This window comes from Nostoc sp. DedQUE04, assembly GCF_034530995.1.
Classification (GTDB): Bacteria; Cyanobacteriota; Cyanobacteriia; order Cyanobacteriales; family Nostocaceae; genus Nostoc.
The window spans coordinates 1-57,671 of sequence record NZ_JAVRCA010000014.1; the positions used below are offsets into that span (position 1 = coordinate 1).

46 protein-coding genes and 1 tRNA gene are annotated in these 57,671 nt (G+C 42.5%); 33 read left to right on the top strand and 14 right to left on the bottom strand.

The features are described 5' to 3' along the window. Positions 1 to 165: 165 nt before the first annotated feature. Positions 166 to 1,464 (top strand): P-loop NTPase fold protein, encoded by a 1,299-nt coding sequence (locus tag RM049_RS12305; RefSeq protein ID WP_322704359.1) that lies wholly within the window; start codon positions 166 to 168, stop codon positions 1,462 to 1,464. A gap of 569 nt (positions 1,465 to 2,033) precedes the next feature. Then, positions 2,034 to 6,371, top strand: coding sequence for an eIF2A-related protein (locus tag RM049_RS12310; RefSeq protein WP_322704360.1), 4,338 nt, complete (start codon positions 2,034 to 2,036; stop codon positions 6,369 to 6,371). Between the two features lie 460 nt (positions 6,372 to 6,831). Here RM049_RS12310 and RM049_RS12315 read toward each other — a convergent pair whose 3' ends face one another. Continuing rightward, on the bottom strand, positions 6,832 to 7,434 hold the full coding sequence (locus RM049_RS12315; protein ID WP_322704361.1) for a hypothetical protein: 603 nt from the start codon (positions 7,432 to 7,434) through the stop codon (positions 6,832 to 6,834). A gap of 66 nt (positions 7,435 to 7,500) precedes the next feature. Beyond that, the gene (locus tag RM049_RS12320) at positions 7,501 to 8,115 is read right to left on the bottom strand and encodes a Uma2 family endonuclease (RefSeq protein WP_322704362.1); all 615 of its coding nucleotides are present in this window, start codon (positions 8,113 to 8,115) and stop codon (positions 7,501 to 7,503) included. A 228-nt stretch (positions 8,116 to 8,343) separates the two neighbouring features. On the opposite strand from RM049_RS12320, the gene RM049_RS12325 reads away from it, so the two are divergent. Further along, complete coding sequence (locus tag RM049_RS12325; protein ID WP_322704363.1) at positions 8,344 to 9,012, top strand: HAD family hydrolase; 669 nt, start codon at positions 8,344 to 8,346, stop codon at positions 9,010 to 9,012. A gap of 346 nt (positions 9,013 to 9,358) precedes the next feature. Here the strand turns inward: RM049_RS12325 and RM049_RS12330 are convergent, their stop codons facing one another. The 3 genes from RM049_RS12330 to RM049_RS12340 form a co-directional block, all read right to left on the bottom strand. Further along, positions 9,359 to 9,796 (bottom strand): DUF6918 family protein, encoded by a 438-nt coding sequence (locus tag RM049_RS12330; protein WP_322675115.1) that lies wholly within the window; start codon positions 9,794 to 9,796, stop codon positions 9,359 to 9,361. 236 nt (positions 9,797 to 10,032) lie between these two features. Then, positions 10,033 to 13,374 (bottom strand): efflux RND transporter permease subunit, encoded by a 3,342-nt coding sequence (locus RM049_RS12335; RefSeq protein ID WP_322704364.1) that lies wholly within the window; start codon positions 13,372 to 13,374, stop codon positions 10,033 to 10,035. Positions 13,375 to 13,661: 287 nt separating this feature from the next. Next, on the bottom strand, positions 13,662 to 15,275 hold the full coding sequence (locus tag RM049_RS12340) for a mechanosensitive ion channel family protein (RefSeq protein ID WP_322704444.1): 1,614 nt from the start codon (positions 15,273 to 15,275) through the stop codon (positions 13,662 to 13,664). A gap of 434 nt (positions 15,276 to 15,709) precedes the next feature. Here RM049_RS12340 and ahcY point away from each other — a divergent pair, with 434 nt between their 5' ends. Next, on the top strand, positions 15,710 to 16,987 hold the full coding sequence (gene ahcY, locus RM049_RS12345; RefSeq protein ID WP_322704365.1) for an adenosylhomocysteinase: 1,278 nt from the start codon (positions 15,710 to 15,712) through the stop codon (positions 16,985 to 16,987). 624 nt (positions 16,988 to 17,611) lie between these two features. Here ahcY and RM049_RS12350 read toward each other — a convergent pair. After that, positions 17,612 to 17,740 carry a hypothetical protein gene (locus RM049_RS12350; RefSeq protein WP_322704366.1) on the bottom strand — a complete coding sequence of 43 codons (129 nt, stop codon included), beginning with the start codon at positions 17,738 to 17,740 and terminating at the stop codon, positions 17,612 to 17,614. A gap of 373 nt (positions 17,741 to 18,113) precedes the next feature. On the opposite strand from RM049_RS12350, the gene RM049_RS12355 reads away from it, so the two are divergent. The 3 genes from RM049_RS12355 to RM049_RS12365 all read left to right on the top strand — a co-directional run bounded on the left by RM049_RS12355 (position 18,114) and on the right by RM049_RS12365 (position 20,385). Beyond that, complete coding sequence (locus tag RM049_RS12355) at positions 18,114 to 18,509, top strand: hypothetical protein (protein WP_322675109.1); 396 nt, start codon at positions 18,114 to 18,116, stop codon at positions 18,507 to 18,509. Between the two features lie 363 nt (positions 18,510 to 18,872). Next, positions 18,873 to 19,622: a hypothetical protein gene (locus tag RM049_RS12360; RefSeq protein ID WP_322704367.1), complete on the top strand. Its 750-nt coding sequence runs from the start codon at positions 18,873 to 18,875 to the stop codon at positions 19,620 to 19,622. Between the two features lie 301 nt (positions 19,623 to 19,923). Continuing rightward, the gene (locus RM049_RS12365; protein WP_322675107.1) at positions 19,924 to 20,385 is read left to right on the top strand and encodes a cupin domain-containing protein; all 462 of its coding nucleotides are present in this window, start codon (positions 19,924 to 19,926) and stop codon (positions 20,383 to 20,385) included. 201 nt (positions 20,386 to 20,586) lie between these two features. On the opposite strand, the gene RM049_RS12370 is transcribed toward RM049_RS12365, so the two are convergent. Next, positions 20,587 to 21,867: a ribulose bisphosphate carboxylase small subunit gene (locus RM049_RS12370; RefSeq protein WP_322675106.1), complete on the bottom strand. Its 1,281-nt coding sequence runs from the start codon at positions 21,865 to 21,867 to the stop codon at positions 20,587 to 20,589. Between the two features lie 459 nt (positions 21,868 to 22,326). After that, positions 22,327 to 22,584, bottom strand: a complete 258-nt coding sequence (locus tag RM049_RS12375; protein WP_322675105.1) for a hypothetical protein — start codon at positions 22,582 to 22,584, stop codon at positions 22,327 to 22,329. Between the two features lie 389 nt (positions 22,585 to 22,973). On the opposite strand from RM049_RS12375, the gene trmFO reads away from it, so the two are divergent. After that, the gene (gene trmFO, locus RM049_RS12380; protein ID WP_322704368.1) at positions 22,974 to 24,290 is read left to right on the top strand and encodes an FADH(2)-oxidizing methylenetetrahydrofolate--tRNA-(uracil(54)-C(5))-methyltransferase TrmFO; all 1,317 of its coding nucleotides are present in this window, start codon (positions 22,974 to 22,976) and stop codon (positions 24,288 to 24,290) included. Between the two features lie 91 nt (positions 24,291 to 24,381). On the opposite strand, the gene RM049_RS12385 is transcribed toward trmFO, so the two are convergent. Continuing rightward, a complete protein-coding gene (locus tag RM049_RS12385) occupies positions 24,382 to 24,672 on the bottom strand; it encodes a hypothetical protein (protein WP_322675103.1) in 291 nt (96 codons plus the stop codon). Positions 24,673 to 24,831: 159 nt separating this feature from the next. Between RM049_RS12385 and RM049_RS12390 the strand changes: the two genes are divergently transcribed. The 6 genes from RM049_RS12390 (at position 24,832) to RM049_RS12415 (ending at position 35,696) form a co-directional block, all read left to right on the top strand. Next, positions 24,832 to 26,019, top strand: coding sequence for a murein hydrolase activator EnvC family protein (locus RM049_RS12390; protein ID WP_322704369.1), 1,188 nt, complete (start codon positions 24,832 to 24,834; stop codon positions 26,017 to 26,019). 44 nt (positions 26,020 to 26,063) lie between these two features. Next, a tRNA-Arg gene (locus RM049_RS12395) sits at positions 26,064 to 26,136 on the top strand. A gap of 521 nt (positions 26,137 to 26,657) precedes the next feature. Then, entirely contained in the window at positions 26,658 to 27,236 is a 579-nt protein-coding gene (locus RM049_RS12400; RefSeq protein ID WP_322704370.1) for a Uma2 family endonuclease, read from the top strand. Positions 27,237 to 27,249: 13 nt separating this feature from the next. Further along, on the top strand, positions 27,250 to 27,633 hold the full coding sequence (locus RM049_RS12405) for a VOC family protein (RefSeq protein WP_322704371.1): 384 nt from the start codon (positions 27,250 to 27,252) through the stop codon (positions 27,631 to 27,633). A gap of 60 nt (positions 27,634 to 27,693) precedes the next feature. Next, positions 27,694 to 28,575, top strand: coding sequence for a ribosome biogenesis GTPase YlqF (ylqF, locus tag RM049_RS12410; RefSeq protein ID WP_194042602.1), 882 nt, complete (start codon positions 27,694 to 27,696; stop codon positions 28,573 to 28,575). A gap of 785 nt (positions 28,576 to 29,360) precedes the next feature. Continuing rightward, on the top strand, positions 29,361 to 35,696 hold the full coding sequence (locus tag RM049_RS12415; protein WP_322704372.1) for an AAA family ATPase: 6,336 nt from the start codon (positions 29,361 to 29,363) through the stop codon (positions 35,694 to 35,696). 77 nt (positions 35,697 to 35,773) lie between these two features. Here the strand turns inward: RM049_RS12415 and ctpA are convergent, their stop codons facing one another. Then, positions 35,774 to 37,018, bottom strand: coding sequence for a carboxyl-terminal processing protease CtpA (gene ctpA, locus RM049_RS12420; protein WP_322682827.1), 1,245 nt, complete (start codon positions 37,016 to 37,018; stop codon positions 35,774 to 35,776). A 407-nt stretch (positions 37,019 to 37,425) separates the two neighbouring features. Here ctpA and petB point away from each other — a divergent pair, with 407 nt between their 5' ends. The 6 genes from petB (at position 37,426) to RM049_RS12450 (ending at position 43,024) form a co-directional block, all read left to right on the top strand. Further along, positions 37,426 to 38,073: a cytochrome b6 gene (gene petB, locus RM049_RS12425; RefSeq protein ID WP_322675438.1), complete on the top strand. Its 648-nt coding sequence runs from the start codon at positions 37,426 to 37,428 to the stop codon at positions 38,071 to 38,073. Between the two features lie 254 nt (positions 38,074 to 38,327). Then, on the top strand, positions 38,328 to 38,810 hold the full coding sequence (gene petD, locus RM049_RS12430) for a cytochrome b6-f complex subunit IV (RefSeq protein WP_322704373.1): 483 nt from the start codon (positions 38,328 to 38,330) through the stop codon (positions 38,808 to 38,810). 628 nt (positions 38,811 to 39,438) lie between these two features. Beyond that, the gene (locus RM049_RS12435) at positions 39,439 to 39,882 is read left to right on the top strand and encodes an ATP-binding protein (RefSeq protein WP_292739730.1); all 444 of its coding nucleotides are present in this window, start codon (positions 39,439 to 39,441) and stop codon (positions 39,880 to 39,882) included. A gap of 518 nt (positions 39,883 to 40,400) precedes the next feature. After that, positions 40,401 to 41,390, top strand: a complete 990-nt coding sequence (locus tag RM049_RS12440) for a GDP-mannose 4,6-dehydratase (protein ID WP_322704374.1) — start codon at positions 40,401 to 40,403, stop codon at positions 41,388 to 41,390. A 10-nt stretch (positions 41,391 to 41,400) separates the two neighbouring features. Beyond that, positions 41,401 to 42,582 (top strand): glycosyltransferase family 4 protein, encoded by a 1,182-nt coding sequence (locus RM049_RS12445; RefSeq protein WP_322704375.1) that lies wholly within the window; start codon positions 41,401 to 41,403, stop codon positions 42,580 to 42,582. Between the two features lie 70 nt (positions 42,583 to 42,652). Then, complete coding sequence (locus RM049_RS12450) at positions 42,653 to 43,024, top strand: hypothetical protein (protein WP_322675435.1); 372 nt, start codon at positions 42,653 to 42,655, stop codon at positions 43,022 to 43,024. A 35-nt stretch (positions 43,025 to 43,059) separates the two neighbouring features. Here the strand turns inward: RM049_RS12450 and RM049_RS12455 are convergent, their stop codons facing one another. Next, the gene (locus tag RM049_RS12455; protein ID WP_322704376.1) at positions 43,060 to 43,491 is read right to left on the bottom strand and encodes a hypothetical protein; all 432 of its coding nucleotides are present in this window, start codon (positions 43,489 to 43,491) and stop codon (positions 43,060 to 43,062) included. 298 nt (positions 43,492 to 43,789) lie between these two features. Between RM049_RS12455 and RM049_RS12460 the strand changes: the two genes are divergently transcribed. From RM049_RS12460 to RM049_RS12515, 12 genes are all read left to right on the top strand, one after another. Beyond that, positions 43,790 to 44,128, top strand: coding sequence for a hypothetical protein (locus RM049_RS12460; RefSeq protein WP_322675433.1), 339 nt, complete (start codon positions 43,790 to 43,792; stop codon positions 44,126 to 44,128). Positions 44,129 to 44,419: 291 nt separating this feature from the next. After that, positions 44,420 to 46,558: a pentapeptide repeat-containing protein gene (locus RM049_RS12465; protein WP_322704377.1), complete on the top strand. Its 2,139-nt coding sequence runs from the start codon at positions 44,420 to 44,422 to the stop codon at positions 46,556 to 46,558. A 161-nt stretch (positions 46,559 to 46,719) separates the two neighbouring features. Further along, complete coding sequence (locus RM049_RS12470; protein ID WP_322682820.1) at positions 46,720 to 47,211, top strand: hypothetical protein; 492 nt, start codon at positions 46,720 to 46,722, stop codon at positions 47,209 to 47,211. Positions 47,212 to 47,335: 124 nt separating this feature from the next. Beyond that, entirely contained in the window at positions 47,336 to 47,542 is a 207-nt protein-coding gene (locus RM049_RS12475; protein ID WP_322690484.1) for a hypothetical protein, read from the top strand. A gap of 208 nt (positions 47,543 to 47,750) precedes the next feature. Then, positions 47,751 to 49,007: a GNAT family N-acetyltransferase gene (locus tag RM049_RS12480; protein WP_322704378.1), complete on the top strand. Its 1,257-nt coding sequence runs from the start codon at positions 47,751 to 47,753 to the stop codon at positions 49,005 to 49,007. After that, positions 48,988 to 49,485, top strand: a complete 498-nt coding sequence (gene ruvX, locus RM049_RS12485; RefSeq protein WP_322704379.1) for a Holliday junction resolvase RuvX — start codon at positions 48,988 to 48,990, stop codon at positions 49,483 to 49,485. The genes RM049_RS12480 and ruvX overlap by 20 nt, the downstream gene beginning before the upstream one ends. Positions 49,486 to 49,628: 143 nt before the next feature. After that, positions 49,629 to 50,201, top strand: a complete 573-nt coding sequence (locus RM049_RS12490) for a DUF3727 domain-containing protein (RefSeq protein ID WP_322675428.1) — start codon at positions 49,629 to 49,631, stop codon at positions 50,199 to 50,201. Positions 50,202 to 50,433: 232 nt separating this feature from the next. Further along, on the top strand, positions 50,434 to 51,060 hold the full coding sequence (locus RM049_RS12495) for a hypothetical protein (protein WP_322675427.1): 627 nt from the start codon (positions 50,434 to 50,436) through the stop codon (positions 51,058 to 51,060). 53 nt (positions 51,061 to 51,113) lie between these two features. After that, positions 51,114 to 51,653: a YqeG family HAD IIIA-type phosphatase gene (locus RM049_RS12500; RefSeq protein ID WP_322704380.1), complete on the top strand. Its 540-nt coding sequence runs from the start codon at positions 51,114 to 51,116 to the stop codon at positions 51,651 to 51,653. A gap of 257 nt (positions 51,654 to 51,910) precedes the next feature. Then, on the top strand, positions 51,911 to 53,020 hold the full coding sequence (proB, locus tag RM049_RS12505; protein WP_322682813.1) for a glutamate 5-kinase: 1,110 nt from the start codon (positions 51,911 to 51,913) through the stop codon (positions 53,018 to 53,020). A gap of 51 nt (positions 53,021 to 53,071) precedes the next feature. Beyond that, positions 53,072 to 53,659, top strand: coding sequence for a Uma2 family endonuclease (locus RM049_RS12510; RefSeq protein WP_322704381.1), 588 nt, complete (start codon positions 53,072 to 53,074; stop codon positions 53,657 to 53,659). A 77-nt stretch (positions 53,660 to 53,736) separates the two neighbouring features. Then, the gene (locus tag RM049_RS12515) at positions 53,737 to 53,955 is read left to right on the top strand and encodes a hypothetical protein (RefSeq protein WP_322704382.1); all 219 of its coding nucleotides are present in this window, start codon (positions 53,737 to 53,739) and stop codon (positions 53,953 to 53,955) included. 24 nt (positions 53,956 to 53,979) lie between these two features. Here the strand turns inward: RM049_RS12515 and RM049_RS12520 are convergent, their stop codons facing one another. Together RM049_RS12520 and RM049_RS12525 are read right to left on the bottom strand one after the other, a co-directional pair. Beyond that, positions 53,980 to 54,651, bottom strand: a complete 672-nt coding sequence (locus RM049_RS12520) for an HAD family hydrolase (protein WP_322704383.1) — start codon at positions 54,649 to 54,651, stop codon at positions 53,980 to 53,982. A gap of 21 nt (positions 54,652 to 54,672) precedes the next feature. Beyond that, positions 54,673 to 55,647 carry an ROK family protein gene (locus RM049_RS12525; protein ID WP_322704384.1) on the bottom strand — a complete coding sequence of 325 codons (975 nt, stop codon included), beginning with the start codon at positions 55,645 to 55,647 and terminating at the stop codon, positions 54,673 to 54,675. A 110-nt stretch (positions 55,648 to 55,757) separates the two neighbouring features. On the opposite strand from RM049_RS12525, the gene RM049_RS12530 reads away from it, so the two are divergent. Beyond that, positions 55,758 to 55,979, top strand: coding sequence for a hypothetical protein (locus RM049_RS12530; RefSeq protein WP_322674029.1), 222 nt, complete (start codon positions 55,758 to 55,760; stop codon positions 55,977 to 55,979). 4 nt (positions 55,980 to 55,983) lie between these two features. Here the strand turns inward: RM049_RS12530 and RM049_RS12535 are convergent, their stop codons facing one another. Next, positions 55,984 to 56,736: a Mut7-C RNAse domain-containing protein gene (locus RM049_RS12535; RefSeq protein ID WP_322704385.1), complete on the bottom strand. Its 753-nt coding sequence runs from the start codon at positions 56,734 to 56,736 to the stop codon at positions 55,984 to 55,986. Positions 56,737 to 57,671 lie beyond the last annotated feature (935 nt).

Here is a 57,671-nt window from a genome sequence, read left to right on the forward strand (position 1 = left end):
TTTTACTCCAGCTTTTTATTATCCCATGTTATTTATATTAAGGATAAGTCTATTGGAAGTCCCTTAATCAGCCAGCTTAAAGACTTTTTTCCGAAATAGCCGCTTTATCGTCTGTATAATCACTGAAATGGGCTAGAGCGTCAAGCTGATTTCGGGTAATTTGTGATGAAACTAGATTTAGTCAGGTTTTTTCAAGCTTGCAACCCCAGTAAAACTCTGATTGTGAGCAAACCGGAGGATAGACAATATTATATTGATTTCTCTAAAGTGCGTGGTGCCAAGATTATTGAAGAACTTGGGCGAACTATCACCCGCCTTTCACCTGAAGAACCCACTTGTCAATTGTTTACCGGACATATCGGCTGTGGCAAATCCACTGAATTACTGCGGCTAAAGGCAGAGTTAGAACAGCAGGGATTTCACGTGGTTTATTTCGAGTCTAGCCAAAGCTTGGATATGGCTGATATTGATGTTACAGATATTTTATTAGCAGTAGCTCGTGAGGTTAGTCAAAGTCTAGAAGCAATCAAAATTAACCTCAAGCCTGGATACTTTCAAACTCTGTTTACTGAACTTGGTGAATTTTTGCAAACGCCGATAGAGCTTGGGGGAGAGTTATCTGTAGGTATTGCCAAAATTACTGCCAAAACTAAAGATAGTCCCAAACTTCGCGCTCAGTTACGGCAATATTTAGAACCGCGCACCAACGGCATTTTAGAATCAATCAACAAAGAATTGCTCAAGCCTGCGAGAGAGAAACTTAAGCAGCAAGGTAAAAAAGGACTGGTGGTAATTATAGATAATCTCGACAGAGTAGATAATTCTTTAAAGCCTTCGGGTTATTATCAGCCAGAATATCTCTTTGTGGAACGGGGCGAACAGTTAAACCAGCTAAATTGTCATGTTGTTTATACCATTCCCTTAGTGTTGATTTTTTCCAACGCTTTAGGAAGATTAACAAATCGCTTTGGCGTAGACCCCAAGGTTTTGCCGATGGTTCCTGTGCAATTACAAGATGGTTTGCGATTCTCACAAGGAATCACGCTGCTGCAACAGATGGTGATGGCGAGGGCTTTTCCTGGTGTTAGTTGGGAACAAAGCCAGCATTTAATTACCGAGGTTTTTGATAATTCTGATACTTTAGAGCGACTTTGCCGAGTTAGCGGCGGTCATTTGCGTAACTTGTTGATGTTATTGTTTCGCTGTCTTCAGCAAGAAGACCCGCCTTTGTCGCGGGAGTGCGTAGACAGGGTGATTAAACAACGCCGTAATGAGCTAACTTTGGCAATTACGCCTGATGAATGGGCAGTACTGCGTGAGGTGGCGCAAAAGAAAAGCTTGAGAGGTCATGAAAGATACGAACTTTTGCTTCGCAGTATGTTTGTATTTGAATACCGAAATGAAGATGGTTCTTGGTTTGATGTCAATCCGATTTTGGCTGAAGCCAAGGAATTTAGGTTATAAATCGGCGTATATGAACAATTACCCCCCTTACTCCCCCCTTATAAAGGGCTACGGTGTACACACAAGTCGAATTACCCCCCTCAATCCCCCCGATGCATTGGGGGGAAGCCGGAAATCTAATTCCCTCCCCTTTGCAAGGGGAGGGTTAGGGTGGGGTAAAACCCTGGTTAATCAGCTATTTCAGACTTGTGTGTACACCGTAGCCTTAAAGGAAGAGAGAAATAGAAGTGAGGTTTTCCAGATACCGCGATAAGTCAGGTGCGGGAGCTAGATCAGTAAGTGCGGGAGCTAGATCAACAAGTGCGGGAGCTAGATCAACAAGTGCGGGAGCTAGATCAGTAAGTGCGGAAGCTAGATCAACAAGTGCAGGAGCTAGATCAATAAGTGCGGGAGCTAGATCAATAAGTGCGGGAGCTAGATCGACAAGTGCGGGAGCCGTGTCAGTTGTCATTTTCACAACTACAGCTTTTTACAACTAGCAAAAATCGCCCTTTCTGCCCCCTGCCCCCTGCCCCCTGCTTCCAAACCCATAATTTTATACTTTATGCAAAAGAAAACTGCTGTATGTTATGAGTAATCAGCAAAAACCGGAAAATTTAGCTTTTGATAATCAGAGTTCATTACAAACTTTAGTCAGAGCAATTACCTTTTCTCAGGGGCAGTTTTCGCTGATTATATTGCGCTGTAACTATGCTGCTTTACGTCAGCGAATGGTAGAACGGCTGCACCAATTATCTCCTGTACAGATTCACGAAATTACTTTACCTGCATCAGTCAAAACGCTTTACACAAATATACGCGAACAATTGGGAGATGAACAGCCACCTGCATTGATGGTTTTTGGTTTGGAGTTAGTTAAAAATATTGATACAGTTCTGACTTCAGCGAACCAAGTACGGGAGGAGTTTAGAAAAAACTTCCCGTTTCCGATATTGTTGTGGGTTAATGATTCAGTTCTGCAAAAATTTATTCGATTAGCAACTGATTTAGAGAATTGGGCAACTATCATTGAGTTTAAAAACTCTACGGATGAATTAGTCAACTTCCTTCAGCAAAAAACTGATGAAATCTTTGCTGGTAATGTAACGCCCAATGCCCAAATGTGCCGGGAATTAGAAACCGCTCGTGAAGATTTGCTAAATCGAGGAGAAGTATTAGAAGCAGCACTTCAAGCAAGTTTAGAGTTTTTGTTGGGCTTGAATGATTATCTACATGACCAGATAGATTCTGCTTTAGCATATTATCAACAAAGCTGGGAGTTCTGGCGACGAAGTAATTATTTAGAGCGACAAGGTATATTACTTGTTAATATTGCTTCAGCTTATAACCGCCAAGCCGAAAAAAATCAGACAGAAAATCAACGCTATTGGCAAGAGTCGAGAAATTACCTTGAGCAAGCCATTGAAATTTTTGAACAAGCACAACGTTCAGATTTAGTCGCAAAACATATTACTAAACTGGGTGGAGTGCTACGACGTTTACAAACATGGTCAGAGTTGCAAAGCCTTGTGGAAAAGTCTCTGCCGCTACATCAAAATTATGGCACGCCGTTGCAGTTGGCTAAAGATTATGGCTTTTTGGCAGAAATAGCTTTAGAGCAGTTACGCTGGGATGAAGCTCATCAACTCGCAGGGCAAGCATTGCAAATATTAGCTGAGATACCTAACTTACAATCAAATGAATTTGGATTGTATCGGTTTATTTTAGCCAAATCTCAACAGGGTTTAGGTCAATATCAAGTAGCAATTAATAGTTTAAAAACTGCAAAAGCTGAAAGTAATCATCAGTATAACCCACAATTATATATATCTATATTAGAAAGGTTGCGCTTACTCTATTTTGAACAAGGTGAATATCTCAAAGCGTTTTATATTAAGCAAGAGCAGTTACAAATTGAACAACAGTATGGTTTCCGTGCTTTTGTTGGTGCATCTTATCTCAATCCGCAGCGACAGGCAATTAGTTCTGCATTGCAAGTAGAAAATTCTGAAACAATAGCTGAAGAAATTGCTGCTTCTGGTCGGGGACAAGATGTGAAGCGGTTGCGAGAAAGAATTGGCGGGACTGAGCATAAATTGACTGTAATTCATGGTCAGTCAGGAGTGGGTAAAAGTTCAATTTTGCAGGGTGGATTAATTCCGGCGTTGCAACAGCAAGCAATTGGTGAGCGAGATGCTTTACCTGTTTTGTTGCGAGTGTATACAGATTGGGTGGGGATGTTGGGGCAGAGTTTGGCTAAGGCTTTTGAGGAAGTCAGAGGTAATCAATTATCTGTTAATCTTGATTCTTCAGCAGCTATTTTAGAACAATTACGGAGAAATGCTGACCGAAATGTGTTGACGGTTTTAATGTTTGACCAGTTTGAGGAGTTCTTCTTTGTTTATCCAGACCAAGGTCAACGACGAGCATTTTATGAGTTTTTACGAGTTTGTCTAGATATTCCTTTTGTCAAGGTAATTCTGTCTTTGCGAGAAGATTATTTACATTATTTATTAGAGTTAGACCGTCTGTTTAATTTGACTGCAATTAATAATAATATTCTCGATAAAAATATTCGCTATTATTTAGGTAACTTTTCGCCAGCCGATGCGATGGCTGTGGTGCAGAGTTTAACAGAACGCTCTCAATTTTATCTTGAGCCTGCGCTCATCGATCAATTAGTGCGGGATTTAGCAGGTGAATTGGGGGAGGTACGCCCAATTGAGTTGCAAATTGTGGGGACGCAATTGCAAACTGAGAAAATTACAACTTTAGAAAAGTATCGTCAGTTTGGCACTAAAGAAAAACTGGTTGAGCGATTTTTAGAAGAAGTTATTCAAGATTGTGGCGCGGAGAATGAACAGGTTGCTCGACTGGTTTTATATTTACTCACAGATGAAAATGGTACTCGTCCCCTGAAGACTCGTGCTGAGTTAGCAGCAGATTTGCCAGCAGAAGCCGATAAATTAGATTTGGTGTTAGAGATTTTTGTGGACTCAAGGTTAGTATTGCAGTTACCAGAATCGCCTGCTGACCGTTATCAATTGGTGCATGATTACCTCGTGTCGTTCATTCGCCAGCAACAGGGCAATGAAATATTAGCAGAACTTGCAAGAGAACGAGAACAACGCTTTCAAGCAGAAGAAAAGCTGAAGCGGGAACAAGATGCAAGGCAGATATTAGTTGATGCTCAACAAGAAGCCAAGCGACAAATTCGCCAAGGGCAGATGCAGCTGAAGGTGAGTTCTGGTTTAGCGGTGTGTCTATTATTATTTGCAGGTATATCATTTTTATATACATTGAATCAAATTCAAGTGGCTAACAATGCTGGTAATAAAAGGCAACTGGCAGAAAATACACTTAAAACGGCTGAAGCAAACTACAATCAAGTAACTCAAAGCCTAAAAGCTACACGAAAAGAACAGGTAGAGATACGGAAGAAAGCGCGAGAATTAGAAGTTAAAAAGAAAGATGCAGAGCAAAAGTCTAAACTAGCAAAAGCAGAAACTACAAAGGCAAACGCAAGCTTGCGTCTTGCCAAAGCAGATTTAGAGAACGTAAATCAGCAAGCAACAAAACTACAAGAGAAAAACGCCCAAGCAGAGAAAAAAATTCAAACAGCTAACGAACAAGTCAAAACTGCTCAAGAGAAAGCACAACAGGCAAATAGACAACAACAGGAAGCAGAATCTAAAACTAAACAGGCTCAAACTATTTTGAGTCAAGCAGAAGTAGCCCTGACAAAAGCAGAGACAGCACAAAAAGAAGCACAGCAAGGAACAAACTTAGAACGGGCGGGAGTTAATGCCTTAAGACAGTTTGAGTATACCGAGTTAGAATCGCTGGTGTCAGCAGTGCAGAGTGGTAAAGAGTTAAAAAGTCTGGTAAAAGATGGTCGCCCTTTAGAAAAATATCCAGCTATCAGCCCTATTTTTGCTTTGGATAGTATTCTCAATAAAATTAAAGAACGTAACCAGTTTCAAGGGCATCAAAGCATTGTCAATAGTGTGAGTTTCAGCCCGGACGGCAAAACCATCGCCACGGCATCATCTGACAAGACAGCGCGGTTGTGGAAGCTGCAAGGGCAACTGCTGCAAGAATTCAAAGGGCATCAAGGCGAAGTCTTAAGTGTAAGTTTCAGCCCGGACGGCAAAACCATCGCCACGGCATCAGCTGACAAAACAGCGCGGTTGTGGAACCTGCAAGGGCAACAACTCCAAGAATTCAAAGGGCATCAAGGCTATGTCTATAGTGTGAGTTTCAGCCCAGACGGCAAAACCATCGCCACAGCATCATCTGACAAGACAGCGCGGTTGTGGAATTTGCAAGGGCAACAACTCCAAGAATTCAAAGGGCATCAAAGCTATGTCTGGGGTGTGAGTTTCAGCCCAGACGGTAAAACCATCGCCACGGCATCAGCTGACAACACAGCGCGGTTGTGGAATTTGCAAGGGCAACTGCTGCAAGAATTCAAAGGGCATCAAAGCGATGTCTATAGTGTGAGTTTCAGCCCGGACGGCAAAACCATCGCCACGGCATCTTATGACAAGACAGCGCGTTTGTGGAACCTGCAAGGGCAACTGCTGCAAGAATTCAAAGGGCATCAAGGCGATGTCTTAGGTGTGAGTTTCAGCCCAGACGGCAAAACCATCGCCACGGCATCAGATGACGGAACAGCGCGGTTGTGGAACCTGCAAGGGCAACTGCTACAAGAATTCAAAGGGCATCAAAGCTATCTTAAAAGTGTGAGTTTCAGCCCGGACGGCAAAACCATCGCCACGGCATCTTATGACAACACAGCGCGGTTGTGGCCTGTGGAGAATTTAGACCACTTGCTAGTGCGGGGTTGCAATTGGCTGCATGATTATTTGCAGAATAACCCGAATTTGGGTGAGAGGGACAAGCATCTGTGCGACGATATCAAGTAAAAGCCAAGTGAAAAATTATGCATCGCCGGATTAATATCAGCTAGCCAGATAAAACGTGATTGCGGGTGCAACGATCGCAAAGCGTCTCGTAGAAAAGAGAAGCAATCACAAGCTCGATCCGGTAGCAATGCGATCGCCTGAAAACAGATTTTCATTATAGGATAGGCGATCGCCTCTATCTATTCGATGTAGCTCAAGCAATATTTTGCGATCGCCCTCTCATAGTGAATCAAAGCGATTTTAACCAAAGCGCGATGGCACTACTTGTACTTGTCCATTAGGCGATCGCTTCTTTAATTCTTCTGCTTTTATAGCCCAATACGGTTGGGTTAAGGGTTATTGGTACAAAATATTGGGTTTTGAGACGCGATAAATCGCCGTCTCTACAAGTGTTTTGGTCTGCGATCGGGGTTTACTTGCAGTCTCATCTACTCCTTAAGCCTAGATGCGATCGCCTGCATCAGCCATTTTGCACCATCCAAACCAGTTTGCCCAAAATTTGCTCAACAGGTGGCAGTGGATAATCGGTCAGATCAATCGTAAGAGTTTGCTTTTCTAGTTTCAGAAACCGCCAAACTGTACCACTCGTTACCGTTCCGTAGATGGTTGAAATCGGTTGCTGCTTCTGTTGATTAAAGCGTTGAGCTGCCACCATCTCGGCTAAACATTGTCCCAGTGCTGGTTTAAGGTCTTCTTTCTTCGCTGACACCAAAACTACCGCCGGAGCCTTAATAAACAACTGCTCTGGAGAGCGACTAATGAGAAAATCGACATAACCCGTCAAATCAATTTCTGGCTGCACACTGAACTCTTCACCCGAAAAGACACTAATTTGTCCTTTGAACTGACGTTTGACTTCTAACAAAACTGGATTGATAATACCTTCAGAACGCGCTTTTTCAGTACTGACTGCGATCGCCCAAGGCAGCGTTTCTTTCAGTGTATCTTTGAGTAAAGAACTTGGATTGACTGGGGAAATTTCAGGCAGAAAGCGATCGCCTTCAATGATAGTGAGTTGAAAATCCTCTACAGCTTTACTGAGGGTAAATTTACTATAAGGCATCAGGATTTTCCCTATTATTTTTTTATATAAAAACTATTTAATTAACGCGTAGCGAGCAAGATACTTTCAATCCCAAACCCGTCGCAAATTCAAGACAAAACCTGGTAACACCGCTTCACCCGACAACTCAGCAGGATTCTCTAACACTTCCACATCTTTAGCCAGTCGATAAATTTCCACCCGTCGCTGCTGCGGATCGATTAACCAACCAAGTTTCGCGCCATTGTCGATATACTCCCTCAATTTATCTTGCAGGGACTTGAGGGTATCTGAACTAGAGCGTAACTCAACTACAAAATCGGGGCAGATATTAGCAAACGTTCCTTTTTGTGCCGAAGTAAGCGCCTGCCATCGTTCTCCACTCACCCAAGAGGCATCGGGGGAGCGGGTCGCACCATTGGGTAAAATGAAGCCTGTAGAAGAGTCAAAGACTTTACCAGGTTCGCCCGCATTACGCCACCACAAATACAATTCGCCAGAAATACTGCAATTTCGCTCTCCAGTTTCCCAGCCTGTTGGTGGGTTCACTATTAACTCTCCTTGTGCGGTTCTTTCCAGCCTCAACTCTCGGTTGGCTGCGGCTAAAGCAGCAAACTGTTCTTGGGTAACATACAGCCCAATGGACTTAGGCAACTCAATCAATAGGGTTTCGGTTTCTGGAGTGGCGGGTGTTTGTACCATCTTGACCTCAAGGATTCGTTTAGGAGGCAGGAGGCAGGGAGCAGGAATTAGAAAGAAGCTTTTTATGTTTGATGAATCAGTGCTGCTTGTAGTTCACTTACTTGCAATCTGCTGTAATTATAAGCGATCGCCTTCTCAACTCTTACCCTGTTCTGTTCTGATGGGACGATGAACTAAAATATTTGCCATGCCATCATCAATGAAACAAAACGTCAGTCGAGGTTTTTCATGGCTTTAGAGGGAGTGATTTTAGATATTGATGGCACACTGGTATTAAGTAATGATGTTCATGCAAATTCCTGGGTAGAAGCATTTGCAGCTTATGGCTTAGAAGTGCCATTTGAAAAAGTCAGACCACTTATAGGTATGGGTGGAGATCAACTGATTCCCAAAGTAGCGCCAGAATTAAATAGCGAAGAAGGAACTGGCAAAGCGATCGCTAAACGGCGCAAAGAACTCATATTGAACAAATTTACATCGCAAATTACTCCTGCCAATGGTACCAGAGACTTAATATTAAAGATGCAAAAATCGGGATTACATCTAGTTGTTGCTAGTTCAGCAAGTTCTCAAGAACTTGACATATTACTCAAAATTGCTCAAGTAGATGATTTAATATCGGAAGTAACTACATCCGATGATGCCGAAGCGTCTAAACCTGCCCCTGACATTGTACAAGCCGCCTTGAAAAAAGGGCAAATGACCCCCGATAAAGTAGTGATGCTAGGTGATTCTCCTTATGATATTGAGTCTGCCGGCAAAGCAGGAGTAGGTGTAATTGCTTTGCGTTGCGGTGGTTTTAGCGATGAACAACTATCGCTTGCGATCGCAATTTACAACGATCCAGAAGATTTACTACAGCACTATGACTCTTCTATTCTGGGTGCAAATGCTTAAATATTAAAAGAAGGAAGAAGGGTAGGCGATCGCAGTCAATTCATTAACGAAGCTGTGCAATATTATACTACTCAAAAAGCCTTAGTCAATCTTGGAGAACAGTTATAGCAAGGGACTGGGGACTAGGGACTGGGGACTGGGTGAAAAGCCTTTTTGTGTCTAAATTTTATCATCTGTTAATGTCCTAACCATTTTGGCTGTTGCTATAAAAGAAAGAGCCATCCAACGGGCGGGACTTGATTTGAAGTTGGTAAAATTTTGAGGCGATATCTGGTGAAAAGCTACTTTGCATCTGCGCTTCCCACTTTTTTAGAAGACGCGATTAATCGCGTCTCTAACCTTTGGCTCAGACCTTAGTGTAATTATTGATTACCTTAGCTAAATCTGGCACTGCTTCTTCTACGTGCTTTTTGGCGGAACCGCGAAGTTTTTCATAGGTTCCTCGCACAATTTGGCGGGTTGAGTTCTTGACTCTCGCATCGGTAACACTCAGTAGCGCGTCTGCTGTATCAGAGCGATTTGCACTCAGATATTCAACTGGATCGCCTTTCTCTACGCCTCTACTCCAGATGGGATCGAGAGCTGTAAAGCATTGCGGTAATATCTGCTCAACGACATAAGGAATATACCCTGGCTTAATCCCTTTCAAAGCAGCAAAGGCAGTTTTCAAAGCGATGCCGCTCATGCCTGACTTGGATGCAAGCTGTCCTTCAATCATGTTGCAACAATCATCTACGACCATAGCCTTTTTGGTCGGATTCAAAAGTCCCTCACTAAGTCCCATTTCACTCTTCCTTATCTAAGTATTAATTCTATTCGGCTAATTTTTTTAGCAAGCAGGAAATTACAGAAAATGGTATCAGAGTTAGAGATGTTGTGGATAAGCTGATACGCTTTTAAGCTGCATAGTTGAGAAGAGGCAAGGGGGCAGGGGAGAAATCAATTCAAAATTCAAAATTCAAAATTCAAAATTCAAAATTAAAGAACTTCTGCCCCCTGTGCCCCTGCCTCTTATGAGACTTAAGAGCTTATCCCATCCTCCTGAGACCTAAGTTGCGTCTCTGGATGACTTGAGCCAGCAGGTAGAACTTCATGTCTAGTTCTCGAAGCTCCATTTGGTGAATCTGGAGGATTTGAACCTCCTCGCTTCCCAGGTAATATAGCCTGAGCCAAGCTCTTAACCAAAATATAGAGAATTGGCACTAAAAACAAACTCAAGAATGTGGAAAGCATCAGCCCCCCAAACAGCGCTGTTCCTAAAGACCAACGGCTGCTGGCTCCAGCCCCTTGAGAAATCACCAGGGGCAAAAATCCTAACAGTGCAGCAAAGGAAGTCATTAAGATTGGTCGCAAACGTTCTTGTCCCGCTTTCACCGCCGCCCTTGTGTAGCTCATGCCCTGCTCGTGCAGTTGATTGGCAAATTCCACGACTAAAATCGCGTTTTTTGCAGCTAGACCAATCAAAGTTACCAAACCTACCTGGCAATAGATATCATCGACCACTTTTGGAAAGAGGCTACCTACCATGAAAATATTGGAACGCAGCCAAATCGCTGTCATTGCTCCCAAAACTGCCAAAGGAACTGTCAGCAAAATAATAATCGGGTCAACGTAGCTTTCATACTGAGCTGCCAGCACCAGAAAGACAATAACGATCGCTAAGGCAAAAATCAAGCCCGTAGCTCCCCCTGATGTCTTCTCTTGGAGATAAGTCCCTGTCCACTCATAACCAAACCCTTGAGGTAAGTTCTCTGCTGCTAGTTGCTCCATCGCTTTAATCGCCTGTCCAGAACTAGCACCGGGAGCCGGAGCGCCCTGTACTTTGATTGACCTGTACAAGTTGTAATGGGCGATGGTTTTCGGCCCCACAAAGGGAGTAATTTTCACCAAACTGCTCAACGGAATCATCGCCCCATTGGCAGAGCGAACATACAGCTTGCCAATATCCTCTGGATTAGAACGGAACACTCCATCTGCTTGGACATATACCCGATACTGTCGCTGTCCCTGCACAAAGTTATTTACATATTGCGACCCCAGATAAGTTTGCAATGCCCCAAAGATGTCGTTAATTTCAACATTGAGAGCTTTGGCTTGGTTGCGGTTTACCTGAATGTCAAATTGGGGAGTATCTGCGGTGAACTGAGTGAAGACTCCTTGGAGAACAGGGCTTTTACGTGCTGCCCCAATCAATTTTTGAGCAGCATCAATTAGGCTTTCAATCGGCGCACTGCCGGTTTTGTCTTGAACGATAAACTCAAAACCACCCGTAGTACTTAATCCTCTCACTGGAGGAGCATTGACTGCGATCGCTCTAGCTTCTGTAATTGTAGATAGCTTTGCGTTCAGTCTTTGAAGTATGCCATAAACAGATTGAGATTGTTCAGTTCTTTCTTTCCAGGGTTTCAGGTTAGCAAAGGCAATACCTAAATTAGAAGCATTACCGTCGAAACCAAAGCCACTGATCATAAAACTAGCTCTAACTTCGGGAGCCGATGTGACTTCTTTGACTACCTTATTCATCACAGATTCGGTATATTTCAAAGAAACCCCGTCAGGCCCCTGGACAATGACAAAGAAGTAACCTTGATCTTCCTCTGGAATAAATCCGGTAGGTACTGCTCTGTACATCAAAACTGTTGCTAATAAACCAGTGAGAAAAACGCCAATTACAATCGGCTTGATATGGGTAAGGTAGCTAATAAACCCGACATATCGCCGCGTGAACCAGCTAAATCCTCGATTAAATTGGGTAAAAAACCACCCCAAAGGGCCGCGTGGAGTCTGAGCAGGGCGCATGAGGATGGCTGCCATACTCGGAGAGAAGGTTAAGGCGTTGAAGGTGGAAATGCCAATGGAGCAAGCAACGGTTAAGGCAAATTGTTTGTAAACAATCCCAGTAGTGCCTGGAATAAAGGCAACTGGAATAAATACCGCCATGAGTACAAGTGAAGTGGCAATGATTGCCCCAGTTAACTCCTTCATGGCTTCCACAGCCGCTTCAAAGGGTCTCATACCCTGCTCTAGTTTGACTGCAACTGCCTCGACCACAATAATGGCATCATCCACGACGATCCCGATCGCGAGAACAAAACCAAATAAGGTGAGTGTATTAATTTGAAATCCTAAAACCAACAGAGCCGCACACGTCCCAATCAAGGAAACGGGAATCGCCACAGTCGGAATGATCGTGGTACGCCAGTCTTGTAAAAAGACAAAAATTACCAAGACCACTAGGACAATTGCCTCAACCAGAGTGTGCAGAACTTCTTCTAAAGAAATTTCTACAAACGGAGTGGTATCAAATGCCAACTCGGCTTTGAGTCCAGGTGGAAAACTTTTCTCTAATATTTTGATCTGTTCTTCAACAGCATGAGCAACGTTCAGGGCATTACTACCGGGAAGTTGATATATCCCCAAACCCACGGCTGCCTTGGGAGCATTTCCTGGAATAGTGAATTTGGCATCAGCCAGATAGTTCTCTGCTCCTAGTTCAACTCGACCGACATCTTTGACTTTAACTAAAATGCTATTGGTGCTATTACTAGTGCTATTAGTAGTGTTATTACTGGTGCTACTAGTAGTACTGCCTGGAGTAACTTTCAGCACCATATCCTCAAATTCAGCCGCATCTTTAAATCGACTGGTTGCCCGTAAAGCAAATTCAAAGCTTTGATTATCTGGTGCTGGTTCCTTACCAATCGACCCTGCACCCACTTGAATATTTTGTTGTTGCAGGGCAGCTGTTACATCTTGAGGAGTTAGTTGATGTTGGGCAAGCTTGTTGGGATCGAGCCAGAGACGCATCGCATATTTGCGTTCTCCAAAAACCCTGGCACTTCCTACACCAGGAAGCCGTTTGATCTGATCGAAAATATACAAATCGACATAGTTACTGATAAAAATGTTGTCATACTCATTATTTTCTGAGTAAAACCCATAGACCAGCAGCAAACTGCTCGATGCCGTTTCAACAGTTACACCTGTTCGTTGAACGGTATCAGGCAATTGAGGTGAAGCCAGTGCTTCTTTATTTTGAACGTTTACTTGAGCAATATCGCTATTGACATTAGTGGGAAACGAGACAGTTATATTGCTGGAACCATCATTACCCGTATTAGAAGATATATAAGATACATCTTTAACACCATTAATTTGTCGCTCAATAATGTTGGTGACAGTATTTTCTGTTGTTTGAGCATCTGCACCAATATTGTTAGAGCTAACTGTAATTTGTACTGGGGCAAGGTCTGGTAGCTGAGAAATGGGAAGAATCGGTATACAGATGCTTCCCAGCAGCAAGATAATGAACGTGCAGACCGTCGTCAGCACTGGCCGCCTGATGAAGGTATTGACAAACATAAATCAAGCAATAATGGAATTGTTTCAGACTGGTTAGGAACGTAGTAGCTTTTTATTAATATAAGGATTTATTAAGGCTTAATGTCGGCGATCGCACAAGATTGGGGATTGGGTACAAGAGGCAGAGGAGCAAAGGCGGACAGAGGCAGAGGAGCAGAGGGGAAAGACTTACTGCAACTTCTCCCCTGCTCCCCCGGTTACTGAGCGTAGTCGAAGTATGCTCCCCTGCTAGGAAAAGTCACCGTTTAGTCGCATCAACTGAAAAATGCGGTAATGAATCTAAATTTCTAATTAGCTTTGCCATTACTCGAAAAATTTAACGATTGCTCGTCATTGACCCAAATTGCTTGTTGAGGTACAGAGATGGATATTCCAGCTTCGTCTAAGGCAACTTTTAGGCGGCGGCGAAACTCGCGTGCTACATCCCATTGCTTGAGGGGCAGTGTTTTAATCCAGACACGAATAATCAAACCGCGATCGCCAAATTGATCTATTCCCAAAACTTGCGGTGGTTCCAAAATTTGACTCTGCCATTGCATTTCTTGATTCATCTTATCGGCGATAGTTGCAATCAAGTTCAAAGCCTTTTCTGTATCGGCTTGGTAGGCGATGGGAATTGTTAAATCGGCTCGCGACCAACGACTAGAAAGATTGGCAACAACTTTAATTTCACCATTGGGGATCGTGATTAAACGCCCTTCAGAATCCCGCACTTGGGTCATCCGCAGATTCAGAGTTTCTACTAAGCCTCCCACGTTCCCCACATTAATCACATCGCCTAAAGCATACTGGTCTTCTAAAATGATCAAAAAACCGTTAATCGCATCTTTAATTAAGTTTTGCGATGCCAAAGACAATGCAACACCAACTAAACTCGCACCCGCTAGTAAGGGAACGATATCTATCCCCAAGGATACCAGCGCGATCAAGAAACCTACTCCTACCCAGATCACAGTAGTGATACTTTTAGTTACACCAGAAAAAGTGGAAACACGCAGTTGCAACCGTGCAGAACTTTCTGGAGTGAGGAAAGCACCACTGCTAATCAGTGTGGAGGCGAAGCGGTCAATCAGGGCGTAGGTCAAACGAATTGCTACATAGGTTGCCAAGGATACAACACCTAATCGCACAGGAAACTGGGCGGCTGTGAGAATTGCTACCTGCAAACCTCGTGTATAGGGAAATAAACCCAAAATAAAGAAGCTTCCACCTCCCCAAATTCCGGCTTGACTGAGCTGAAACAATCGTCTCTTGGCTTCTTGGAGATGTTGCTGTTGCCGTTGATTTAGTTGTGTTGTAATTGCTTGATCTGTTGGTTTTGAGTAGTTGAAGAGTTCTCTTTGGGGTTGAGAGGCAATGGAGTTTTCTAAATTCTTTTGGGAACGCCGCTGCCAGCTATATACCCCCCAACTCATAACAATCATTGCTAGTCCGATACCGCCAGCAATTTTACCTTGGTCGATTAAAGATTGAATTTGCCTTTCTTGCTTGGCTTGTTGCAAGTCTTCTTGTAATGATTCGGCGACTTGATTTGCCGATGTCGATATATCTACCTGTCGCAGTTCCGCATCTTCCGAAGTAACGGTCATCAGATATTGACCGTTGACATAAATTACTGGTAATTCGTTTACTTTGCGAACTTCTACCTTGACTGGTGTTTTTGCTGGTGATTGAAAGTAATTTTGACCAATTTTCTGCAACTTCTTTTGAATATCTTCTGAACGCTCAGGAAAGTTGGTTCTTGTTGCCGCTATTTGAAATAACCGACGACCATCTAAATAAATCCAGCCCGAAACAACTCTGTTATCTGAATCATTACTAATACTGCTGGGAGCTTGCAGTTGCGGTAACAAAGGTATCTGGGCCGTGGCTTTTGGCACAGATACAATGCCTATAGCCATTGAACTAGCGATGCCTACGGCGGGCAAAGCCAACGCCAAAAATTTAAAGCGCACTCAAACACCTCCTTAAGTAAAATCTATCAATTACTACTTTAACTATCCTGCTTAATTCCTTTGGGTAGATGTACCTATCTAAAGTTGAAGTTTTCCCTTGAGTTGATGAAAGTTTGATGTTTTTTCGTTGTCTTCTATCTTGAGACAGATGACGAAAATCAGGATTTCAGCCTGAAAAGAGTCTTATGCTTACCAAAGATAAAACAAAAAGGAAGAAGCTGAAGAGGAAGTTGACATTCCGGCGATCAAACGTCAAGCTAGTTTTGAGGATTCTTGACTAGTGATTTGCTTTCATCCAAGCAAAAATCGCCAATAGTAGAATAACCTAGTAGAGTGCGTAAAACTTACGTAGCTTTTTTAATTTTTTGAGGTAACTTTTGATGACCGCAACTTCTCCCCGATTAAAGCACGAGGTTAAAGACCTCGGCCTAGCTGCCTTGGGAAGACAGCGCATTGAATGGGCTGGACGCGAAATGCCAGTTTTGAAGCAAATCCGCGATCGCTTTGCAACCGAAAAGCCCTTCGCTGGTTTACGCCTTGTAGCTTGTGCCCACATTACAACCGAAACAGCACATTTGGCGATCGCTCTGAAAGCCGGTGGTGCAGATGCGCTATTAATTGCTAGCAATCCTTTATCAACCCAAGATGACGTAGCCGCTAGCCTCGTCGTCGATCATGAAATTCCCGTCTTTGCTCAAAAAGGCGAAGATAACGAAACTTATAACCGCCACGTCCAAATAGCTTTAGATCATCGCCCCAACATTATTGTTGATGACGGTAGCGATGTGGTTGCAACTTTGGTACAACAACGCCAACACCAAATTGCTGATTTGATTGGTAGCACCGAAGAAACCACCACTGGGATCGTGCGGTTACGCGCCATGTTTAGAGAAGGCGTTCTCACCTTCCCCGCAGTCAACGTCAACGACGCTGACACCAAGCACTTCTTTGATAATCGCTATGGTACTGGGCAATCAACCCTAGATGGCATTATCCGCGCCACCAATATTTTGTTGGCTGGTAAAAACATTGTTGTCGTCGGTTATGGCTGGTGTGGTAAAGGTACAGCCCTCCGCGCCCGTGGGATGGGTGCTAACGTCATCGTCACCGAAATCGACCCCATCAAGGCAATTGAAGCCGTAATGGATGGCTTCCGCGTCCTGCCAATGGCTGAAGCTGCACCCCAAGGTGATATATTTATCACTGTGACTGGTAACAAGCACGTCGTTCGCGGCGAACACTTCGATGTCATGAAAGATGGTGCGATCGTTTGTAACTCCGGTCACTTTGACTTGGAACTTGATTTGAAATACTTGGCTGCACAAGCTAAAGAAATCAAAGAAGTTCGTCCTTTCACCGAAGAGTATAAATTGAAAAATGGTAAATCAGTTGTCGTTCTCGGACAAGGACGCTTGATTAACCTAGCTGCGGCTGAAGGACACCCCAGCGCGGTAATGGATATGAGTTTTGCCAACCAAGCTTTGGCTTGCGAATACCTGGTGAAGAATAAAGGTAAGTTGGAACCTGGTTTGCACTCAATTCCGGTTGAAGTCGATCAAGAAATTGCTCGGTTGAAGTTGCAGGCTATTGGTATCACGATTGATAGCCTAACACCCGATCAAATTGAGTACATCAATTCTTGGACAAGTGGAACTTGATACATTGATTAGTTGATTTTTTAAGGGATAAGCCCAAAAGCTTATCCCTTTTTTTTGTGTTTTGCGCATACTGCAAGCGTAATCCGCAAAGTGCAAAAGCTTACTTAACGTGAGTTCGATGAACCTCTCCCTCACAACCTCCCTCTCCCACGGAGAAAGGGAGGAGCAACGATAAATTAGGGTTTTGGCTCCCCTCTCCGACACGGAGCTACGGTGTACACACAAGTCCTTCTCACCCCCTCTAACTCCCCCGATGCATTGGGGGAGAACCGGATATTTATTTCCGCCCTTGACAAGCTATGGTGTATACACAAATTATCGAATCGCTACTAGTCCTCGAATTACCCCACCCTAACCTCCCCGTATGTATTGGGGAGGGAACTAGATTTTCCGGATTCCCCCCTTCACAAGGAGGGATTAAGGGGGGTGATTCGACTTGTGTATACACGGTAGCTTTGACAAGGGGGGACTAAGGGGGTAAATCCAGGGTTTGGGCTTGATTATCAAGATGTGTGTACACGGTAGCCGACACAGAGGGAGGTTGTCCGGGAGAGGTTCATCGAACTCACGTTAAATCTTGTGTTTCCTCTAATCTATCTAACCATCGTTGACTTTCTTTTTCTTCTATTTGTCGTTGAGGCGTTTTTTTGCTATTCCTAAATCTTCTATATCTTTAGCCCAAACTTGTTGATTAAATATTCCTAGCGGCACTTTGCTTGTATTGGCTGCAAACGTTGTATCTGAGTTTTGCACTTTGTACTTCTAGATTCTGTCGGTTGTATTCGCATCAATATTGCAATATTCTTCATCAAGATTGCCATATTAATCATCAATATTGCAATGTTCCTCATCAATATTGCAACGTTCTTCATAAATATTGCAATGTTCCTCATCAATATTGCAATGTTCCTCATCAACATTGCAATATTCCTCATCAACATTGCAATATTCCTCATCAATATTAAAGCAATTGCCAAGAAAAACAGGTAAAAACTGGAAATATAGAGAAATTACCCAAATTGATTGGAATTTTTTTAACAAATATAATGATCGCTAATTTTACTGAACCAAAAAACAGCTTGAGTAAGCCAAAGTAGCTTTAGAAACCTCTCTAAGGAATATATTGATGTCCCGTAAAAAACGTACATCCCGTGTTCTCGAAAAAGCTGAGTTGAGATCCGCTGGACTAAAAGCAATTGATTCAAATATGAGTTTTGGTGATGATTGCGATTTGCAAAATCTGAGTCAAGCAATTGAACAGCTAAGAACCATGCTTGATGCTTATAACACTGCGTTAACTGTAATTGATTCTTCTAAAACGAAAATTGATGCGATGGAGAAAACCCTAAGTAATCTTACAGATAAGATGGTCAGAGGGGTTGCTTTTAAATATGGCAAAGATAGTAGCGAATATGAAATGGCGGGTGGGGTTCGCGAGAGTGAACGGATTCGCAAAAGCAGATTGAGCCGCTTGAAAGCTGCTGGTGGAGAAGCATCAGATAAAAATCCTAAAACTACCTAATACAGCCCGGATAAAAGCATAAAACAGCAGGGAAAGCAATGTTCTTACAAGGGATGTAGAGAACGAACAAAGGTACTTGGCTGATTAAAATTATTTTCTCAATTATTGCAATTGTTTATGGTAAAGCATAATCTATTGCAATTTTTTATATTTACTAACGGTCTTTGATAAACAATAATTATATACAGCTACTATCATGCATCATCATGCATATTAGATCGGGTATTTTATAGTTATATTTAATATTTTAGAATACTGAGACTCTTGCTGCATAGTGTTTTCAACCATTTTACTTGTCTAAATACTGATTAGAGTTTATAGTGATACGGTGTTTTCCGTTCCTTGTCTCGGCAGATTCATAACATGATTTATTCTGGCAAATTACACAAGTATTTTGCGGGCATTTCTTTGTCTGTAATTTTAGTAGGTGACTTAGTTTTCACACAAAATACTGCTCCAGTTTTAGCTGAAACTATAAATACATCGGTCGGCGAACCTGTGACATTCAGTTGCAATGATAGTGAAGCGACAATCGCAGCTAAAAATGGCCCCAAAGTAGCTAATGGATCGGCAAGAATTTACATTGGTTATCAGCAATTCTCAAATAACAAAAACCCTATAACTATCCGCTTTAATAATGGGATAAAAGCATGGTGTCGTGATGATTACGAGACAACAGGCGATGATGGTACAGGTTACGGATTGTATTGGAATGGAAGTGATGTTTTATATGGCATTTACTCTTCTACAGGCAGTCAGACAGGTAACAATTTTAGCCGTTTTGCCAGTGGTCGGTGGTTGTCTAGCTATGGTAATGGAGGCGGGCCAAAAGTCGCAGTGATAGCCCGGATTAATCCAGCTAATGGTCAGGTTGATTATGCCACATTTTTATCTTCTAAAAAGCCAGATAATGGACAAACGAACTCTTTACTCGTTCAGTCTCTATCATGGAATGGCGCAAATTTGACTGTGAAAGCAATGTCATGGTGGAATCCCCGTAACACCTATACAAATTCCATGTATTGCACTGGTTCATCACCTTATCAATACACAGCCGCGTTTACAAGCGATTTAAGAACGATGACCTCAGCTTCAGCCAGTACTTGTTGGTAAAAGGAAAAATTTAGCTTTCAAATTAAGGAAACATATTGTTTCCAGTTGTTTAAGAATTAACAACAACCCTGGCGAATCGAATTTACAACCTTAAATCCCCAACTTCTTATGGATTTAAGGTTTTCTTGTTCTTCGCAAATGATTTAAAATTGACTTTGTAAAAACAGCGATTCATCGCGTCTCTTGCCTTAACCGAATTGAAAGTAACGCTTCATTTAGGCACACGAACGAAGTTTTGCGTCAATTCGTGCCCTAGACACAATGGAATAGCTATTGCTCCAGAATTCCCAGAGGTACCAACATGACTGTTATCACTCCTGATAGTCTCATCGTGGAAGAAAGCCCCTCTCACGCCGCGCATAAACCAAATCGTATGCTCTGGATCAGCGAAGCAGGAGGACTTACCCAGTTCGGCGCGTTCATCGAAGTCTTGCAGCCTGGCTCTCGTTCGTCAATCAAACATTGGCATAGTGCTGAGGATGAAATGGTCTATGTCCTCGAAGGCGAGATCGTGCTCATCGAAGGAGACGCAAAGACTGTACTACGTCCTGGCGACGCCGCAACTTTTCAAGCAGGAGTGCCGATAGGCCACTTTCTCGAGAATCGTAGCTCCAAGGCAACGCAATGCCTGATAGTCGGCACTCGAGCGGAAGTAGACACAATCACGTATCCTGACCACGATCGGGTTTGTCACCGTAACCGATCGCTGCCAGACGACATTTGGACTAACGGCGCGGGAGAACCTGCCTCGAGTCCCTACTAGAAATGATTGCTGGATGCTTTTTGTACGCTGCGCGTACGGCTGTGTAGAAATGCCCAACAATGTTCTCGCTAGGTGCACTATCAAAGCGTCGCCTAACAAGTTGCTGCACCGGAACGCCACAAGTTGGTCGGTTGAGTTGCCAAGGTTGTCTGCGTCCGGTGAGTTTGGTCGTTAAACACCCAGATTTTGCTGCATCTGTTCCTAATTGTTCCCATTTGGACGCTGAATAATTGTCTCCACCACACGCCGCTTGGCTTTGGGATCGATACCTACTAAGCGCACATACTCACCGCTATATTCTGCCAGAGTTGCCTCCAAATTTGAGATGGCATCAGTCTCAGCATCAATGTGGCTATGAACACAAGTTTGCCAAGAACCTGTGCGGAAGCGGCGCTCATCTACGTGTTCAATACTAATTTTGTAACCTTGAGCCAATAATTCCCTAATTTGAGCTTGTGTATCTAGAGTCAAATGTGGACTGGATGCTTCCTGTTTCTGAAATCCATTTGTTTTTACTTCTTGGGTTGGGCTATTTAACGGCTGACTAATTGGTTTAATTGGTGTTACAACAGCAGGTGGTGTGGATTGAGAATTTCTACCTCGATTGAGACGATTGTAATCATCAACCAAATGGGAATTTTCTACCCGTTTTTGTTCGCCAACCAGGAAGTTTCCAGACTCGATTAAGTGAGACAGCCTGAAATCTGGCTTTTGAAATTCTGGCGGGCCTTTAGCGCTGTTAACCACACTCAAGGATATCTGCTCAAAACCTACTTTATGAATGTAGTTGCGGATTTGTTCGTCATAAATGCGCGATCGCAAAGCGCTAAAAAAGTCAATGGACTGATTGACAAAAGTATCAACTAGCTGTTCAACTTCCTTCTGTGACAGTCCATCCGCTTCAAAAATCCCCTTGACAATTCCCACCTTATCGTCTCTATCTGGTTCCCAGTAGAATTTCTCCATCCGTCCATCCCGAATTAACGGTGCATAGAGAGTAGAAAAATCATTACCTGTGACAATAATCGGCACGCGATGTAAAGGTGTGGAATCATAGCTTCCCGGCAACTGCACATCTGTGGGATTATCAGCAATATTCATCAGTGTGGCATTCACCAACTGCGTGTTTACAGTATATTGAGTCCCTTCATCAAAACGTCCAGCACCGGCATCTAAATCGTTAATCATCAGTACACACATTTTGCCGCGTACTTTGATCAGTTCTGCTGTTTCCCGATAGCGCAACCGAATCAACCGCGCTGGATCTCCCGCATCTGGACTTTCTAATTCGCCACCAGATATGTTAGTGACTTCGATACCCATTTTCTCGAAGACTAATTGACATTGAAATGTTTTACCTTCTCCTTTGCGTCCATGAATACCCAGTATCACGGGAACTCGCACGCCAGGAAGCTTCAGGAAATTTTTGGTAATGTGGACAGCAAGTTTGTCCAAAAAGCGGGGAGCGATGTAGTAACCCATGAGTTTATGTGATGAAAAATTAACACTTCTAAGGTTAATGTTAATTTTTTTTGGGGATAGCGATCGCTTTTCTTTCAGACAAGCTTGTGTTTGTTCATCGTGTTGGGTTGATTAGACATCTTGCAAAAATAACAAATGCCAGGATATTGGGGTGCATGTTAAAGGTTAAAGGGTAAAGGAAAATTCCATACCTTTACCCTATTACCCCTTCCCCTTTTCCCTACAATGCCAAGAAGTCTATTGTCTGTTACCATTGAACACGCGCCCAAGCATGGAAGGAGTGAAAACTGCTGTTATTTGGTAGTGCCAAAGATTTGATTACAATATCAAATGACTTTGATAAGCCATTTGTATAATTTCAGGATTATTTAGATTAACCTATTTTTGAGAATAGAGCGTGTTTTCAAACACGCCCTAGTATTGCATATCGCTACAGTTAATAGAAATCGTTTGTATTTACTACGTCTCATTAGCCAAAATTTCTTTTAAAGCAGACAACGCCTCTACTGTTAATGTATTTGGGTTGTTAGGATCGTCAGGCAATATAATACCGCGCTTTGCAAGAGCAGCAATAATCTTAGGGTTTAGTAATACTGAATCAGCAGGCGTTGCGCCACCGTATACACTTTTCAATTCCCGATCATCTGTTATTTCTTCAATAAACATAACTGGAGCTTGATTTAAATCGACGTTATCTTTGATTTGGTTTTTAGTCATAAATCACATCCCAATTACGCATTGTTAGCTAATTATTGAATGCATACTTAATGTATCATTTGGAAAAAGCAAAAATCAAGGGTTGATATCGAAAAAGCCTACTTTTATAACTAATTTTGCTAATTTTTGGATTAATGTAATAAGGCAAGGGCTGAGGACGCGATCGCACTTCTTGGCAGTGTACCAGTTAACAAATGTTTAGCCCAACGCTGTCGGTGGCTTTTCATATTATGGCAAAAACGATTGTAAAAAACCTTGAGAGTGTAGTCTCAACGTTACAATTGGCCCAATACTTTATTTGCACTTGTTGTGGTTTAACATCACTTTTGATTTAATTTTACTTCTGTAATGCTGATGGATACTTATAATATAGGAATTAAAATTTAACTATGGAAACACAACCGATAGAAGTAATTGGAGGTGGACTAGCTGGGACAGAAGCAGCTTGGCAAATAGCGCAAGCTGGAGTGCCAGTAATTCTGCATGAAATGCGTCCAAAGCGATTTAGTCCGGCTCATCATACAGAACATTTAGCAGAATTAGTGTGTAGTAATTCCTTTGGGGCAATGGCAAGCGATCGCGCGGCGGGATTATTGCATGAAGAGTTACGCCAACTCGGTTCGATTATCATCTCAAAAGCTGATGAACACGCCGTGCCGGCTGGTGGGGCGCTAGCCGTAGACAGGGGAGAATTTGGCCAAGATTTAACTAAAACTTTAGCGAGTCATCCTTTAGTTGAATTCCGTCGGGGTGAAGTGTCTGCAATTCCTGAAGGGATTGTGGTTTTAGCAACCGGGCCTTTAACTAGTCCCGATTTAGCAGAAGATTTGCAACGCTTTACGGGGATGGAATACCTCAGCTTTTTTGATGCAGCCAGTCCGATTATCGTCGGAGATTCGATTAATCGTGACATTGCTTTTATGGCATCGCGTTATGACAAAGGTGAAGCTGCTTATCTCAACTGCCCAATGAATAAAGAGCAGTACTTGCACTTTCGGGAAGAACTCTGTAAAGCCGAACAAACAGAACTCAAGGGCTTTGAACGAGAAACGGCGAAATTTTTTGAAGCTTGTTTGCCCATAGAAGAACTAGCCCAGCGCGGGGAAGATACCATGCGTTACGGCCCCCTAAAGCCAGTGGGATTGTCAGATACTCGCACAGGGGAACGTCCTTATGCTGTAGTGCAGTTACGACAAGAAGATAAAGCCGGTCAACTGTGGAATATGGTAGGATTTCAAACTAATCTGCGTTGGGGCGAGCAAAAGCGAATCTTTCAATTAATTCCCAGTTTAGAAAAAGCAGAGTTTGTCAGGCTGGGAGTGATGCACCGCAACACTTTTATTAATGCTCCCCAATTAATGCATCCTACCTTGCAATTTAAAGAGCGTCCGACATTGTTAGCGGCTGGACAATTGATTGGTACTGAAGGTTATACTGCTGCGGCTGCGGGTGGTTGCTTGGCGGGAATTAATGCCGCGCGATTAGCCTTGGGTAAAGAAGCTTTGGTTTTACCACCAACAACAATGATCGGTGCATTATTAGAATTTATTAGTTCCGCTTCGCCGAAGCATTTCCAACCAATGCCGCCAAACTTTGGAATTTTCCCCGATTTAGGAATGAAAATCAAAAGTAAACCAGAGCGTTATGGACGTTACCGCGATCGCTCTTTAACTGATTTGGCAAACTGGAAAGCTAATCTTAATTAATGGGCATTGGGCATCCCTTCGGCTTCGCTCAGGGCAAGTGGGCATTGATTATCCCCCTTGTCCCACCATTTCCCCATCTCCCCACCTCTATCTATTTTTTAATAGTGACTAATCCATGTATGCCAAGCGCTGTAATTACACCTCCTAGCAATCCCCAGGTACCATCGGCAAATACGTTAATGCGATGAATGTAGGTGCGATGATAGGCATACTCTAACTGTCTATCATTTACTATTCCTCCGACCTCTACCACGTTTTCCACATAGTTTTCAGCTTTGATCAGTGCTGCATAATCGAGATTAAACCAATACAACGATACTCCCACCACCGCCAAACCTGGAAAAACTAAGGTAATTAAAAGAATTGCTATGCGTGCGTTCATACATCTCAGCCGCTAATAAACCTGCTCAATGCTGACATACTTAGAATCCTTGTGTTACAACTTGGCAGGCCAATTTAATAATGCGTTGGAGTGAGTGAATCAGATTTTGGGAATAATCCTCATAGTGTTTGAAAGCATCGTTTTAGTTAGGTTCGCACTATGAGAGGGCGATTTCTAGAAAAAAAGCAGATTTATTGCTGTTTATCTATTGCATTTTGCTGTATTTTGTGGATATGTTTAGCATTAATTCCAGCCGACGCAACATCTACAGAGTCTATTGATACTCTGCGACAACAGCAGCAACAAATGAACCAGCAGCGTCAGGGTGTAGTTGGAGAGCGCGATCGCTTAATAAATCTCCAACAAGAGGCCCAAAAACACCTGACTGGTTTAAAGCAAAATCTGCAAACGACAGATAGCTATCTTCTAGAGAGCGAATCACGATTACAACTTGCTAGCCAACGCCTCCAGCAGTTAGAAGCTGATTTAGATGTGGCAGAACGTTCATATCAGGAGCGGCAAATTGCAACAGTAGCACGATTGCGTTATCTCCAGCGATCGCCTGCTTTTGCGGGATGGGCAGTTTTGCTCGAAAGTGAAAATATCAGCGACTTTTTCAGCCGTCGTCATCAGTTGAAGTTAGTGTTTCAAGCAGATCAGAAAATTTTGGTAAAACTCAACACCCAAGCAAACTCGATCGATAAACAAAAAACGGAAGTAGAACAGCAAAAAAACGAAATTGGTTTAATTCGCGAGCAACTGTTGGCACAAAAAGCCGATTATCAAACCCAGGCGCAATCACAATCAGAATTGATTCAACGCCTGAATAGCGATCGCCTCGCCTTAGAAGCTGCACAAAATCAGCTAGAAAGAGAATCCAAAAATCTGGAAGTTTTGATTCAACAAAAGGTAGCAGAAGCCCAAGAAAAAACCAACAGCCGAACAGGTATCATCATTCGAGGAACTGGTGTAATGGCATATCCCAGCGATGCTTCTACTAGCAGTCCCTTCGGTTGGCGGGTACACCCAATTCTTGGCTATCGTCGCTTTCATGCCGGGTTAGATTTTGCCGCCAGCTATGGTAGTAAAATTCGGGCAGCCGATTCGGGAACAGTAATTTTTGCTGGCTGGTATGGTGGTTATGGCAGAGCGGTAATTATCGACCACGGCAATGGTATGACTACACTCTACGGGCATACCAGCGAGTTATATGTTTCTGAGGGACAAGCAGTTGAACGCGGACAAGCGATCGCAGCTGTTGGTTCCACAGGTTTCTCAACTGGCCCCCACCTCCACTTTGAAGTTCGTCGCAATGGTACACCCGTAGACCCAGCTAATTATCTTTAAAGCTGCGAATTTTATCACAGACGTGCTATAATATAGAAGATTAAGGGCGCGTGGCTCAGTGGATAGAGCAACAGATTCCGGTTCTGTGGGTCGGGGGTTCAAATCCCTCCGCGCTCGTTACCTTTACAGACTAACCACAAAATCGAGAGCTTATTTTCTCTCATAGGATAAACCTAATTTATCCTATGAGACAGAATCGGAATGGATAGTCTGGAATACAAAAATTAGTGTACGTATGTGGTGATTGATATAACGCTACACTACAGGTTTTGTTTTCTCATTCAGTCTCTCACCCGAATGGCACTAACAAAAACCCAAAGGCTTGTATCGTCTTGTTCCTAGCCTGGAGGCTGGGAATCTTTTAAAAGAGGCTCTGCCTCTTGTCAAACTACTGGAGGCGGCAGCCCTTCCAGAATGGGTTTCCTACCTAGAGGCTCTTAACCAGTCAGAGCAAGGGCTGTATCTTTTCTTAGTGCCATTAGTCTCTCACCCCTATTACCTACCCCAAAATTGTTTTAAAAAATTAAACAACAGGGCATTTGTTGGAGGAATTCTTAAAGTAGAGGTAGAGGCTAATCTTCTCTACTAGTAGCACATGGGTTTGATGCAACTAGGATTTTTGTGGAGCGCAATTAATTATGACTGCTTTAACCTTACAATTACCTGCTAATCTGCAATTTACTGATGAGGAATTTGCACAAATTGTCGCTGTGAATAAAGAATTACGACTAGAGTTAACTGCTGAAGGGGAATTAATTATCATGTCACCTACTGGGGGAGAAACGGGAAACCGTAATTTTGATTTATTAGGTCAGATATGGTTTTGGAGCAATCAAAATAAGCTCGGAAAAGCTTTTGATTCTTCTACTGGGTTTAAACTGCCAAATGGGGCAACTCGTTCGCCTGATGCTTCTTGGATAAGGATACAAAGATGGGAAGCTCTTACCCCAGAACAAAGAAAGAAATTTATTCCTTTGTGTCCTGATTTTGCAGTGGAATTAGTCTCTGAAACTGATGATGTAGAAGATACTAAAACCAAAATGACAGAATATTTAGCAAATGGTTTACAACTCGGTTGGTTGATTAATCCTAAAGAGAAACAAGTCATAATTTATCGCCCAAATCTTGCACCAGAAGTTTTACAATCTCCCACAAGTTTATCGGGTGAAGATGTTCTCCCTGGTTTTGTTTTAAATTTACAGCAGATTTTTGCATAGATAGACTGATTATATGGTTTTCCAGTACACTAATGCATTTGTTACTATAGCATCGGTTCATTGTGAGGAGTTAGTGAATTTCTATACTAGATTTCTGGAGCAAAAGCCAGTTATTTTGATTCCAAATGTCTATGCTGAGTTTAATTTAATTAGTATGCGATTAGGTATTTTTAAACCAAAGAACACAAATGAGTCGGAATTTGAAGCGATTGCCAAAAGTAAGATAAGTTTGTGTTTAGAAGTAAGTAACTTAGAAGATGCGATCGCTCACCTAACTGCTTTGGGCTATCCTCCACCAGGAGACATTTCCATTGCTTCTCACGGCAGAGAAATTTATGCCTATGACCCTGATGGCAATCGTCTGATTTTACATCAAGCGGCTACAGGGAGTCATTAGTCATTTGCAAAGGACAAATGACTAATGACAAAGGACAAATAACAAAGGACAAATAAAAAAATGGCTATAACTCAAAACTATAGATTAAACCTGATTCAATGGTATCCAGGTCACATTGCGAAAGCTGAAAAGAAGCTCAAAGAACAGTTGAAGCGTGTAGATGTGGTGTTTGAGGTACGAGATGCTCGGATTCCCTTAGCAACTCACCATCCCCAAATAGGTGAGTGGGTAGAAGGTAAAAAACGGGTGTTGATACTTAACCGAGTAGATATGATTACACCACAAATGCGATCGCTATGGATCGATTGGTTTAAACGTCAAGGAGAAGTCCCTTATTTTACCAACGCTCAACATGGTAAAGGTATAGCAGAAGTAGCGCGGGCAGCGCAAGCTGCTGGGGTAGAACTTAATCAAAGAAGAAGCGATCGCGGTATGTTACCCCGTCCAGTGCGAGCTGTGGTGATTGGTTTTCCCAATGTTGGTAAATCAGCTTTAATTAACCGCCTGTTGGGAAAGCGAGTTGTGGAAAGTGCAGCTCGTCCTGGCGTAACTCGCCAACTACGCTGGGTGCGAATTTCCGAACATTTAGAATTGCTTGATGCTCCTGGTGTCATCCCTTTGAGATTAGAAGACCAAGACGCAGCCTTGAAATTAGCTATTTGTGATGATATCGGTGAAGCATCTTACGATAACCAGCTAGTAGCAGCAGCCTTAGTGGATTTACTCAACTATTTAGAAGCTGTAGCAGGAGATTTATTACCAAAAAAACCATTACAGTCTCGTTATCAACTCGATTCAACATCAGACACCGGAGATACCTATTTACACGCCTTGGCAGAGCATCGTTACAAAGGTGATGTAGAGCGAGCAGCAAGGCAACTTTTAACAGATTTTCGTAAGGGATTGTTGGGTGAAATGAGTTTAGAATTACCACCAAATTAAATCTAAATTCAAATAGTAAAAATTAGGAAATCTATTTGATTTTTAACAGGACTTACGCAAGTGTCACAAGCAATGGCGCGGCTATGTTGTGCTGCGCGCCAAACAACTAGGCGATAAACATGATAACGTCTTGACTTTTAATTGCAAAGATAAATAATTTTATAAATTGTTTGACCAGTTTTATAAGCTAAATCTTTGAGCTTAAACCAGACTAAAATAGCGCATTCAATATGATTTATGGGAGTAGCACATAGTTACTGAAAAATGCGATCGCGCGCGTTAGATACTGCCACTCACCAACTAAATTAGAGATTTCCAAGAAATAAATTATCCAAATAAACGTAGACGCATACTCCTACAAAGAAGCAAGCTACGCAAAGCGTCTGTCTGCGACACGCTGTTCGCGTTCGTAGAAAAGCGGCTACTCTACGAAAACGCCAAAGGCGAAGCCGCTTTTCTACCACTCCAAGCGCAGAGAACACAAAAAGAGAAGAAATAGAAAGAATTTTTGCGTCAGTTTTGAGATATTTTTATTTGGAAGTTTCTTAATACTTTTTTAATGTTGCCTCATGCCTTTCTTTGTCAGGTCAAAAACTCTTTGACGGAGTTCTGATACTACTTTGGGAAATCATCAAAATGCGTTCGCCACATTTATATAAAGGTGTTTGCATTCCTACTCTTTGGCTTCAGTGCCCGATACCCAATGTAACTTTTCTAATGGTTGTTACTCAATTTATAGTAGTGGGAATTATAACACTAGTATAAAGAGATTTTCGTAAAAATTTATGAGCGCAAAAGTTGATGGAACTTTAAGGATTGCTGGCTACCAAATCATCGAGCAACTTTATTCAGGTTCTCGTACTCAAGTGTATCGGGCAATTCGAGAATGCGTAGGCGCAGCCCGCCGCAGGCATCGCCTACCAGTTGTCATCAAGCTCTTAAAACGAGAATACCCAACTTTTACCGAATTAGTCCAGTTTCGCAACCAATATGCGATCGCTAAAAACCTAGATATTCCCGGCATTATCAAACCCTACTGCCTGGAAGCCCATCATAATGGCTATGCCCTAGTCATGGAAGACTTTGGTGGTGTTTCCCTGCGGCAATTTACTCAAGGAAAAACACTGACATTAGAGCAATTCTTACCCATTGCTCTGCAACTACTAGAAATCTTACACCAGTTACATCAACAGCGCGTCATTCACAAAGACATCAAGCCAGCCAACATCTTGATTCACCCTGACACGAACCAAATCAAGCTGATTGACTTTAGTATTGCCTCACTCTTACCACGAGAAACCCAGGAACTTCAGAGCCTCAATGGACTAGAGGGAACGCTAGCCTATCTGTCGCCAGAGCAAACCGGACGGATGAACAGAGGCATTGACTACCGCAGTGACTTCTATTCTTTAGGTGTGACTTTCTTTGAATTACTGAGTGGAAAATTGCCCTTTGAGTCCTATGAACCGATGGAGTTGGTGCATTATCACATTGCGAAACTTCCACCTAGCCTGTGCGATTTCAACCCCAAATTGCCCTTGATGCTGGGCGAAATTGTCCGCAAACTGATGGCGAAGAACGCCGAAGACCGCTATCAAAGTGCGCTAGGACTTAAACATGACCTTGTTACCTGCTTAGAACAGTGGCGAGAAACAGGCAAACACACCTGGTTTGATTTAGGACAGCGAGATATTAGCGATCGCTTTCTCATACCCGAAAAACTCTACGGACGGGAATCGGAGGTACAAACGTTACTAGAAGCATTTGGTGATGTTGCCAATGGTGGCTCTCAACTGATGCTAGTGGCAGGTTTCTCTGGTATTGGCAAAACCGCAGTCGTCAATGAAGTGCATAAACCGATTGTGCGCTGGAACGGCTACTTCATCAAAGGCAAATACGACCAGTTCAACCGCAACATTCCTCTGTCTGCTTTTGTACAAGCCTTTCGCGATTTGATGGGACAGTTGCTTAGGGAAAGCGATACTCAACTGGAGCAATGGCAAAGTAAGATTTTAGCGGCAGTTGGAGAGAATGGGCAAATCTTGATTGAGGTGATTCCTGAACTGGAGCAGTTGCTCGGCAAACAGCCTGCGATCGCTGAACTATCAGGCGGTGCGGCACAACACCGTTTCAATCTGCTGTTCCAAAAGTTCATTCAGGTGTTCGCGACCAGAGAGCATCCGTTGGTAATATTTCTGGATGACTTGCAGTGGGCAGATTCGGCATCACTGAATTTGCTGAAGCTGTTAATGTCTCAGAGCGATTGCAGCCATCTATTTATTATTGGCGCATACCGCAACAACGAGGTATTTGCGGCTCATCCACTGATGTTGACGCTAGATGAAATTGAAAAAACTTCTTCTGGCATCAAAACCTTGAGCCTAGCTCCCTTGAGTCAAGCAGATGTCAACCATTTAATCGCCGACTCTCTCAGTTGTACGACGGCACAGGCATTACCGTTAACAGAGTTAGTCGATCGAAAAGCCAAAGGCAATCCCTTTTTCACAACTCAGTTTTTGAAAGCGCTACATGAGGATGGGCTGATTACCTTTAATTGGGAGACAGGTTTTTGGCAGTGTGATATAGCACAAGTGCGATCGCTTGCTCTGACTGATGATGTGGTGGAATTTATGGCACAACAACTTCAAAAATTGCCCAACATCACTCAAGATGTTCTGAAACTGGCAGCCTGTATCGGCAATCAGTTCGATTTGGCGACGTTAGCGATCGTTTATGAAAAGTCGCAAGCAGAAACCGCTTCAGACTTGTGGAAAGCATTGCAAGAAGGATTTATCATTCCTACCAATGAAATTTACAAGTTTTATCAGGATTCCTCATTGGCGATCGGTCATTTGCAAATGACAAATGACGAAGGACAAATGACGGTTTACAAATTCTTGCACGATCGCGTCCAGCAAGCTGCTTATTTCCTGATTCCAGGCGAACAAAAACAGATAGCTCACCTAAAAATTGGGCAACTATTACTGACTCATACGCCTGTTGCCAAACAAGACGAAAAATTATTTGAAATCGTTAACCAACTTAATATCGGCAAATCCCTAATTGTCGATTTATCTAAGCAAATAGAACTCGCCCAACTCAATCTGAAAGCTGGACAAAAAGCCAGAGCCGCAACTGCCTATACAGCCGCATTTGAGTATTCCACTATGGGCATCGCCTTGTTAGCTGAAAATATGTGGCAAACGCAGTATGAGTTAACCTTAGCCCTCTACGAAGCTGCCACTGAAGCCGCTTACCTGAGCGGCAACTTTGAGCGGATGACACAATTGGCGGCAATCATTACAGAACACTCTAGAAACTTGTTGGATACGATTAAGGTCTATGAAGTTCAAATTCAAGCAGCTCAAGCCCAACATCAATTTATAGAAGCAGTAGAGATTGCCCTCAAGAGTGTGGAGCGTTTAGGAAACAGCCTTCCAAAGCAACCCAGTCAATCAGATATTGCCAAAGCATTCGAGACGACTAAATCCATCTTGGCTGGAAGGCAACCACTGGATTTAATCAATTTACCCCAAATGACAGATCCTAACAAATTAGCAGTTGTACGGATTCTTGCCACTGTCACTTCTGCTGCTTTTGTTGTCACTCCAGCGCTCTTACCATTTATTGTTCTCGAACAGGTCAATTTATCCGTTCAATATGGCAATAGTTCATTTTCGGCAATTGGCTATGGCTACTATGGAATGATACTTTGTGGGATGACAGGAGAGATTGACTCTGGCTATGAGTTTGCACAACTAGCACACTTGTTGCTGGAACATTTCAATGCCAAAGAACTAAAGTCCAGAGTCTATGTCGGAATTTACTGTTGCGTGTGGCATTGGAAAGAGCCGCTCAAGAACTCCTTAGCGTTTCTCCGGGAAGGCTACGAAGTTGGATTGGAAACGGGAGATTTAGAATCAGCTGCTATTTGCGGATTCATTTACATCTCATACTGTTGGTTTCTGGGCAAAGAATTAAGCGATCTCAACCGAGAGAGCGTTGCCTTCCGAGATCAGCTTGGGCAGCTCAACCAAGAAGGTCTTACCAGCCATCTGACCGTTTTTCAGCAACCAATTTTGAATATGCTGGGCGATTCTGCTGAACCTTGGCAGCTGACTGGAAATGCCTTTAATCGAGAGGAAATTGTGCCAGTTCTCCAGCGATCGGGCGATCAAACTGCGTTGTATTATCTCTATGCCAACCAACTTGGTCTGTGTTACATGTTTGGCAAGTTTGAGTTGGCGGTGTCAGCAGCGATCGCTGCTGAAAATTATATAGGTGGTGCTACAGGCTTATTCATCGTTCCGCTCTGCTACACCTATGATTCTCTAGCCCATCTGGCAATCTATTCTCAGGTTTGTGAGGCACAACAGCAACACATTCTGCAACGGGTGGCTAAAAATCAGGAAAAAATGAAAAAGTGGGCTGATCGTGCTCCAGAAAATTACCTGCACAAATTTTATTTAGTTGAAGCCGACCTATACCGAGTTTTAGGGCAGAAATCAGAGGCAATAGATTTGTACGATCGCGCCATAACTCTAGCTAAAGAACACGGTTATACCCAAGAAGAAGCCCTGGCCAATGAACTGACCGCTAAGTTCTACCTCGACTGGGGTAAACAGCGCATTGCCCAAGAATACATGACCCAAGCCTACTATGGCTATGCTCGTTGGGGCGCTAAAGCCAAAGTCGCCGACTTGGAACGACGCTATCCCCAACTCCTCGCCCCCATCTTAGAGCAAACCCGTTCTCCCTTCTCAACTAACGAAACTATCTTCATCTTGGAGAGTGTTACCTCCACCAGTTCCGCCACTTCCAATAGTAGCAACGTCTCTGTTGCTTTAGATTTAGCTACCATTCTCAAAGCTTCCCAAACTCTTTCTAGGGAAATCGAACTTGAAAAACTGCTTTCAGCTTTGCTGCATATCGTCATTGAAAATGCTGGAGCCGATAAATGTGTATTTATGCTTTTGGAGTCAGAGCGGTTGCTAGTTCAGGCTTTAGCACAACTTTCCCTGAGCAGTCTACAGAACCAAGCTGCCAAAGTTGATTTCTACTCGATGTTATTCAACCCACAGCCTGTTGAAGACTCAGTTGATGTACCAGTTCGCTTAATTAATAACGTCAAACGCAACTTACAACCAGCAGTAATTACTGATGCCACAGTGCATCCGCAATTAATTAACGACCCGTATATTCAGCAACAGCAACCCAAGAGTATCTTGTGCAGCCCGATTTTGCATCAGGGTAAGTTGTTGGGCATATTGTACCTGGAAAATAATTTAGCAACCGGAGCCTTTACAAGCGATCGCGTCGAACTGCTGAACTTACTTTGTGCCCAAGCCGCAATTTCTTTGGAAAATGCCCGAATTTACCAAAATTATCAAAACTATGCTCAACAGTTGGCACAATCTCTAGCAAAATTGCAAGCTAGTGAAATCCGCTTCCAAAATTTGGCAAATAATATTCCTGGGATGGTGTACCAATTCCGTCTGGAGGTGGATGGTTCAACTTCAACACCCTACGTTAGTTCTGGCTGTCTCGACTTATATGAGTTAGAGCCAGAGTTGGTAATGGCAGGGACGCATAGCGTTTACGCCATGAATCATCCTGACGATCGTCCGGCTATTGCCCAAGCGCTCGCTTACTCTGCCCAAAATCTCACACCCTTTGAGCAAGAATGGCGGATTATCCTGCCTTCAGGAACCGTGAAATGGATTCAATCTGCGGCTCGGCCAGAGCGACAAGCCGATGGTGCAATTGTATGGGATGGGGTAGTAATTGATATTAGCGATCGCAAACACGCCGAAGCATCTCTAGCTAAAGAACGAGAGTTTTTGAATGCCATCATTCACAATATTACTGATGGCATTGTTGTTTGCGATGCTAGTGGCAAATTGACTCTATTTAACAAAGCAACTCGTGAATTTCATGGTGTACCAGTAGAATCATTACCAGCAGAACAATGGGCAGAACACTTCTCACTCTATCAACCTGATGGTCAAACACCTCTATCAACCACGGAAATTCCTTTATTTCGCGCCTTGCAAGGAGAAATCGTCGAAAATGCCGAAATGGTAATTGCGCCGAAGCATGGCTCTAGGAGAATTTTATTAGCTAGTGGACAAGCAATCTTTGATGCTTCGGGTAACAAACTCGGTGCAGTAGTTGTCATGCGAGATATTAGCGAAAGGGCGCGGCTTGAAGCCGAACGCAAACTTGCTGAACTTGCCTTGCAGCAAAAATCACAAGATTTAGAACAAGCGTTAACCGATCTGCAAAACGCCCAATTGCAAATGGTGCAAAGTGAAAAAATGTCAGCGCTAGGGAATTTAGTTGCTGGTGTCGCTCACGAAATGAATAATCCCCTTGGTTTTATTGCTGCTAGTCTAAAACTTGCTAAACCTACTTTTACAGATGTAATTGAACACTTAAAACTCTATCAAGAAACCTTGCCTAATGGGAGTGATGAAATCAAAGACCATGCCCAAGAAATCGACTTGGATTATAGCTTAGAAGACTTGCCTAAGATGATTGATGCCATGTCGATGGCGTGCGATCGCCTGAAAAATATCAGCACCAGTTTACGAACTTTCTCGCGTGCCGATAAAGATTATAAAGTACCATTTAATATTCACCAAGGCATCGACAGCACGATTTTAATTTTGAAACATCGTCTCAAGGCTAACGAGCAACGTCCAGCAATTGAAGTGATAACTGAATACGCCACTTTACCTCAAATTGAGTGTTTCCCTGGACAACTAAATCAAGTGTTTATGAATCTACTAGCAAATGCTATTGATGCCTTGGAGGAATCGAATATCGATCGAAGTTTTGACGAAATTAAAGCAAATCCAAACTGCATTACAATTACCACTACAGTCGAAAATAATTTAGTTAAAATTACAATCGCTGATAATGGGAAGGGTATCGAGGAAGAAGTCGAACAAAAAATGTTTGACCATTTATTTACGACAAAAGCTGTCGGAAAAGGCACAGGATTAGGACTTGCGATCGCTCGACAAATTATTGTAGAAAAACATGGCGGAGCGATCGCAGTGAATTCCCAACTTGGGGAAGGAACTGAATTTGTGATTCAGCTACCGTTATCGGTATAATTAAATTTTAGCTTTCTTAAGTATGGTATTCAGATGGAGTCTGAACCCCCACCTGATTTGTCTCCTTGTACCCTTCTTCAAGCTTTCCCCGCTACCACCGAGTTTTTCTTCAAAAGTTCCACAGCGGCTTGATATTGCAAATCCGCTTCAGTACCAATCTGTTCGCGGTTAATGGCTGGTTGAGAAATAACTTTATCTGGCTTAATACCTAGTTTGTTAATATCCCGGTGTTCAGGAGTTTCATACTTAGCAATTGTGACTGCTAAACCCGAACCATCTGATAATTCAAACAAGGATTGAATTAATCCCTTGCCAAAGGTAGTTTCGCCTACCAACTGGGCACGACCGTTATCTTGGAGTGCGCCAGCAAGAATCTCACTGGCACTGGCAGTTCCTTGATTTACCAAAATCACCAGAGGATCTTTCGTCAAAGCTGGCCCAAAGGCTTCAAAACTACCTTGAATACCTTGCCGGTTAACAGTGTAAACAATAGTGCCAGAATCTAACCAGAGACGGGCAATTTCAATTCCTGATTGCAATAATCCCCCAGGATTATTTCGTAAATCTAGAATGTAGGCAGCAGCGCCTTTTTTTTCTAGACTAGAAATAGCGTGTGCCAATTCCGTTGAAGCGTTGGCATTAAATTGTGTAAGACGTAGGTAGCCAATGGGTGTACCCTCAGCAGAAACACGCAAATCTGAAACCACAGGGTTAAGGGCAATGCGATCGCGTGTCAGTCTAATTTCCGTTTCTGCCTCTCCGTCCCGTTCGATTACGAGAGTCACAAGGCTGCCACTGGGCCCGCGCATTCTGGTAGCAGCTTCATCAAGGGTGAGATTTTCTGTGGAAACACCTTCAATTTTGAGAATGCGATCGCGTGGTCGAATCCCCGCTTTATCTGCCGGTGAACCGGCGATAGGAGCCACTACTTCTAACTTTCCATTCTCAGAATTCAAGGCAATTTGCAATCCTACCCCAGTCAGTTCCCCAGAAGTATTGACCTGCAAGCTGCGGTACTGTTCTGGATCTAAAAAGCGGGTAAAAGGATCGTCGAGGCTCTTGAGCATCTTCCCAATTGCCTCATAACTGGCATTTGAGTCTGGCAGTGGTTTTTCCAGAACCTTTTGCCGCACAGCCGCCCAGTTTTGATGATTAAATGTCTCATCTAGATAAGTACGATTAACAATTCGCCAAACTTCCGAAACCAGCTTTTGTTCTCCAGTCAAAGCCAGCGATGGCTGAGTGAGGGTACCCAACGCCAAGCAAACCGCCATTAACAATGAAAATCCAACCCGAAAGACTTGTTTATTCATGAACCCCATTATCAATTCCACCTCAACCCAAATTGCCTAGATAATGCCCACTTCCTCTGTTGTTGATGAAATCTATCTCTCGATTATGTTACTTTTTTTATAGAAGTGGTGCATTTTTCTCATCAAGTTGTTCAGTCAACTGATGCATCGTATCCACTCACCAAAGGATAAAATCTACTTTGTGTCCACCATTTTGTGTGTAGGGGCGTAAAGAGATCGCAATATATTCCATCTTTACAAAGTGTAAAGTTTCTGAAGTCTCTTAGCACACTCAAAGCCCAAAAGCAAAGAAAAAAACTCCCCTTTATTAAAATCCCAAAATTGTTAATTGGGAGAGAAGTCTGAGCGAAGGCTTCTGCCGATTCAGAACTTCGGGATTTATCAACCGCAACCGACTTTTAGGAACTTGAGATTGTATGGCCAACGTTTACGACTGGTTTGAGGAACGCCTGGAAATTCAGGCACTCGCCGAAGACGTTACTAGCAAGTACGTCCCTCCCCACGTCAATATCTTTTACTGCCTGGGTGGAATTACCCTGGTTTGTTTTCTCATCCAGTTTGCTACTGGATTTGCCATGACGTTCTACTACAGGCCAACAGTTACTGAAGCTTTCTCCTCAGTGCAGTACATCATGACTGATGTAAACTTCGGTTGGCTAATTCGCTCCATCCATCGCTGGTCTGCCAGCATGATGGTGTTGATGATGATTTTGCACGTCTTCCGGGTTTATCTCACTGGTGGTTTCAAAAAGCCTCGCGAATTGACCTGGGTAAGTGGTGTAATCCTAGCTGTGATCACCGTTTCCTTCGGAGTTACCGGCTATTCTCTACCTTGGGATCAAGTTGGCTACTGGGCTGTGAAAATCGTTAGCGGCGTACCAGAAGCAATTCCCGTGGTTGGAGTTCTGATTTCCGACCTGCTGCGCGGCGGTTCCAGTGTTGGTCAAGCAACACTAACTCGTTACTACAGCGCACACACATTTGTACTGCCTTGGTTGATTGCAGTATTCATGCTGTTTCACTTCTTGATGATCCGCAAGCAAGGTATTTCCGGGCCTTTGTAATCTCAGCTATTAGCGAAAGGCAACATTTGTTAGTTTTCAGATCGAGTTGTTTGTTTTAAACTTATGAAACACAAGAAATTAATTGCACATAAGTTCCAAAAAACAAATACTTGTATCTGAAGCCTCAAGCTATAGACAACTTCAGGCGGATGACTGTAGATATAGAAACGCTGTTTTCCGCCTTTTGGTTGCCTAGTAGCTGATAGCTTTCACAAATGCTTTAATTTAACTTAAGCAGGAGAGCACATTTAAAAATGTCAACACAAAAAAAACCTGACCTGAGCGATCCTCAGTTAAGAGCCAAACTCGCTAAAGGCATGGGTCACAACTACTATGGTGAACCCGCTTGGCCTAATGACTTACTTTACGTCTTTCCAATTGTGATCATGGGTTCCTTCGCTGCGATTGTGGCTCTAGCCGTGCTAGATCCCGCAATGACAGGTGAACCAGCAAATCCTTTCGCCACACCATTGGAAATTTTGCCAGAGTGGTACTTGTATCCAGTATTCCAAATTTTGCGATCACTTCCTAACAAACTTTTAGGAGTGTTAGCAATGGGTTCCGTACCAGTAGGGCTAATCCTCGTTCCCTTTATTGAGAACGTGAATAAGTTCCAAAACCCCTTCCGCCGTCCAGTTGCAACCACAGTATTCCTTGTTGGTACTCTTGTCACAATATGGCTGGGTATTGGTGCTGCTTTGCCATTGGATAAATCTTTGACCTTGGGACTATTCTAAATTAGTCACCACAAAGTCTTTTGACGCCTGTGAGTTTCAAGAGCAGATGCAGATGTGCTTTTGAAAGCAATCAACAGGCGTCAATTTTAACGGGAAAGAATTCAGAAGCCAGAATGGGCTAAACGCCCTGCTACCGCTAACAGAATTAAATTGTGAACTAAAAAGCGGATAACGCCACCAAAGCGAGTCCGTGTATCTTACGGGAAAGCAAGTTATGCATAGCGTCTTATAGATAGTCTCTGCATAAATGGGTTTAAGTTCCCCACTAAATATGCTTTTTTTAGTGGTCAACAAGATATTGTTGGATCTGTAGCCAAATCCCGCAGTGTATCCCTCACTGATTTCCTTCTGAATTCTTCTTCAATAGTTCAGATTGCTTCTGGGATTTGCAGTTTTGGATAGAAAACCTATTCCAAAATATCAAATCATCAAAAGTCAACAAATACAAACATTTCTTACTTAACGTAAGTTGCTAGTTACAACCCTCAGAATGCCAAAATCATTCATGTTTTGTATTTTGGTACATAGAATATGTCAATTTAGATTTTTTTATGTCAGAGAAATTTTGCGAACAGCGCAGAATTTAATAACTAGCAACTTGGGTTTACTTATATTCAACTCACAGTTAATGCTTAGTATAGTGCAGCAAGACCATCTGACGGTTAAGAGCGAACTCAGGCTCTTAAACCAGGTGCAAGAATGGTTTGAGCAATTTTGTCTGCAACACTTGTCTCAACTTGGCTGGTCAAAAACCCAACTCGATCGCCTTAATTTAGCATTAGCAGAAGGCTTTACCAACGCTGTTCGTCACGCTCATCATGCTTTACCCCCAGAAACAATCATTGAAATTAACGTTTATCTGTGGATTGACCGACTAGAGATTAGAATTTGGGATTATGGAAAACCTTTCAATCCTGATGCGATCGCAGAGCCAGCCCCAGGTACTCTGCAAGTAGGTGGGTATGGATGGTTTCTTCTGAGGCGGTTGGCCGATCGGGTTGTATACGAACGTGGTGCGGATGGTAGAAATTGCCTGCTCATTGTCAAATACTCTGTAGAAGCACAAAAGTAACACTGAAATAGTCAAGGCTAAAGGAAAGAATAATTCTGATGTCAATTTTGGCTTGTGAGGGGAGTGTAACTTAAAGAAGAAGTATCGACAGAAAACGATGGCTTTTCTTCTCTAAAATATTCTCTTGTACTTAGGATTCAAACAAATAAAACTTCTCATATAGCCGTTACCAAGCTAATTAAGGGTTTGCCAAAAGTTGAGCTATACACTTTCAAATAGAAGCGGTTTTTACTAAAATACATGGTTATTTGATTGATAAGAGTATACTCTTTTTTCAATATTATTTAAATTGGAGAAATATATTTTTTTCATGAAATTGCTTATCATTATTATGATTTTTTTGTAAAATTTTAAGTAAAGTTTTTGTATAAAAAGAACTAGTGAATCTAGTAAAAATAGCATTCGAGCTACACTAGCTCCCTTGTTAAGATTTGTCAGCAGTGTTGAGAGTCTTTATGTTTGTTCTCCAACAAGTGCCATTTCGTGCTTAGAGAGATAGACAGAATAAAAGACAAAATATGACTAAGACAGCCTTAATTACCGGAATTACTGGTCAAGATGGCTACTATCTCAGCCATTTGCTCCTCAATCGAGGTTATCGAGTTGTCGGATTAGTGCCCCCAGATCGACAACCTAATTTGAAAAAACTGGGAATACTGGCAAACCAAGTAGAAATTTTTACAGTTGACTTGAGGGATAATGCGGCACTGTTGACCGCAGTTGAACAACTGCGTCCCCAAGAGATTTACAATTTGGCGGCTCCCAGTTTTGTACCCGACTCCTGGAACGACCCATTGGGAACTTTGGATTTAATAACTGGTACAGCTACTAGGCTCTTGGAAGCAGTACGAAAAGTTGGTTTGTCTACCAGATTTTATCAAGCCAGCAGTTCAGAAATGTTTGGCGATGTATTCCTCTCGCCTCAAGATGAAGAAACCGCTTTTCGTCCCAAAAATCCTTATGCTGCGGCTAAAATGCACGCCCACTGGACGATGGTGCATCATAGACAGCGCTATGGACTATTTGCCTGTAGCGGAATTTTATATAATCACGAGTCTCCTCTACGCGCACCTGGGTTTGTCACACGCAAAGTTTCTTTAGCGGCTGCATCAATTAAATTGGGTTTAACTGACACCTTAGAAATGGGTAATCTGGATGCCAAACGTGATTGGGGCTTTGCAGGTGATTATGTCGAGGCCATGTGGCGAATGTTGCAAATTGATGAGCCAGAAGAATATGTGATTGGCACTGGTAAACTACACAGTGTGAGAGATTTAGTTGCCACAGCCTTTGAGTCAGTCGGCTTGAATTGGAAGCAGTATGTAGTTTTAAATACTAGCTTGTTACGACAAGATGAGCATTTTCAACTAGTAGCTAACCCCAGCAAGGCTAAAAGAAACCTCGGCTGGGAACCCCAAGTAAGCTTTGAGGAACTTTTAGAAAAAATGGTAAAAACAGATTTGGAGCGATTACAAAGCGGTGCAATCGCGCCCTTATCGCAAGTGTAAATAATCTAAGATGCAAATCACTACAGTGACAAAAAACCTGAATTTAGGTAATAAAGTTAATAAACAAACTAACCATATCTTCGTGTTTTTAGAAATTTTTGCTCATGAAGGTGGTATTCAATCCTATATAAAAGATATTTTTCGCGCCTATTTGGCATTGGGTCAAGACTACAAAGCAGAAGTATTTTTGCTGCGAGATAGTGCTGATAGCTTAAATCCGTTTGAAGACGAAAACTTAAAATTTCATTACTTTAAAAATCAGTCTCCCTATTTGGGGAGATTGCAAATGGCAGCAGCTTTACTGAAATGTCTGTTGCAGAGCCGTCCGCAGCAGGTTTTCTGCGGTCACATTAACTTAGCAGTATTAATCCAAACGCTTTGCCAGCCCTTGGGGATTCCTTACATCGTGCTAACTTACGGCAAAGAAGTCTGGGAACCGTTGAAAAATCAGGAACGTCGTGCCCTGATATCAGCAGAGAGAATTTGGACAATTAGTCGCTACAGCCGCGATCGCGCTTGTGTTGCCAATAGTCTAAACCCAAACATGGTACAGATGATGCCTTGTGCAATTGATGCGGATAAATTTACCCCTGGCTCCAAACAACCAGAATTAATCCAGAAGTATGGCTTAACTGGCGCGAAAGTGTTAATGACAGTAGCGCGGTTATGGTCAGGAGATATTTACAAGGGTGTAGATGTCACAATTCGGGCATTACCACAAATCGCTGAAGTTTTCCCAGAAGTGAAATATTTGGTAATTGGTCGCGGCGATGACCAACCGCGATTAGCTAAACTTGCTGCATCTTTAGGTGTGAGCGATCGCGTTGTATTTGCTGGTTTCGTTGCCACAGAACAATTAATGGAACATTACCGCCTTGCTGATGCCTATATCATGCCTTCACAAGAAGGCTTTGGCATAGTTTATCTAGAAGCAATGGCTTGTGGAGTGCCGGTGTTATCTGGTGACGATGATGGTTCCGCTGACCCCTTGCAGGATGGTAAACTGGGATGGCGAGTCCCACACCGCAATCCTGATGCTGTAGCAACAGCTTGTATAGAAATGCTTCAAGGGGATGACCAGCGATGTGATGGAGAGTGGCTGCGAGAACAGGCGATCGCTCTGTTTGGCTTAAATGCCTTTCAACAGCACTTACACAAAATGCTGCTATCCTCAGTAATAAAGTCCATTTGAGTCCAAATGACAAATGACCAATGACTAAAATCGCTATCCTAGAAGGAGAGCAGGACGAAATTTATTAAAAATGAGCTTTAAGTCATTTCAATTGAATCTTTTAAATCTCCGCCCTTGGCTCACCCTGCTGGCAGTTGTTTGGTTGCTGGCATCAGTGGGCTTGGGTTGGTTAGTTAATTCATTGCTAATTATTTTCGGGTTGCTGTTGTTAACACCTATTGTGGCTTTTTTTGGCTTTCGTTGGTGGCTGCAACGCAACTTGGTTGCCGATCAATGTCCCGTTTGTGGATATGAATTTACAGGCTTAAATAACAGTCAGTTGCAATGTCCTAACTGTAAGGAATTACTGTTAGTGCAAAATAGTCATTTTCAGCGCTTCACACCAGAAGGCACAATTGATGTCACTGCTGTCGAAGTTCCCGCTAAATCACTGGAAGAATAGTCATTAGTCATTTGTCCTTTGCTAATGACTAATGACTATTTATTTTTTTGTGAGATTGAGAGGTTGTAAGTAAACTGTTGCTGGGATAGTTCGCCCACATACAGCGAGTATTTTCCTGCCTGCCAATAACCAGAAAGTTCTGACTTACTTCCAGAGTAACTATCTGCTAATACACAAAAGCGCCCTCCAGGCCCGTCGATCAGGAGTGTTGGCTTTCCTTGACTCTCTACTGTTAATCGTAAATAAGGTAGTGACTCTGTAACTTGGATAACTTGACTAGGTTCAGTGGTAATATTGCCACAATTACTTTTGACAGCTCCCCCAGACTTTCCCTTCAAAACCACTGGATCTGGTTGGAAATTTCGACCAATTTGAATTGTCGGTGTCTGTGCCAAATTAGCCTCAGTGAAAGCCAAACTCATCGCCAAAGCTGTGGGAATAATTGCAAGTAGCCTCAGAGTCTTCATTTTAATTAATGCTCCAGATTTTTTTAGAGCAATATTGTTATACAGTCCGATCTATATAGACGAGAGCAATTCCTCTTGGTTCCAAAAGCTGCCGTATAAAGTAATACTAGTTAGTTCAGGATTATTTGTGAAGATTTGATAGGTGTATGTAGAGAGGTTGCATTGCAACGTCTCTACAATTGATGTCTGAAAGGTCTTGCATCCACAGACATTAGCTAAAATCACAAAGACAACCACCAAAAATAGAATTTGGTTAGTCTATTGTTGAATAAGTATGCTAATGAGTTAGGAAAAATTGATGAATCCTCAACCAGAAGAAGACTTACAGCGTCGTCTCAATCAGCTAGACGCAGAGATTAATTCCCCGCCTGGGGTGGTTTCACAAGAACAAAAACAAACGCCTCAGTCTGTTTTTGCCAGCTTCAACTTGCAACTGGAGCGATTTCAGATTTGGTTCAACAGCTTATCTGGGGCAAAAAAGCTGGTAGTTTCAGGTGTGACGGTGCTAGTAGGCTTGGCGATACTGCAAGCAGTGTTTAAACTAGTTGCATCTGTAATCAGTCTGGCACTTTTGGCAGTGTTAGTGTATGTTGGATACAAAATTTTTGTGTCTGGTAGCTTTCAACGTAAGCAATAAGTTGATATGCATTTACTTTGCACTCTGCCCAAAGTTATGAAAGTCAGGAGCCGAAATAAAAACGGCTTCTGACTTACAGAGGATTTCCAGGAAGTTGAAGTACACAAGCTAAGTGTCAAAACTAGGTATAAAGCCTATTTGATTTCTGTTAGGGCAGCCCATTCAGACTCCAAAATTCTGCTGCATAACTCCTAAATCCTATTTCAATATGCTTTTCTTTTTGCTGACGAGCTTAGTCTATTTTAATTGTGCCGATCGCGGCGTAGAAATAATATCAAAGGAAATTATACGATGACCTCACCAATTGTCAGAAGAACTAGTAATCAATCTGGTCAGTCAAAAAAATCGGAAAGAGCCAATTCGCTACTGCTAGGAAGTAGGCGTTTTGCTGCTTGGGCGGCTGAAATCACACTAGTGGTGACTAGTGGGTTGATTCCCTTCGGCATTGGTGTCTATGCCAATTCTAGAAGCGATCTGAACCGAGTACCGCTTAACCCCGTGCTGGTAGTCACAGAAAGAGCGATCGCCAGACCTTTAGCTCTACCTGTGAGCTATGGCATCCGTAATGTTGCATGGCCGACTAATATTTTGTGGACAATCGCCTTGTTAGCGCCTGTAACTCTCTCTTGGTGGCAATTGTATTTATTAGCTAAGACTGGTAGCACAATTCCTAAACGTTGGTTAAAAGTGCGGGTTGTCAACGAGCAAGGGAAGCCGCCCGGATTGGGGGCAGTTGCGATCAGAGAAGGAGTTGGACGTTGGACAGTACCCATTTCCATTGCCTATCTACTGTGGCGCTACAGCTTTGCTTTTCCCAATTTAGGATTATTCACATTTTTGTCTTTATTAATGATTGTGGGTGAAGGGATTGGCTTACCGTCACGTCAAGGGCGTCGCGCACTCCACGATCGACTCGCAGGTACTTATACAATCGATGCAATCTTAGCTAGCAACAGACAAGCTCAGTCTGCTGACGGTAATGAAGAAGCAGAATGGCAAGAGGGAGAAGAATTAGCGGCAGATCGAACCAGCCAGTCACCTAATTTGTGGCGGCGAATACAGCAAAATCCCAATCTGACTTTGTTCGGGGTAGGGCTGACGAGTATGACTGCTGTACTGGCAACTTTAATCGGCACTCAAGTTTATATCCAAATTCAACAATCCCAGCGAGCAACCAAGCAAATCAACAGCCAACAATTCCTCGAACTTGTCAAACAATTGACTCCCAACTCTGGGGCGACTAATGAGCAACGCCAAAGTGCAATTCTGGCTATGGGTGGTCTTAATGACCCACAATCGATTAAATTTCTGGCGGATTTATTAGTTAGCGAAACTGACCCCAGCCTTCTGGATACAATTCAACAAGCTTTGACAACTGTCGGGCCCCAAGCCATCCCGGAACTGAAAAATAAGAATCAGTTTTTGGTCAGCGAACTGGAATCTGTAGGTAGCACTGCAACCAAAGAGCGGGAATTACGCCAAGGTCGGTTACAAAGAAACCAACGAACAATCAACAAGATTCTCTCTGTTTATAGCGGTAAAAAAATCGACGGTGTTGACCTTAGTAGAACCCAATTAGGTCAAAGCGGTACTCCAGGAAGTTCCTTCTTCAACTTGGTACTGGACAATCTTGATTTATCAGGAGTTAAGTTTAAATCTGCAAATCTTAACCAAGCTAGCTTTAAGGGTAGCCGCTTCCGGGGTGTGGGTGAAGATGGACGCTGGGATACCTACGACGATGTAATGGCTGATTTAAGCCAAGCTCAGTTGCAGCAAGCCAATCTCACTGATGCTAACCTCAGTCGCGTCTTGATGAACCGCATCGATTTGAGTCGTGCCACTCTTAACAGAGCCAACTTATCCAACGCGCGTTTATATGATGCTAAACTCAACAGCACCCAACTAGTAGGAGCCGATCTGCGAAACGCAGTTTTAGAAAAAGCTAGCTTGACTGGGGCTGATTTAGGCGATGCCAAATTGAACGAAGCCAATCTGTATGCAGCGCGTTTAGGTCGCGCCACTGCGATCGGCACGCAATTATCTTTTGCCAACTTAATTAACACTGATTGGCAAGGGGCAGATTTATCAGGAGCTTATTTGGATCGTGCTAACCTCAGCAATGCTAACTTCAGCGCTACTCGTTTAACTGGTGCTGTTTTACGTTCTGCCCAAATGGAAAACGTTAACTTGCAAAATGCTGACCTAAGTCTTGCAGATTTACGAGGGGCAAATGTTGCTGGAGCAGATTTCAAAGGAGCAATTCTCGCTCCTAGCAAACAAGATCCAGCAGATCAATTTGTCCAAACCCCAGATTTAGGCTCAGTATCTGCCGTAGTCCAAGGGGTTGATTTTTCTCAAGCCAAAAATTTAGATGCCAAGCAATTAGCATACATTTGTACTCAAGGAGGGATTCATCCCCGTTGCCCGTAGAATGAGAAAGGGAGCAGGGGGCAGGGAGCAGGGGAGGATGAGGAGACAAGGAGACAAAGGGACAAGGAGATAAACAAAACTCCTAACTCTTAACTCTTAACTCAGCACTCCTAACGCCCCATGCCCAATGACTAATGACTAATTGGTGTGAGGAGTTGGTTATGAAATATATTCCATCTTTGGTTTCAGTTTTGGGGGCTGGTTTGGTCTTGAGTCTGGCGAGTACGAAACCAGCACAAGCTCAAGTAGCTTATGGCAGTTATATTGGTATCGGCCCCACTGTTGGTTTTACCGATGGTATCCAACTTGGGGGGGTGATAGCGGGGCGCTACAAGCTTTTGGAAGCACCAATTTCACTCCGCGCTCAAGTGTTAATTGGTAATAATACGGCTGTTGTACCAACGGTTTCTTACGATATCCCCCTCAACTGGCAAGCTGATGCCTACCTGGGTGCGGGATTAGTTTTAGCTGGTGGTGGTGATTCTTCTCCCGTGGGCGACAAAATTAGTTTTGCTTTACAACCGGGTATTGATTATATGATCCCAAATAGCAATACTGTCCTTTTTGGCAATGCCATTATTGCTTTTGATGCCTACCGAGATAGCAGTGGTACAGCTATCTCTGTACAAGGTGGTGTTGGTTTAAGATTTTAAGGGACACCCTATCCCTAAGAAGCGTTAAACTTCATTGCAAATTAACAAGTTAGTCCAAACAACGTGATAGTTTTTGGTCATGAAGAGAGACAGCACAGGATTAACACAGGAGAACACAGTGGCAATGGAATCAAATTTATTAACGGATGCGGGCGCAGATGAAATGAATCAAGATTTCAGTGAATATGTTGCCAACCTGCAACTTCACATGACTCTGCAAGCTCGTAATCTTGTTCCAACCCTGAAGCAAACACTAGTAGATAGTCGCCACCAATTACTCCATCAAACCCAAGCCAACTTTGAAAAGCTAGTTTCTCGGCAAGGGTTATAAAATATATACAAATTTTAATCAAAATTCAAATAAAATAAGGGCAGATGTTGTTGGGTCAATGCCAATGGTGTTCTCACAAGGTCTGCTTTTTCTGCTTTTTAAGTATTAAGTTACTAAAATCACCCTTTTGGCACAATAGTAGAGAGCAGAAACTAGTTAAGATTATTGCAGCAGTTCCTTCCTTTGAAGAGCAGTTAGTTAAGGCTAAATGGCGGCTCGAATAAAAATGACTTCATTACTTCCCAGAAACCTCAGCGTTATTATCCGACCAGTCCAATATCGGGATCTGGACGGAATTGAGCGCATAACTCAAGAGTCATTCGCAGCCCTTACTCCGAAGGGAGCAGGTTTTGCCATCAGCCAGATGCAAAGGCTGCGTCGCTGGTATGGATTACTCAAATTTTTAAGTTGGTTTCCTAACCCGCTACAGTATCGCCTTTGTGCTTTTGTCGCAGAGCAAGGGCGGATACTTTTAGGAATGATTCAAGTGTCACCCTTTAACCGCACACGTAGCACTTGGCGGATCGATCGAGTGTTGCTAGAGCGTGGTGTCGATAAACAAGGAATTGGTTCGCAACTTTTGCGTCATTGCTTTGAATCGATTCTGGAAGCTCGGACTTGGTTACTGGAAGTTAATATCAATGACATAGAGGCGCTGGCATTATATCGACAAAATGGATTCCAGCGTCTAGCAGAAATGACGTACTGGGAAATTGGGCCAGAATTACTGGCTGAATTGGCACAAGCAGAGCCAGACTTGCCCAACCTCTTGCCTATAAGTAATGCTGATGCCCAGTTGCTATATCAACTAGATACGGCATCGATGCCACCTCTGGTACGTCAGGTTTTTGACCGCAATACCCGCGACTTTAAAACCAGTTTGTTTGGCGCTTTAACTGATGCAGTAAAGCAATGGCTGACTAAAACAGAAGTAGTCAGTGGTTACGTATTTGAACCGCAACGCAAAGCTGCGATCGGCTATTTTCAGGTGCAACTCGATCGCAAGGGTGAAGTTCCCCATGCTGCAACGCTGACAGTTCATCCTGCTTACACCTGGCTTTATCCAGAATTACTATCTCAACTGGCTCGTATTGCCCAAGATTTTCCCCAGCAAGGGTTACAATTAGCCTCTTCAGACTATCAGGCAGAGCGAGAAGAATATTTGGAGCGAATTGGAGCAAAACGCATAGAACATACATTAGTGATGTCTCGCTCTGTGTGGCACAAGCTACGAGAGTCGAAATTCGTCTCCTTAGAAGGAATCCAATGGACTGATATGCTGCAAGGTTTACAACCAACTCGTAAACCTATACCAGGTGGGATGTCATGGATACAACCAGGGAAGCTGCCATCCTCAGATAAACCACTGCCAATCAAGCCAGAACCGATTAACTTTCCGGTAAAAAATCCTAGCATAGAAACATCGCCGATTACTGAATCAGCAGATGGACAGCAGGAGAATTAGTGTGATATCCCAAGAGCAACCAAAACCGTTTATTTCCGCCTTGGGACTAGATTTTGGTCGCAAGCGGATTGGTGTGGCTGGATGCGATCGCACGGGTTTAATTGCCACGGGTATCACTACAATTGAGCGTACATCTTTTGAGCAGGATGTCGAGCAAATCCGACAAATCGTTAATGAACGTGAGGTGCAAGTTCTAGTTATGGGCTTACCTTATTCAATGGATGGCTCACTAGGATTTCAGGCTCGTCAAGTTCAGAAATTTACTAAAAGACTTACTAAAGCACTAAACTTGCCTGTGGAATATATGGATGAGCGATTAACTTCATTTCAAGCAGAGCAACTGCTGATAGCTGAAAACCGCTCTCCATCACGCAATAAAGGTTTGATTGACCGCAAGGCAGCGGCTTTAATTTTGCAACAATGGTTGGATCTGAAGCGTGCCAACTCCCGCAGTTCAGTTGCGGCTATTGAATATTGATACCTTTTAACATGATATTCTGAAAACGATTAGCCAGCAGTTGTATCTACGTATAAAGCTATTTGTTTGACATAATATGTCATTAACTATAGTTAAGCGATTTTCAAACTTGCTGGTATTTATTAAATTTCTACATTTCGGCTATGTATTCCTCTCCATTTCCTGAAGAAAATGATAACGCTCATGCGGGTTCCATCACTTTAACCGATGATAAAGGGCGATCGCTCGACTGTTATATAGAGCATTCCCTAGAGGTAGATGGACAAGAATACGTTTTGCTCCTTCCTGTAGACTCACCTGTAGAAATTTTTTCTTGGGAAGGTGACGGTGAGGAAGAAGAAGCGGTTCTGGTAGAAGATGACACCATCATTGAGCAAATTTTTGCTAACGCCCAAGCTGTACTATCTGAGCAGAACTTGGTACTGAAGAATACAGCTTATGCTTTGACTGTTGCAGGTGATTTACCGCCAGTGGAAGAATCAGAACTCTTCACCCTAGAAATCGAAGACGAAGAGGCAGATTTAGAGCCTGAGCAATTACAGCTACTCGCTAGTTTTTATGAGGAAGATCAGGAGTATGCAATTTATACACCCCTAGACCCTCTGTTGTTTTTTGCACGGATAACAAAAACCGGCGAGCCGGAATTACTTTCTCCAGAGGAGTTTCGGAAAGTGCAACCTCTGTTAGAAGAACATCTTTTTAATGAAGTTGAATAAGATTAAAAATTCAAAATGTAATATTTTCATTTTGAATTTTTTAATTGGTAATTTTTCATTGAAATCACAATTTACTTAAATCTTTTACTATGTCCCACTAAATGTTAGAAGCAATGAAACATTGACACTAAATTGGGAAAATTAGTATTGTTTAAGATCCTAAAAAAAGCATTTTGGTAGGGATTTTTTAATTCCATTATCTAAAATACCAAATTAGTATAAGGTGCTGAAAATGGCTTATAGCGATTTTACATTAAGTAAATTTAAAAAGTCATTCAGCATCCGCATTGATGAAGAAACTGATTTATGTGCTGACATAGAACCTTTAGAAGCAAGTGAGAAACTCAAAAATTCTTTAGAAGAAACTACAGAACTGGCTTTAGCAATTAATACTGAAAAAGCTCGTTCAGAAATGATTATCACTCCAATATTGTTGGAGATAAGACGCAGAGCGAGTTATCCAATTAGCTTATTTTCGGGAACAGATTTTAATGTAGATGCAGAAAAAGGTCTGAATGGATACTGTGACTTTATCATCAGTCGTTCTAAAGAGCAGCTAACAATTAATGTGCCAGTGGTGGTTATTATTGAAGCCAAAAACGAAAATATTAAAGGTGGATTAGGTCAATGTGCAGCCGCAATGTTGGCAGCCCAATTGTTTAATCAACAAGAAGGAAATGAAATCAGAAAAATTTATGGTGCGGTAACAACAGGCGATATTTGGAAGTTTTTGAAGTTAGAAGAAAACGATATATTTATTGATTTGAGTAATTATTACATCAAAGAAATAGATAAGATTTTAGGGATTTTATCTCAAAATGTTCAGGGAGAGATTCCAGGATGGAGTTCGACTAACTAAACTATATTGGGTTATGCTCATTTGTCTTAGCTATCTACATTTGACTGTTGACTATGTTCTGGAACAATCTTTTACAGCCTGATTTGATTTTAGAGGGTTCAGTGTTAAACCTAACACCAGATATTATCCAAAAATACGGGCTTAAAGGGCTGGTATTGGATGTAGATGAAACTTTAGTACCTTTTACAGTCGGGATAGCTTCCCCAGAACTACGAGAGTGGGTACAGCAAATCCGTACCTGTACTGCACTGTGCTTGGTGAGTAACAACCTGAGTGAAGCGCGAATTGGTGGAATTGCGCGATCGCTCAATTTACCTTACTACTTAGGTGCAGCCAAGCCTTCCCGACGCAAAATTAGAGCCGCACTGAGGGGAATGGATCTACCAGTGCATCAAGTGGGAATGGTAGGCGATCGCTTGTTTACCGATGTTTTAGCAGGTAATCGTCTGGGAATGTTTACCATTTTAGTGGAACCGATTGTTCATGCCGATGCGGCTTTGCGCTCTCATCCCGTCCGCAACTTTGAAGTTTGGATATCTGAAATTTTGGGAGCCTCTATTACACCCAAGAAAAAGAAGATTCACAAAAGTTGAAAAATCGTCAGGAAAGTAAATCTAAAGAAATAATTAAGGAATCTTACTGGAACCAAAAAATCGGGGATCATAAGTATTAATAACATGGGGTCAGCCAAAAAAGACCCTAACTCATACTAAGTAAATATACTTCCGTAAAGCGTCAACCTTCACTATAGAGGGATTGGCGCTTTACAAATTGAGTTAGGAGTTAGAAGTTATGAGTTATGAATTAAATTCAACTCCTAACTCCTAACTCCTAACTCCTCACTTTTTAGATGCCACTAACAATTGTTGTCAAAATCGGTACTTCCAGCCTAACTCAACCAGAAACGGGACAATTAGCACTTTCTACCATCGCTACATTGGCGGAAACACTCTGCGATTTAAAACGCCAAGGACATCGGGTGATTTTGGTTTCTTCTGGTGCTGTCGGCGTGGGTTGTGCGCGGTTGGGTTTAACTGAACGTCCTAAGGCGATCGCACTCAAACAAGCTGTAGCAGCAGTTGGACAAGGTAGGTTAATTCGGGTATACGATGATTTATTTAATACTTTACAACAGCCGATCGCTCAAGTATTACTGACTCGCAGTGACTTGGTGCAGCGCAGCCGCTATCTCAACGCCTACAATACTTTTCAGGAACTATTAGGACTGGGAGCGATCCCGATAGTCAATGAAAATGATACCGTAGCAATAGACGAACTAAAATTTGGTGATAATGACACCCTTTCGGCATTGGTTGCCAGCTTAGTAGAAGCAGATTGGCTATTTTTGCTCACCGATGTCGATCGGTTGTACTCAGCCGATCCCCGTTCTGTGCCCGATGCGCGGCCGATCGCTTTAGTGAGTAGCATTAAGGAATTAACTCAATTACAAATACAAACAGGTTCCCAAGGTTCTCGGTGGGGTACTGGCGGTATGGTGACAAAAATTTCGGCTGCAAGAATTGCGATCGCAGCGGGAGTGCGTACCGTAATTACCCAAGGGCGATTTCCCCGGAATATCGAAAAAATTATCCAAGGCGAATTGATTGGGACGCATTTTGAACCGCAACCCGAACCAACTTCGGCGCGTAAACGTTGGATAGCTTACGGACTTGTACCTGCGGGGAAATTGTATTTAGATGAAGGTGCGATCGCGGCAATTTCTCTAGCAGGAAAATCGTTATTAGCAGCTGGAATTAAGTTAGTAGAAGGAGAGTTTGACACGCAAGATGCGGTGCAATTGTGTGACACGAACGGTAACGAAATTGCCAGAGGACTTGTGAATTACAACAGCAATGAATTGCAAAAGATTTGTGGGCGTCATTCACGAGAAATTTCTACAATTCTAGGATATGCCGGTGCAGAAACCGTGATTCATCGGGATAATTTGGTTTTGACTTAAAATGGAAATAAGATAAATTTTGTGACTACTAACTGAGAGAGTAAAAATATTATGACTCAAACGTTAGAAAATGCTGTTAACTTACCAGAAGAACAACGCTTCTTTCGACATGGGTTAAGTTGGGAACAGTTTAAAGCGATTCAAGCTAGCTTTGAAAATGTACCAGGGGTGCGGCTATTTTATTGTGAGGGAATTTTAGAAATTGTGAGTATTGGTAAGCCGCATGAAGCGATTAAGTGTTTAATTGCTGGATTATTGATTACTTATTTTGAAGTCAAAGGCATTGAATTTTTCCCCAGTGGTAGTTTTAGTCAGATTATTCCCAAGATAGTAGAATACCAAGCAGATTTATCTTATTGCTTTGGAACGGACAAACCTGTACCAGACTTGTGCATTGAAGTAGTGATTACTAGCAGTAGTCCCATAAAGTTACAGAAATACAAATTAATGGGAGTTCCAGAGGTTTGGTTTTGGGAAGATGGCAAAATTGAAGTTTACTGCTTACGAGAGCAAGAATATGGGAAAGTTGTTACAAGTGAGCTATTACCAGAATTAGATTTATCTCTACTCAACCGTTGTCTTTTGTTATCATCTCCCTTGGAAGCGATTAGAGAGTTTCGTCAAAATATTCAACAGTAATAGGTAGGTTTCAACATAACGCACCCCAATTAAGATTTACTGATAATTAAAAAAACAACAATCTAATGCACTTAAAGATGGCTAACCAAAAGCTAACCTTAGAAATTCCAGAATCTCTGTTTGAGCAATTGGATCATCTTGCTGAGTTAACTGGGCAATCTATAGAATCCTTAGCATTGCAAAGTATTAGTAGCAACTTACCTTGCCTAAGTGAAAAAGTACACGATCTCGATCAACTACTGTCACGAGTAACACCCGATAATTTACATGGTGAAATTGACATGGAAAGCCTGTAGGTCATGAAATATTCTGATTGTGAATTATACATGCTCTGATTCATGCAATAAGTCTAATGGTGTAGACAACAAAGAAGGCAGTTGGTGCATAGAATAAAAAACACGCGCTCCAGATGCCTCAAGTAGATTAGCTTCACTTTGCTCGGTGTAACCTAAAACTCTCATTCCGGCGGCAACACCCGCACGTACACCCAAAACGCTATCTTCTACAACAGTGCAAGATGCAGCTTGAATTCCCATCTTTTTAGCCGCATATAAGAACAAGTCAGGTGCTGGTTTCCAGCTTTCAATTTGATATGAGCTAAAGATACGTCCTTCAAATCGAGGCAGTAGGTTAGTTACACGCAAAGCTAACTTAATTTTTTCCGGTGGGCCACTGGAAGCAACGCAAATAGGTAGATTAATCTTGTCTAAAGCTGCTTCTATTCCTTCTACAGGACGTAGTTCACGCTCGAATGTCTCAGCAGTACGGGTACGAAGCTGAGTTACAAAATCTTGCGGCAGCTTTTTTCCAAGTCTATGCTCAATTACAGCAACACAATCAGCCATTTTGCAACCCTTAAATAACAAAATAGCTTCTTCAAGTTTCATTGCAAGTCCAAATTCAGCGACAAATTTCACAAGAACACGATTACCTAATCCTTCGCTGTCTACCAACACTCCATCACAATCAAAAATAACTAATTCTGTTTGCATTTCGCTCCACGCCTCGCCCATTTACAAATTCGGGATTGTCATAGAAGCGATCGCCACTCCGCCCCATAAAGGCGCATCATCCCCCAGCACCGCCGGCACAATTTCAAAATCCACTTCTGGCAAAGCCGTCTCCCGCGCCACCTGACGCACTACCCGCCAGAAATCCTCCCCCGCTTTCGTCACACCGCCTCCCAACACAAAGCGCTGGGGATTCATCAGATTCGCCACATTGCCAATACCCACACCCAACGCCCAAGCAGCCTTGTGTAAAACTTCCTTCGCCAAACCATCACCAGCCGCCGCCGCCTCACTTACCAACTGTCCCGTCAGCAACGTTAAATTACCCCCCACCAAACTCCTCAAAATCTCTCCATCTCTAAGTACTCCGGGCCTCTGCGGTTCCTTTTCCAAAATTTCCCTAACATTTTGCGCCATATAAGGCCCCGAAGCCAAACGTTCTACACATCCCCGTTTCCCACACAAACAAAGTGGCCCAGCCGGATCTACAACGATATGTCCAATTTCGCCAGCCATCCCACCAGCACCCCGCCAAGGCTGGCCATTGAGTATCCAACCGCCACCCACCCCAGTGCTAACCGTAATGTAAAATAGGCTATCGTATCCTTGACCAGCGCCAAAGCGGTGTTCGCCCAAAGCAGCAATATTGGCATCATTATCTACACCAACAGGAACGCCAAACTCTTCTTCCAACAAGGCTTTGAGAGGAATATTTTCCCATCCAGCCACATGATGAGATAGTCGCACCATCCCTATGGAAGCATCAACCGGGCCGCCAAAGCTAATACCGATCGCAGCAGGTTTTGTGTCTTGCAGCAGAGAGTAAATGAGCGATCGCATAATTTCCAAGTCAGTGCTAGCATCTGCACCTACTGGCGAGAGACAACGTTCGTAACGCAACCACTTTCTCGAACCGATATTGGCTGTTGCTGCTGCCAGCTTAGTTCCGCCAAAATCGAGAGCTAAAATTAATGTCATTCACTCACCTTTTATTACACCATCACACAACGTAGTTTCTTTCTGAAGAAAGATGTTTGCACTCAAGATACATTTAACACTAGAAAAACTACATTATTATTTAGCAACTCATGACTCCCGATCAAACCGATCCACTTATTGATTTCTCTCACGCCAAAGAACCTCCTCGCTCTCTTGATATTGATAAAGCTCAAGAGGCAGATCCTATTGAACCAGAAGAAGTTACTGGAGAGAGTAAGCAAAATCCCACTCCTGATGATTTGAATCGCGAAGATGAAGATCCCAGAATCGGGGGTAGTCAAATAATCAGTGGGAATATTTCAGCTGGGTAAATCGTTACTTATTTATTTGTGAGTTGAGTACTCCATCAATAAACTGTTGTAATCGTTCATAATGTGAACCTTTCCAATAAATGCGATCGCAGTCTTGGCAACGCTGGAATCGATCGATCTGCGATCGCACCTTTTCTGGCACTTGTTCAATAATGGATTGCTTATCTACAGTTTCTAATAATCCATTGCAACGCAAACACCGTTTAAATGGTGAGATTAATTCAAACAAGTCGAAGCGTTGCAGTACTTCTAGGATTTGTTGTTCAGGGTTAGTGTTTCTAACATAATACCCATACGTTACCAAACTACGCATCAATAGACCTTTATCACGAGTCAAGAGAATGCGCCCTTGACTGGAGGATATTTGGGCTAATTTCTCATCCTCGTAGTCATTGCGGTACAAAGTATCAAAGCCTAAAAGTCGTAGAGATGTAGCAAGCTTGCCTAAATGAATATCTACAACAAAACAAATAGTACTGAGCGGTTCTGCCAAAACAGAAATACTTGGTATAATAACATTCCTAGCTGAAATTGGATAAACATTAATAGTATCTCCATCCGAAACTATGTAAGAAAAATTTACATATTCACCATTAACATTTAGAAAATCAACTTCTGGATGAGGGACACCCAACGACTCAATCATGTCTTTAATAGAGGCTTTTTCCTCAAACACATGAGAGATTCTCACCTGTTTGTGATGCCGTGGTAAAAAATGATTCAATTCTGCATGAAAGAAGAAATATGCGATCGCCATAGCCACAGATATTCGGATTACCCTACTGGCAACAATTTGTCACAATTGCAAAACTTTATCTATTGTATTGAAAGAATCAATACTTCCTCAAGTGAGCTATCTCCACTATAAAATGCCCATTTCCCTTGATTTAGTCAACCTTCTAAAGGCAGCAAAGGCTCGTGGAATTATAAAGATTCTCAAATACTTGCATTTATTATTGAGTTCAGTTACAGTCAAAGCAGATGCATATAATCAAACCCTGACATACGCTTCAGGAAGTTAGATTAGATAAAAGGGTAAATAACAGGTTTGTTAATGTTGATGTCAGTAACGCGGCTAGTGATTAGTCATTAAGTTTTAACATTAACTTGTAACGCATGAAGTATAGGGCACTAAAGCATTTACCCCTAGTTTCAGTGTTTTTATTTTTCTAATCTAATTGAGAATTATTTGCAATATTCTGGAATGGATAGATATATTAAAAGTAGATAGTAGGAATAATTTTAATAATCTATATCTAGCTATTCCACATCTATCTTTAGAAATACATTTCTCAGAAAATACAAAGAATTATATTTTTATATGTAAAAACAGGATTTGTAACTAGCTATGAAAATAATTTCACCAAAACTTTAGAAAAATATCTTACTACTAGCAATATTTTTGATTGTAGTATTAGCTACATTGATATTATCAGCAAGTTAATCCTTGGTAATTCTCCAAGTAGCTTTTTGCCTATGTACAAGGTTTAATATATTTGATTTTACCAAAGAAAGTAAGTTCAGAAAAGCCGAGTTTCAGCAAGTGAAAAATTATAAAATACCAAATAACAATAAAACTAGATACAAAATTAACGCCAGTCATACGGAAAAATATCTCTTGACACTGTTTATCTTTATTGTGGAGAATTTATTAACTGGGAAGACCTCAATTGATAATGATGTTATAAAGTG

Coding starts and splice junctions, on each gene's coding strand:
- RM049_RS12310 (WP_322704360.1), top strand. CDS start 2,034: ATGAGTAATCAGCAAAAACCGGAAAATTTAGCTTTTGATAATCAGAGT.
- ahcY (WP_322704365.1), top strand. CDS start 15,710: ATGACCGCAACTTCTCCCCGATTAAAGCACGAGGTTAAAGACCTCGGC.
- RM049_RS12480 (WP_322704378.1), top strand. CDS start 47,751: ATGGCGGCTCGAATAAAAATGACTTCATTACTTCCCAGAAACCTCAGC.
- RM049_RS12340 (WP_322704444.1), bottom strand. CDS start 15,275: ATGGCTATAGGCATTGTATCTGTGCCAAAAGCCACGGCCCAGATACCT.
- RM049_RS12525 (WP_322704384.1), bottom strand. CDS start 55,647: ATGACATTAATTTTAGCTCTCGATTTTGGCGGAACTAAGCTGGCAGCA.
- RM049_RS12435 (WP_292739730.1), top strand. CDS start 39,439: ATGCTTAGTATAGTGCAGCAAGACCATCTGACGGTTAAGAGCGAACTC.
- RM049_RS12465 (WP_322704377.1), top strand. CDS start 44,420: ATGACCTCACCAATTGTCAGAAGAACTAGTAATCAATCTGGTCAGTCA.
- RM049_RS12355 (WP_322675109.1), top strand. CDS start 18,114: ATGTCCCGTAAAAAACGTACATCCCGTGTTCTCGAAAAAGCTGAGTTG.
- RM049_RS12400 (WP_322704370.1), top strand. CDS start 26,658: ATGACTGCTTTAACCTTACAATTACCTGCTAATCTGCAATTTACTGAT.
- RM049_RS12495 (WP_322675427.1), top strand. CDS start 50,434: ATGGCTTATAGCGATTTTACATTAAGTAAATTTAAAAAGTCATTCAGC.
- RM049_RS12325 (WP_322704363.1), top strand. CDS start 8,344: ATGGCTTTAGAGGGAGTGATTTTAGATATTGATGGCACACTGGTATTA.
- RM049_RS12365 (WP_322675107.1), top strand. CDS start 19,924: ATGACTGTTATCACTCCTGATAGTCTCATCGTGGAAGAAAGCCCCTCT.
- RM049_RS12475 (WP_322690484.1), top strand. CDS start 47,336: ATGGAATCAAATTTATTAACGGATGCGGGCGCAGATGAAATGAATCAA.
- RM049_RS12405 (WP_322704371.1), top strand. CDS start 27,250: ATGGTTTTCCAGTACACTAATGCATTTGTTACTATAGCATCGGTTCAT.
- RM049_RS12360 (WP_322704367.1), top strand. CDS start 18,873: ATGATTTATTCTGGCAAATTACACAAGTATTTTGCGGGCATTTCTTTG.
- RM049_RS12330 (WP_322675115.1), bottom strand. CDS start 9,796: ATGGGACTTAGTGAGGGACTTTTGAATCCGACCAAAAAGGCTATGGTC.
- petD (WP_322704373.1), top strand. CDS start 38,328: ATGTCAACACAAAAAAAACCTGACCTGAGCGATCCTCAGTTAAGAGCC.
- ruvX (WP_322704379.1), top strand. CDS start 48,988: ATGGACAGCAGGAGAATTAGTGTGATATCCCAAGAGCAACCAAAACCG.
- RM049_RS12520 (WP_322704383.1), bottom strand. CDS start 54,651: ATGCAAACAGAATTAGTTATTTTTGATTGTGATGGAGTGTTGGTAGAC.
- RM049_RS12535 (WP_322704385.1), bottom strand. CDS start 56,736: ATGGCGATCGCATATTTCTTCTTTCATGCAGAATTGAATCATTTTTTA.
- RM049_RS12375 (WP_322675105.1), bottom strand. CDS start 22,584: ATGACTAAAAACCAAATCAAAGATAACGTCGATTTAAATCAAGCTCCA.
- petB (WP_322675438.1), top strand. CDS start 37,426: ATGGCCAACGTTTACGACTGGTTTGAGGAACGCCTGGAAATTCAGGCA.
- trmFO (WP_322704368.1), top strand. CDS start 22,974: ATGGAAACACAACCGATAGAAGTAATTGGAGGTGGACTAGCTGGGACA.
- RM049_RS12500 (WP_322704380.1), top strand. CDS start 51,114: ATGTTCTGGAACAATCTTTTACAGCCTGATTTGATTTTAGAGGGTTCA.
- RM049_RS12490 (WP_322675428.1), top strand. CDS start 49,629: ATGTATTCCTCTCCATTTCCTGAAGAAAATGATAACGCTCATGCGGGT.
- RM049_RS12455 (WP_322704376.1), bottom strand. CDS start 43,491: ATGAAGACTCTGAGGCTACTTGCAATTATTCCCACAGCTTTGGCGATG.
- RM049_RS12460 (WP_322675433.1), top strand. CDS start 43,790: ATGAATCCTCAACCAGAAGAAGACTTACAGCGTCGTCTCAATCAGCTA.
- RM049_RS12440 (WP_322704374.1), top strand. CDS start 40,401: ATGACTAAGACAGCCTTAATTACCGGAATTACTGGTCAAGATGGCTAC.
- RM049_RS12470 (WP_322682820.1), top strand. CDS start 46,720: ATGAAATATATTCCATCTTTGGTTTCAGTTTTGGGGGCTGGTTTGGTC.
- RM049_RS12510 (WP_322704381.1), top strand. CDS start 53,072: ATGACTCAAACGTTAGAAAATGCTGTTAACTTACCAGAAGAACAACGC.
- RM049_RS12445 (WP_322704375.1), top strand. CDS start 41,401: ATGCAAATCACTACAGTGACAAAAAACCTGAATTTAGGTAATAAAGTT.
- RM049_RS12530 (WP_322674029.1), top strand. CDS start 55,758: ATGACTCCCGATCAAACCGATCCACTTATTGATTTCTCTCACGCCAAA.
- RM049_RS12415 (WP_322704372.1), top strand. CDS start 29,361: ATGAGCGCAAAAGTTGATGGAACTTTAAGGATTGCTGGCTACCAAATC.
- ctpA (WP_322682827.1), bottom strand. CDS start 37,018: ATGGGGTTCATGAATAAACAAGTCTTTCGGGTTGGATTTTCATTGTTA.
- RM049_RS12385 (WP_322675103.1), bottom strand. CDS start 24,672: ATGAACGCACGCATAGCAATTCTTTTAATTACCTTAGTTTTTCCAGGT.
- RM049_RS12335 (WP_322704364.1), bottom strand. CDS start 13,374: ATGTTTGTCAATACCTTCATCAGGCGGCCAGTGCTGACGACGGTCTGC.
- ylqF (WP_194042602.1), top strand. CDS start 27,694: ATGGCTATAACTCAAAACTATAGATTAAACCTGATTCAATGGTATCCA.
- RM049_RS12390 (WP_322704369.1), top strand. CDS start 24,832: ATGAGAGGGCGATTTCTAGAAAAAAAGCAGATTTATTGCTGTTTATCT.
- RM049_RS12370 (WP_322675106.1), bottom strand. CDS start 21,867: ATGGGTTACTACATCGCTCCCCGCTTTTTGGACAAACTTGCTGTCCAC.
- RM049_RS12320 (WP_322704362.1), bottom strand. CDS start 8,115: ATGGTACAAACACCCGCCACTCCAGAAACCGAAACCCTATTGATTGAG.
- RM049_RS12305 (WP_322704359.1), top strand. CDS start 166: ATGAAACTAGATTTAGTCAGGTTTTTTCAAGCTTGCAACCCCAGTAAA.
- proB (WP_322682813.1), top strand. CDS start 51,911: ATGCCACTAACAATTGTTGTCAAAATCGGTACTTCCAGCCTAACTCAA.
- RM049_RS12450 (WP_322675435.1), top strand. CDS start 42,653: ATGAGCTTTAAGTCATTTCAATTGAATCTTTTAAATCTCCGCCCTTGG.
- RM049_RS12515 (WP_322704382.1), top strand. CDS start 53,737: ATGGCTAACCAAAAGCTAACCTTAGAAATTCCAGAATCTCTGTTTGAG.
- RM049_RS12315 (WP_322704361.1), bottom strand. CDS start 7,434: ATGCCTTATAGTAAATTTACCCTCAGTAAAGCTGTAGAGGATTTTCAA.